Source organism: Bacillus sp. J33, assembly GCF_000518885.1.
In the GTDB taxonomy this organism is placed as follows: Bacteria; Bacillota; Bacilli; order Bacillales; family Cytobacillaceae; genus Cytobacillus.
Genome location: NZ_JAEL01000042.1, coordinates 1 through 47,215 on the forward strand (window position 1 = coordinate 1; position 47,215 = coordinate 47,215).

The window sequence follows — 47,215 nt, forward strand, 5'->3', positions numbered from 1 at the left end:
ATTATTAAAAAAGAATTGATCTACCAGAAAAAATATAGGACAAGAGCAGAGGCAACAAAGGAAGTTTTTGAGTATATCACTTGTTTTTACAATCCAGAGAGGATTCATTCAACCATTGGATACCAATCACCGATGGAGTTTGAAAAAGCTTACTACTCAAAAATGAAAGTCGCCTAATTTAACCTTTTCCTGGACAAATNATGATGTAACGCAAGTTAGATCATCATTTGTCCAGGTTACCAAGCGATAGCGCGGTAGGAAGAAAGTAAGAAAGTGCCCAATTTAATTTGTCCGTTTTCTTGACGTAGTATCAATATATGCAAAAATGGACCGATTTACCTCACCAAGTGACTGATAAATCCGTGCAACTGGCCGATATATTGAAAACAGCTCCGTTTTGGCACGTAAATAACTTCAAAATTGATGCCGGATTCCAATGGACCCGGCATCTAATTTCATTTCAGCCTCGATCCTTCTCAAATGTCTATTTTTCATACGGCAATGAAATGACTATTTTTGTCCCGGCGCCTTCCTCACTAAATAATTCGAAGGTTGCATTTCTAATTAATTTAACCTTGGTATATGGGTTGATAAAGCCTATTCGGTGGTTATATCCCTTTAAAAGCCGGGTCTGCCGATCTTTTGACATGCCAATGCCATTATCTTCGATGATTATTTCTGCTTGTTTTTCTTTTTGGCGGATGGATAGTTTGATTCGTCCCCCGCCTCTCTTTTTTGATATCCCATGCTGGACAGCATTTTCTACTAGCGGCTGGATGGTCATGGATGGAAGCATCATTTCGATGCTTTCGTCAATATCCAGCTCAATGGCGAGCTGATCGCCAAACCGGATCTTTTCAATGGCCAGGTAGGATTCCACTAATTCTATTTCTTCTTCAAGGGAGACCAAACTGTGGTGCTTTGTATAATCAAGCTTTGAGCGGAAATATACCGAAAGATGTTCAAGAGCCTCTCTCGCAAGATCCGGATTATGATAACTCAATCCAATAATGGTATTTAATGTGTTGTATAAAAAATGCGGAGTAATTTGTGCCTGATAATAACTTAATTCATTATGAATGGAACGTGTAACGGATTCCTTCATGGCAAATAAGGATTTGATTTTGGATAAAAGTTCAAATTCATTTATGGGCTTTTGTACGAAATCGTTGGCCCCTGTATCCATCATATCGATTACATTCTTTACATGATTTGTGGATGACAGAATAAGGATGGGAAGCTCAGTAAAAAGATATCTGCTTCTAACCTCTTTGCATAAAGCCATGCCAGACTGGCCCTGCAAATTCAAATCTATTATGAGCAAATCAGCAAAGTCAGATATAACCATATCATAAGCACTTTTCCCATCTCTGCAAGGAGTAACCGAAAATCCCGAATTTGATAAAAAATCGATTAAGCCGCTATACTCTTCCAAATTGGCACCGGCAAAAACAATTTTCTTTTGCTGATTGGCTTCCCCTTCGGGAGGGAAAGTGCCCAACTCATCAGACATTTCCAGTTCGGCTGATATTTGTTTCTTTACGTTTATATCTTCATAACTCTTTTCTTCATAAATAGGCAAACGGATGTAAACGGTGGTTCCTATTCCCTTCGTGGACTTCACCCAGATTTCGCCATTCATAAGCCTGATAAATTCCCTTGATATGCTTAAGCCTATTCCGATTCCGTCGTGCTTGCTTTGCTCGGGAATCTGGTAGAAGGTGTCAAAGATTTTATTGACGTACCGGGCATCCATCCCGATTCCCGTATCTGTCACTTCCATTTGAATGCGTCCATCCATTCTCTTAGCACCAATCCGAATTTCGCCGGAAGCGGTATGCCGAATGGCGTTATCAAGCACATTTATGATAACCTCTTTTAATTTCTCCCCATCAGCCAGCACTTTGGGCAGCATTTTCGGTATATCATCCACCAGGCTGACTTCAGCTCGCAGTTTCAGAATATCCCTCAGTTCCTGTACCATTTCGGATATCATCTCAAGAGGTACAGGCCTGATGTTTAAAGCCAAATTTTGATTAGAGGCGGCATACCGTAAATCGTCAATAAGCTTCTCAATCTTATTGCCGGAATTCTGCATTTCCAGAATAAATTCCTGCTGCTTTTGCTTGATCGGGCCTCCTACACCTTCCATCAGCTTTATTGTGTGCCCCATAAGGGTATGTAATGGACCTTTGATTTTATTTGAAGTTTTTTCCAAAAATTCGTTTTTCAGCTGGTCCTGAACCAGCAGTTCTTTCGAAAGATTATCCATTTTCCTATATGCAAGCTGCCGCAAATGGCCGATATAGAAGGACAGGCTTATGGTCATAATGACAAATAATACGACTGGGATTCGGCCTATTTCAACCTGCAGCACTAATTCGATGCCCAGCGCCACTCCGTAGCAAGTAAATGAAATAGCCGCAATTAATACATACTCACAGCTGCTCACCTTTTGCCTGTATGCTTTAAAAAGGATGTACAGGATATATCCATAAACGATTGCGAGCAAACCAATTAAGCTGATTTGCGAGAATTCAATAGGCATCGTCTTATAACGCCAAATTAATATAGATGGAATACTAAGATAAAGAATTTTAATAATGATCACGATGGATAGCCACTTTGTTGCTTTTAATGAAGCCTGCTTCCTGAATGTATGATGGGCAAATAGCAGAAAAAACAAAACAGATGCATGAATGAACACCAGCTGCAAGCTCAAAAGCATTTCCGAAGAGATTTCAGAAAAAAAGAGATAAATTAATTTTTCATCCTGTGTAGAAAGATAAACACTTTGCGCGAAACAAAAAATGGAAAAATACAACTCATTTTTTGCTTGTCTCTGCTGAAAGTATTGGAGCAGAACCACCAAGCCAAGCAGCAGGTATCCGCCTGTTATGAAGCCATCGGTCAGCTTATTCTGATTAGACTCCTCTATAACCTGATCTGCTTTTCCAAAATAAATGGGCTTAACTATTCCTCCGTTTGGGCTGGAACCGTTTGCCACATGAATAAGGACATCGAGTTTTGTATTTTCGCTCATGGAGAAAAATAAGAATGGACCTTCACGATATTGAAATTCTTCTTGGTCCATGCTTGGATTACCGATTCCGCCTGCTTCTTGCCCGTTTACAAACACTCTGCTGGAATGTCTGATTGAATCTGCTCTAAAACCGTATAGACCATCTTCTGGAACGGTAATGGATAAATGATATGTTCCTGCCTCAATTGGATGTTTGTTATGCATAAATAAAGAATCCCACTTTTTCGGTACATCTTGAAAAATGGTCTCTCGCGCGATTTCATCCATATCGTTTGGTTCAACCAGCTTATTGGGATAAAATTGCCATTCCCCATTTAAAGCCACAAGCTCCTTTGCAGTGATTATGTGCAATTCACCCTTTTTTACAATTGGAGCAGATTCCGAGTTTAAGCCGGAACCTCTTAATATACTTATCAAGGTAAATACACAAACCAATATGGAAGCGATGATTGCTGCCTTTCGCTGCATAATAACTCCTTCTAGTAAACTTATTTCCTGCCATATTACTATGCCTTTTTTATAATAGTACGTTATAATACCAAAAAAGGAAATACTTAGTAAAAGAAGAAAAGGATGGTTACATGATACGGACAATCCTTGTGGATGACGAGGAGCTTTCACTGCTGACACTGGAAAAAAAACTTCAGGATTTTCCCGAGGTGGAGGTTTTTAGAAGGTATACTTCACACGAAAGGCTTCTTAGTGATTTAAAGAACAAGCCCATCGATGCCGCCTTTTTAGATATTGAAATGGGAGAAATAAATGGCCTCCAACTGGCGCGTGAAATATTATCTATACACCCTTATACGCAAATTGTCTTTGTATCTGGACATGCAAACTATGCAGTCAATGCATTCGAACTCGACAGTATCGACTATCTTTTAAAGCCGGTAACTGCCAAAAGACTTGAGAAAACAATTAACAGACTGAAAAGCAATCTCAAAACTTCGAAAAGCAAAACACAAGCTGATTCAAACGAGCCTCGTATTAAAATCTGCTGCTTTAGCAAACTCCAGATATTCTTTGATGGAAAACCCATTCGCTTTAAGACGGCTAAATCAAAAGAACTTTTTGCTTTCCTTCTTATAAATATGGGTTCATACATACATCGGGACATCATTATAGAAAAAATTTGGCCCGGCCATGACTATAAAAACGCCAAGACTTACTTGCATACTAGTTTATCTTATTTACGCAAGCTTCTTTCTGAATGGGGCTGCCCCGAAGCCATAAGCTTTTTAAATCAATCTTACTGCTTGCTGCTGGATTCTATTTATTTCGATGCTAAGGAATTTAACAGGCTGGCAAAATTGGCGCTAAGCGGCAATCAGCCTGATTATAAAGCCCTTGATCAAGCAATTGAATTGTATAAAGGAGCGTTTCTTGAGGAGGATGGCTATGAATGGGGATATGAATATGCTGAGTCCTATGAGCAAACCCTAACTCTTCTGCTATCCGAGGCAATTAAGGAATTAAAACGGAAAGATCCTAATAAAGCCATCTCACTTTTAAAAATATACAAAAAAATAGAGCCTTATTCTGAATATGCTGTATTGAATCTCATGGAAATCTATGCTGAATTGGGAATGCAAACGGATGCCATCCGGACATATCAGCAATACGCAGAGCTTCTGAATGATGAACTAGCATTGGATCCTGCATCAAAAATACAGGATTTGTATGCTAAGCTTATTTATTAAAGGTTCTTTTCGAATAAATAGCCATATTATTCATGCCCGTTGATTAAACTTCGTTACCCGCCCGAAAAGCAAAAGCTTTACAAGAATTAAAATAGTTCAGAAGGGCCAGCGCCCCTCTGAACTTTTAATACTCCCCAAATAATTCTTTAATTTTTTTGTAAGACTGCTTAAGCCTTTCTTCTGACAATGGCTTCTCCCATTTCTTCCAGCTATACCCCTTCATGATCCCCAGTTTTCCTTCTCTTACATTAGGCAATGAATCAATCAGGTTGTGTTGTTCATCAAAATATAATGCCCCGATGCTGATTTGATCGATTTTGATGTTTCCTTCCAGTCCTTTGGAATAGATATCCCCCATGAACTCTCTTTGGCTTGGATCCTTCGCCTGCAGCAGCAGCCATGGGATACGAATTTCTACTGTACCATTTTTTGAAACCGCATAGTCTGCCAGAGAATCGTACTCTTTTGAATCCGGGTTTCCATTCCCTAATTGCAGCTTGCCAGTTTCATAGCTTTTAAAGTCAATCGTTCGATTTTGCGAAGGGATAAAAAGCTCCCTGCTTAACACATATTCAATCCTTGAGAAATTCCCGCTGTTTTTCTTAGGCAATGGCGGCTTTGGTTTAATCATTCCCAATTGATGGCCGTACTGGAATTGGAAGAGATCATAATACGTATCCACCATCATTCTGGATTCTTTTTCATCCAGGTTAATAATAAATTCAACCCCATTAGAAAAAGAAGGAAGATCACGTCCATTAATAAAGTGGTTCCCCTGGTTTGGTATGACATCCAGCAGAATCATCGGGTAGCCTTTGTTCTTGGAATCAAGATCCATTCTCAAATAAAGGTATCTCTCATCATGATCAGCATACATTGATCTAATGTGGCTGCCTTTGTACAGGGGCGGGCTCTGCCACTCTTCCGCTTTCCCGTCCACCCGGATTTTATGGCGGTCAAAACTTAAAAGCCCGAATTGCTGTTCATTGGTTTGGGAATTGGACCAGAATGGACGGCGATCAGGATTATCATAATCCATCGTATTCCATGTCCGTTTAAACCACTCATCCTGCCAGGTGAAAATCATTCCCCCAAGGAGCTCCTCGGCCATAATATCTTCATATAAGCGGCTGACGATTTCGCCCTGCTGTTTTTCGGATAAGAAACCCTGGTTCCAGCCAAAAGGATTTTCATGTGTCATGCCCCTCGAAGCCGGAACGCCAAATTCTGCAACCAGAATGGGCAGCCTATGTGCCTGATGCAAATCATTCAAGTAGGCTGCATAACTGTTGTTTTCCCCTCTATGGTCTTTATACTGTTGATAGGATTCTTCATAGTTAAAGAAATCGGGATAATACGGGTAAATATGGTAGGATGCAAACTGCCCAGCCTTCTTCATGTCCGCTTTCGCATAAATAACATTTGGATCTACACTGACAAGGTCTTCTTGATCATTCGGTTCAGAAGGGTGATCAAGAATATCTGTCGTTACCCAGTTTGTAAAACTGAGCGGTCTGATCCAATTATATTGCTCCTTTTCATACTCAACCATGGCATCCATCTGCCGGGCTAACCAAACTTCAAAGGGTTGGCCGCCTTTTGTCTGAAAATATTTCCCTGCATAATCCGGCATTCCTTCATGTATATTATTGGTGTTTTCAACCATATACGGGTTCCACTCGATCCCAATCAGCCACCCGATCACATACTCGGATACATCTGCCCGATAAACCCCTGATGCATGCCCTGGTTCTGGATTGACCACCTTATTTCCATGGACGACATCCACCATTTTCTTCATCTCTTCCTGAAATTCATTGAGATTCTTTTCCTCAAAAGCGTCCATCGACTCTTCCAGATTTTCCTCATTGATCCATACACCATGAAAAACATATAGTTTCTCTTCATGATTATCATTAAATCGTTTTAATGCACGATAAAAGCCAGGCGGGTGAAGTGTATAGACACGGATGCTATTGGCATTCATTTCCCCGATCATTTCAAACCACCGATAATATTCTTCTTCGGTAATCGCCGCTTCTCCGGGAAAATAACCTGGTTTTCCCATTCCAATATTGACACCTTTTACAGGCATGGAGACCCATTTATCATTCTTATAAACCTCAAAAGTATCCTGATTTACCCTGGCTTTGTATTGAAGGGAATCTGCTTTTGATTTGTGCGCCCCCTGACTTACAGAAAAATCCTGTAAAATACTTTTCATCATTGGGACATATGCAGACCAATAAAAAGCTTCCTCCGAATATTTCAGCCCAACCCGGTAGGCAGCATCGAGCCCTTTCATTTTGTAAAACGAAGGCACTTTTTCGATATCGTTAAAGTCTCCTGCAAAATAATAACTGGCAGCAGATCCAGACTGATTAGCCAATACAGCTGCAAATTCGGACGGAATTCCTTTTTCCTCCAGTAATCTTTTGCCTTGCTTAGTAAGGTCCCATTGATAGTTTGCAAGCACTTCGCTCCCGCTCTTTGGCGTTACAATATCAAACCAATATTTGTACTCTGGATTCCCTTCAATTCCAAACCGCTTTTTACCGGTATCTGTAAAAGAAAGATTTATGCCGCCTTCATTTATATGTTTTCCCTGTTCAAGTACGACAACTTGATAATCCAGATCATTAACAAGAATGAAGCCTTCACCGCTATATTTCCACCCATCTTGAAATTCGTCGAGGATCCATTGGGGGATTTCCTTGTTCTTATCAGGATCCAGCTCTTCAAAATATCGGCCAGTCCACCCGCTCCATTCTATTCCAAGGTAGTCGGCAACAGACTCCCTGACAGTTGTTTGGGTCGGTGAAGCAAATGTATTAAATTCTGCGATAAACAGGCTTTTTTTCTTTTGAATCAGCCGATCGAGAATCGCATTCCACTCGCCTTCCTCCAGCCCGCCATAAAGTTTGCCTGACCTTGAGCCCTCTCTTTTCTTCTCAAGCCATGGAAGATCATCTTCATACACCCCATAAGTGTCAGCGGCATAGATAATATCATAATCTGAGAAATCGGATGGAAAATCTTTGATGGTGTAGCTTTTACTTTTTTCTTGGGGCTTGAATCCGTAATAATCGGTGTATGCCTGGATCGGATTGCCGCTGCCATTCTCATATTTCATATGATTAAGCACCCAGGTGATCCCCTGATGTTCCCGGTAGGATTCACTCGGGACTGTCTTATCAAGAATGGCTACTTTGACTTTCTTAGAGTCTTCCAGATGCCACCAAACAATTGGCAAAATAAAAAGAATCACAAGTATTGCTCCTGCAGCATAAAAGCGTTTCATACAGATTTTCCTTTCGTTGAATGTCCGATTCTCTGCATATCTCCCCATTCCTGCTTTCTGATCAGGAAGAATAGCAAGCCCTCCATCCGCCAGAGAAGTGAAATCGGTTTATACCAAAACACTTCAGTCAGTGACATGAAGATAAGCCGGAATAGGTCGCTTTTCCTTGGATATACGTCTTTGCTCCAAGCATCGAGGAGGACGGAAGCAATCGATAGCACACTTCCATAAAGAATAAATAAAAGAGCCAATAAAACAGCAAATTCAAAATAAATGTCCCCCATGAAAAATGCGGCTATGATATATATGTATCCGCCCAGCTCAATAACCGGCCCAAGGCATTCTATAAACCAGAAATACGGAAAGGAAACCATGCCAACAGCTCCATATTTCGGATTAAGCGTCATTCGTTTATGTTTCCATAAACTTTCTATGAGGCCTTGATGCCATCTTCTCCTTTGTTTTCTCAATGTGGAGATTTTCTCAGGTGCCTCCGTCCAGCAAACCGGATCAGGAACAAATTCAATGCTTTTCTTTAAATTATTTTCCTTTATATACCGATGGAGTTTTACAACCAGCTCCATATCCTCTCCAATGGAATTTATCGCATAGCCTCCAGCTTTCACGGCCCACTCCTTAGAGAACACACTGAAAGCTCCGGAAATAATTAGCACCAGGTTATAGCGGCTGAATGAAATCCTGCCCATCATAAAGGCCCTTAAATACTCAATCACCTGCATAACGATCAAATAATTTTTTGCCAGGATCGTTTCCATCACAGTGCCTGATTGAATAAAACTGCCGTTGGCGATTCTGACATTCCCGCCTGCCGCAATCACATCTCCATCCGAGGAGATGATTGGTTTCATTACCCTTAGGAGCGATTTTTCATTTAAGATCGAATCGCCATCTATCGAGCAGAAATAGGGATACCTGGAAAAGTTAATACCAGCATTCAATGCATCGGCCTTTCCGCCGTTTTCTTTCTCGATGAGCCATACCCCCTGGTGAACGGCAGACTGAAAGACCCTGGTAATTGACTTTGTTGGAAGTTCCTTCCTTATCACCTTATCTGCTTCACGGAAATGGAACTCCTGTATCAATTTTTGCTGCGTGCTGTCTGTCGATCCATCATTCACAATGATAATTTCAGTCTGCGGAAATCGGAGCGACAGTAAAGAATGAACTGTATCCAGGATTCCCGCTTCCTCATTGAAAGCAGGAACAATGATAGAGATGGGCTTCATATGAATACTGCCCAGGTTTTCTTCATCTGCTTCCTCTTTATCCAGTAAGGAATATTTTCGAATATGAATAAAAGCAATTGCCAGCATAAGTGTATAGGCTAAAATCACAATCACCATATATAGAAGGATGGCACTTCCGAAGAACAATCCGATTTTTTCTGTAACTTCCTGCATATTCATCTTTTACATTCCTTTCTTAAGTATTTCATTGGCCATCTCCCTTGCATATTGGTCACTGGTATGATTGATGAATTCCAAAAGCTTCTCTTTGCCTGTTTTCATTTTTCCGATTGTCTTGGCCGCTTCTGCACGCACCCACCAGGAGGGATCCTCAAGTAATTGCTTTAAGTACGGATAGGTTTCCTCGAGCGGCAGGCGTCCCAATAATTTAGTCACCAGCAGCCTTTCCTCCCAAATGGGCGACTCCACAAAATGCAAAAACTGAGCAGGGCTAACCACCCAGCCAGTTTCATAAATTGCTTTTAAGGAACGTATCCTCATTTCCTGGTCTCTGCTCAGCAGCTGCCTCTCAAATAACGGCATATAGTCCGTTAACCTTTGATAACCAAGAGTATCCAAAATCGCTAACTTGCATTTTTGCGGGAATTCCTCAAAAAGTGTCACGATCTGTTTCAAATCATTTTCAGAAAGAATATTAAATAGGCTTCTATACCCGGACTCTCCCAAGCTTTCCTGTTCTGTTCGCAGCTTGGCAGCCAAATTCTCAATGTCCAGGAGGGCATATATTTTATAAATTTGCTGCAGCTCTTCCCTGGAGCACCCTTTCTCTTCTTGCATCCTGCACACATCCAGCAATGAGTCCATCTGAAAATCAGCTATTCTGTAAAAAGCATTCATCCTTAAGCTCCATTTTTTGCTTTTTAAGAAAGCAGAATAATAATCTTTAAGAAACTGATTAGCAAATTCTTTTACTTTAGCTTGAATTTCCCGATTCGAAAAATTCTTTACATAGCTGAGCAGTATTCTTTCAGTTACTTCAAACTCTATTTTGCTGGCTGGCGCCAGTTCTGTGAGATCTGCTTCCTGGTCCTTTACTAAATAATCATGCCAAATCGGCAAAATCTTGTTTAAGCAGGCGTTCTTTTGAACGATTAAGCGGCGTTTTCTTTCATATTGTCGAGAAATATACACCGCTAAGCTAAGCAATATCACCAACATAGCCAGAATGAATACTGATAACACTCCAATGGTTACACCAATCATTTCCATAGCCTTTCCAGCGTTCCTTTCACTTGGGCTTCAAATAAGCGTATATTAAAGGGCTTAGCCAAATAGGCATCCACCCCTTTGACAAAAGCAAAAATCATATCCTCTTCAGCCGTTCTTTTCGTCAGCATAAAAATAATAAATCTTTTGTTGTTTGGCCATTTTCGGATCGTATGCAGCACCTCAAACCCATTTTTTCTGGGCAAAATATCATTCATAATCACTAAATGGGTATGGCTGGACGAGTGCCAATCTGATTCAAGAAACTCAAAGCCGTCCTGAAAAGATTTGATTTCAAGATTAATTCGATCCAATTGAAGATTTTCCAAACTTATCGACAAAATCCGGCTGAAAACTTCATCTTGTTCAAGGATACTTACCTTAATATTCTCTACGGCAATTTCTTTAAAATCTTCAACATATTCAATCTGCCAATCTCCTAATCTAATAGAATTCTCCAAGGACTCGCAGCCGCAGCGCATGAACCCTTCATACTCAACTGAACTGCTTCTGATTTCTATTACACTCGCAGAAAGTGCAAGTTGATTAGACACAAACATCGTACTTTGTTCATTTTGAATACTATGAAAAAGCCGTTTCAGAAACGCGTTAGCCTCTTCTTCTTTGCTTTGCAGCAGAATGACACACCATTGATGCGGCTTTGATAACTTGATCAGGATATCTGTTTGCCTGATTTTACTGTTAAAATATAAGGTGAGCTCTTCTTCAATCATTTCTTTATCAATAGAAATCATACTATCTGCGTAAAAACTTAAGAAAACAGCCGTTATGGGTGTTTTTGATCTTTCAATCGTTGCTGTCAGCATATTGAAAATGGGACCTGCCTGCTGCTCATTGATTACTAAACCAGCTTGTGTCTCCCGTTTAATCTCCACTTCTTACACCTCTTTTATTTCTTCGCATTTTTTCTTCATACATGGACAAATCCGCTTGATGAATGATGGAATCCTCATCATGTCCGCATGCAGGGTAAATACTTGCCCCGATGCTCACACTTACACTTTTCAGTGAGCTTCCTATCAAAAACTCGCCTGTTAAGCGGCTTCTGATTAAGTTCGAAGTATGTTCAATTTGGGTCCTTTCTTTGATTATGACAAGAAATTCATCTCCGCTCTTACGGAATGCATGCATATGTTCTCCTAATGATTCTTTTATTATATCGGCACAAAGCTTAAGAAAATGATCCCCCGCAAGATGACCATACTCGTCATTAATTTCTTTAAAATGATCGATATCGATGAAGAGCAGTCCAAAAGGCTTTTGAAGGAAATCACTTTCCCTTTTGGCAGCTGAAAGCTGCTCCCGGAATTTCCGCCAATTTGAAAGACCTGTCAATTCATCCGTATAGGCCAATTTCTTCCATATATCCTCTTCTGAACTTTTCAAATCAGCCTCAAAGCCTAAAAGGAAGTAATTTGGGCCCTTATCCTCCTTTATTCGTGCAATTTGGACATAGGCTGTGCTTTTATCAGTATCACCGCTAATTATCTGCAGCCTGCCTGCCCACTGCCCATGTTGATCAACTGCTGAAAATATGGCATTAGAGACCTGCTGATCTCTAAGTTCATAGAAAATATCCTCTATAAAATGCTGTTTATAAGGAAGAAAAGGACCCTTATTTAAAAATTGTCTGAATGGTTCGTTATATTTTAATAACTCTCCTTGAGCCCCAATCAGAACCGCCATGAAGGTGTCCAGAATGGGCAGAAAGCCATTCATCATTTCTGTCTTTGTAAATTGGCATCCGGCCATTCTTTCTTTCTGTGAGTCTCCTGCGTACATGAAATACCCCCTACGCTAAATTGAGCACAAACTAATCATAAAAGAATGCTCTTACAAAATTCTTAAAAACCTCTTTATTTTCCAATGGCTCTTTTCTCAAAGATTGTTGTTTTAGTTTTTAAATTTTGCCCGTTGATTTCCGCTCCGGACACTTGCTTTCCACGGCGAGCCTCCTTAGCTTCGCCTGTTGGTCTCACACTTCCCTCTTATCTGAGCTGGAGTCAAGTGCCCTCCGCTACAATCAACTCAGTTTATTAAACTAAGTTCTCCTTCAAAAAGCAACAATCTTTACGAAAAGAGCCTTTCCATAAAAAAACTTCAGTCATGAGACTGAAGCGAAAAAATCTATAGGAAATGGTTTTTATAACTGAAGAAGAGGATAAGCCCACGGCAGAATGAATGAAGTAATAACAGCCGAAACGCCCATCGCCACACTGGAAACGGCTCCTGTAAGCGGCCCCTCCACAACTGCCTGGCTTGTTCCGATTCCATGGGAAACAGTTCCGATGCCAAGCCCGCGTGAAAACGGGTCAGAGATTTTCATAAAGGATAGAAGAGCTGGTCCAAACACGGCTCCAAAAATACCGGAACTGATCACAAAAGCCGCCGCAAGAGCTGGATCTCCGCCGATCAGGACAACTGCTTCAATGGCGACTGGTGTTGTGACTGCCTTTACTGCAGATGTTGCCTGGATTGTTTCAGATAATCCTAATGCCTTGGAAATCCAGACGGCTGAGAGAATCGTTGAGAGTGTTCCAATTACCAGGCCAAATGCAGTCGGCCATAGTCTTTCCTTGATCATCTCCCTATTTTGATAGAGTGGAACAGCAAGTGCCACCGTAGCGGGGCCCAGTAAGGATGTAATCCACTCCTTCGCTGCGGAATATTGCTCATAACTGATATCCAATAAGCCAAGAATCACAATCATTGCGATCGTGGCAGTCAATATAGGTGTTGTAAAAGGAGAAGCCACCCGCCGCGATAGCACCACTGCCACCAAATACACAGCCAATGTCAGAAATATACTAATGAGAGTGAGAATGTGATCGTTCATGATGTGTTCGTTCGTTCTCCCTTCTTGTTAAAGATTGGGTTATTCCGGCAGTGATCAGCAAGCCTATTATCGTGCTGCCCGCAATCATAAGCAGCAGCTGAACTCCGCTCGCTTTGATAAGTCCTGTATAATTCATCAAACCAACAGCAAAAGGGACAAAAAATAAGGCAAGATGTTTGATTAAAAAGTTTGCACCTTTCTCAATCAAACGCATTTTCACCATTCCGCTTGATAATAGAATATATAGAAAAATCATTCCCAGGACACTTGCAGGTATACGCAAATGCAGGGCTCCTGCTATGAAGCTGGCAAATTGATATATAAACCAAAGTAAAAAGAGCTGAGTTAAAAACACCAACACATTTTTCATATATAACATTCCTTTCGATGCCCAAAATAAAAGTATAGCATCGAACCTATAGGATGAAAATACCTGGAAGCAAGGACTGTAACTTGGTACAGTGCCAGCCATTTATGCATTGTATGTACACACAAAAAGCTCAGAGATTTTCTCTGAACCCAGTGGCATAACGTATGTATAAATTGTTCCTTTTATAAGACGAGCAGGTGACTTGTTACTAAAATACAATAACATTTTTTCATTCCAGCTTAATTAATGGCAGTAAAAAAGCTGAAAATGAACCAATACCCTCCTTTGATAATCTTTTATCATTTGACAATTAAATACTTAATTTTCCTTCTTTATATTAAATTTTTCTCTTCTAACTCTTGTTGAAAGAATCTTTTCCCGCCATCTGTGAAACCTTAATGAAGATTCAGTTTGTTTGAATGGAGGATTTGCTATGGATAATGACGACAAGCAAATGCAAGAACAAGAAGCAGCCGTTACAGAGGCTGTTGGGGAAATGGAAATCGATCACCTTGAATTTTATGGCGGAGCATTCAGTTCTACCCTCCCTCTCCTGTTTTTTATCATCTGGGCTATTGTTTTGAGTGTCCTTAAGCTGGTTACAGAAGAAGCGCTTGTGCTGGGGATGGTCATGGGAATCGCATTCGGTTTATTTTTCTGCAAATCGAAGTGGCGTCATTATGCACAAGCCCTTATTACCGGAATGGCACAGCCGATTGGCGTTATTTCCGTCATTGCCTGGTTTTGGGCTGGAATGTTTGCAAAACTCTTGGCAGCCGGCGGCCTTGTTGAAGGGTTGATTTGGTTCGGTTTTGTTACAAACCTTCAGGGCGGATTGCTCGTTGGCGTTACCTTTCTTCTCGCCGGATTATTCTCCACGGCAGTCGGCACAGGGTATGGAACGGTAGCCACTTTCGGAATACTCATGTACCCTGCTGGCATCATTTTAGGGGCAGATCCCGTCATTCTGCTGGCAGCCATTTTAAGTGGAGCTGTGTTTGGCGATAATCTTGCTCCGGTTTCTGATACAACGATCGTCTCTGCAACTACGCAGGAGGCGGATGTACCAGGCGTTGTTCGTTCACGCATAAAATATTCACTAGCCGCAGCCATACCTGCGTTTATCATGTTTATTATTTTCGGAGGAGGAGGCGCAGGTGTGGAGAATCCTGAAGTCATTGCACAGCTGAAAGAGCAGGTGTCTCCGATCGGATTATTTATGCTGATCCCATTTGTCCTGGTGCTGACATTAGCACTTCGAGGCCGGCACCTTGTAACAACATTAACTTGGGGGATTGTTGCATCGATTGCGATGATCTTTTTAACGGGCACGTCTTTATCAACCGTTATTCATTTTTCAAAAGATGAAGCAGGGAATCCAGTTGTCGGCGGAGCGCTGATGAGCGGAATCGGCGGATATTTTAACATGGCCATCCTGATCCTCTTTATTCTTGCAGCAGCCCATATCATGGAGCTTGCCGGAACGATGGAGCGTATTAAGAACTTTTTTCTAAAAATCATCAACGGTGTTGTACGGCGTGCAGAGCTTTCGATTTATGGGATCGTTGCTTTCCTGAACATTTTTATCACCATTAATACTGCAGCCGAAATCACAGCCGGCCCTTTCGTCCGGCAGCTTGGAAAGGAATTTCATCTTCATCCTTATCGGCGCGCCAATTTCCTCGATACCGTTTCCTCTTCATTAGGCTATATCTTTCCGTGGAGCGGCGGTGTATTGCTTGCCTGGGCGACAATCAAAGGTGCAGCAGACCAATATGATTTCCTGCCAATGGTAGGGCCAACCGAGGTATTTCCTTATGTGTTTCAAGGCTGGTTCCTCTTATTAGTGATGCTATTTGCCGCACTTTCAGGATGGGGCTTGAGGTTTGAAGGAAAAAAGGGGGAGGAATTGAAACGCGAGGAATTTGAAAAGGCCTATCAGAAATAAAGAAAAGGACCGGAAATGGTCCTTTTCTATTCAGGAATAGAGTTAAGAAGCTGCATCCACTGCCAGACTGCTTTCAATCGGCCTTCCCTTGTAGCTTAAAATCCCATGGTTATTCGAATTTAGCGTAACAGTTATTTCATTTTTGCCTTTTTTCAACGATCCCAGATGATAATACTCGCCGTATAATCGAGTGATCTTTTCTCCATTGATGTATAAATGGGCATGGCCTTCATTATAGCTCGGCTCATTCTCCCCCGCTTTTTCAGGTGCAAAGGTAAAATGAGCTGTCTCCATTTTTAAAAGCCAGGTGCCTGAGCGGTCTTGAGTAACATGAATGTCCACATTCGGCACTTCAAATCCTTCCGGAATTTCTACAGCTTCATGTCCGCCATGCATATTAGATGCCCCAGAGGCCACATGATCTTTATGCGGATTTTGACTTGTATAATAAAAGAAGAACCCCAAAAAGAGTATGAGGAAGCTTAAAAAACTCTTTATCCCGTTCATATAAAAAAGCCTCACTTTTAACATCATTAAGCCGCTTTTTCCATCCGCTTGATCATAAAACCAATGATGACCAGCAAAAGCCCGATAGCCAAAAACGCTAAATCGTACAGCAAAGGATTTTCAGCCGTTGGTTTCACACGATGGACCTGCAAAATATGATGATCGATAATGCCTTCTGCGAGATTGAAGGTGCCGCCGCCGATAAAAATACCGCCGAGGAAAATTTTCCAGCTATCTCCAAGTTCATTCCTGCGGGCATCCCTAAAAATTTTCATTCCGCCCCAAACGAGCTTCGCTGAAAATAACGCAGTGAATAGCCCATCGGTAAAAATTTCAAGCTGTAAATCAGGGCTATCAATCATATGGTGCCATTGCAGCAGCTGATGAAAAAGGATTCCATCGATCGCACCTACTAACCCTAATCCCAGGATAAAACCTGCTATAAATAAATTTTTGTTTTCCTTTTTCAACCAATGCACCCTCTTAAGAATCAATCATACTTCGAGTAGTGCCCAGTAATAATGGAATTTATACTATTAAACAGTAAAAAATAGGGGCTAAGTGTTTTTTCATTCCCAGCACCCTTATCAAAAACAGCCATTACTAAGCCTGCCCCTAGGCTGAGATAATCCTTCACTGCTGTAATGATTTTCCGTCAAATGAAAATTTCAAAGTTTAGAAAGGCAAGTCATCCTTTATCACCGGCTGAATCCGCTTCACCTCTTCCGTAATATCATGCTGCTCATCCCAGGTAACCTTTTCAATTAGGGTTTTCCTGTTGCCTGTCTCCCTCTGCTGCTGCTGAATCCATTTATATGCAGCTATGCTAACAGCGAAATCAGGATCTAGACGAAAGTCCTTATTGGGGATATAAAATGCACCCCGCCGCATCCCCCGGTTTCCTTCAATGTTTAGAATTGTTTCAATGATTACCTTCATAATCCACCTCGAAAAGTTATTCACTCTTATTATAGAACATATATTCGGTTTTATAAATATAATCCCATTTCCCTAACCGGACTGAAAACGCAGAATAGCCGTATAATATCCGACTCTAATGCACATCTTATATTTGCTCTATTATCAAATTAGGGGTTGGAAAAATGGATTGGTTTGGCCACAGTCAAAAATCTCGTACGTTTGAAATGTATTCCGGAATCCATTTGTCAGCATTGGCCATCTTTATACTAGTTTCTATCGCCATTTTTATATTCCGAAAAAAGTTAAATCATCCTAAGTGGAGAAAAGCAGAAATAGGAGCAGCCATTTCCTTGATATGGATGGAGGGGTTGAATCATGTATGGATGTATGTGCATGGAGTATGGAAAACAGGCCGTTCACTGCCTTTGGAACTATGCAATATCGCCCTTATTTTATGTATGATATTGCTTTTAACCAGAAAAAAAGTTTTTTATGAATTGTTATTTTTTATTGCCATATTAGGCGCTACACAAGCAATCATTACCCCTGCTTTGACATACAATTTTCCTCATTTTCGATTCTTTCATTTTTTCTATGGACATGTAATGGTTATCTGGGTAACCTTGTATTTCACTTGGGCAAAAGGCTATTACCCAACATTCCGGTCTTTCATAAAACTAATTGTGTTTATTAATTTGCTGCTGCCTGTGATCTTGTTCATAAACCACCAGGCAGACGGAAATTATTGGTTTTTGCGCCACAAACCGAAAAACCACAGTTTATTTGATGTTCTCGGCCCCTATCCCTGGTATATTTTTACTTTGGAAAGTGTATTAATCTTAATTTGTTTTATTGTTTGGATTATCATGAGAAATAAGAAAAGCTACAGAGAACGGCCACAGGCTAAGTGATGCTATACTATTTTATTGAAGGGAAACTGCATTAGCAGTCTCCCGTTATGATCAAGTATAAGGTTCTTCCTCGTCCTTGCTTTTTTCATCATGAGTTGGATGTGCCCCTGGAAATTGCCGCGGCATATCCTGGTGAAGGTTTCTAAATTCATATGTGAAGTTACTGTAGTACTGCTGTCCCTCTCTCCAAGGCGTGCTTTTATTCTCAACTGGTTCGTCTGCACGAATCGGGGAGCCAAAAGGACCCTCTGGAAACTCTTCTGCAGTCAGGAAGTTCCGCTGTTTTTCAACATTGGAAAAATCGCTGTATTTTTCATCTTCACTCATCTATTTATGCACTCCTTTATGAGGTTTGATCTTAGTTTTTCCTTCTTCTCTAAAAATGTTTCGAACGGAGCCATTTAAAGCATAAGGTTTAAATGGGTATGAAGGGGAAAAAAGGAGGGATTGGTATGGATGGCATTAATAAAGAGTTTTAATAAGAGAAAGAAAGTATTGAGCCGTCCTAATTGGACTTTTTCAGGGAACCATTTTTTGCTGCATATTTAATTTATTTTCACTTTTCCGTGACGATTGGCGTTTATGAAACAAAACGAGACCAAATCATAGTGATTTGGTCTGCAAAAAGGTCATTTCCCCGTTTTTTAAAAATTAGCGGTAGTAAGCTTAACTCTGCTCCATTACTTTTTCGGAATCTCACAGCCGTCTTCATCACAGATGACACCATCATCATTGTTTAGAACCTTTATTTCATCCTCTGCGATGACTTTCTCCAAGGCTTTGACAAACATTTCAGTTGGCTGAGCACCGTTAAGAGCGTACTTTTTATTGATAAGGAAAAACGGAACACCTGTAATACGGTATTGCTGGGCTGTTTGCTCATCCGCACGTACTGCATCCGCCATTTCATTGCTTGCAAGCATTTTTTCTACAGCTTCACGGTCCAGTCCAACTTCCACAGCCATCTCCGTTAAAGCTGCATGATCGCCAATATGCTTGGACTCCGTAAAATAAGCGCGCAGCAGCCGCTCAGTCATCTCTTTCATTAAACCCTTGGACTTTGCAAACATGGCTAAACGGTGCGCGTCAAACGTATTAGTCAAAACGACTGTATCCATATTAAATTCCAGCCCGGCATTTTTAGCCATTTGGACCACGTTGCGAGTATTGGCTTTTGCCTGTTCAATACTCATCCCATATTTTTTGGCCAGTTTTTCATACATATTATCTTTTATATCCCGTTCCGCTGCTGGGTCCAGCTCGAAGCATCGATAAGTGACTTCAATTGGATGATCAATCTGTTTAATGGCATCCTCCAGATGCCTTTTGCCAATATAGCAAAACGGTCAAGCGAAGTCAGTCCACATTTCTATATGCATATTCTGATTCCTCCAATACAATTTATTCTCCTTTAGTATAGTAGGTAAGTTTGCATTTTACACGAAAATAGGCTCGATGCCACAGTGGACTGGATGAATGAAAAAAGTGCTTTGCTCTGGTTAAGCAAAGCACCCGGTATTCTTAGGTTAGACAATTGAAGGTATACCAAATATCTTGTGCATGCTGGGAGTTAACAACCTTTTTGGGCACCTGAGTGTCATTTTCGTCGTTTTTCAATCGGATTATCTACCTCTTTGGTACTCGCCTGTCATTTTGGGCGTTAACCCATCCGATTAACTACTCTTTCTTTAATTCTACAGTCGATTTGGTCGTTATTCACTCGGATTAACTACCTTTTCTGGTACTCATCGGTCATTTTCGTCGATATTCACCAGGATTAACTACCTTTTTTGCGGCCCTGATTTATTTTCGTCGTTAATCTTACTTTTTCACTTTAGAAATAGTCAATCCATCACCAAGCGGGACAAGCAGCGACTCTAACTGAGGATGGTTTGCTACTGCTTCATTGAATTTCTTCATATATTCTGTATAACGCTTTGGTTCGATGCTGGGGTCTGCAACACTGCCGCGCGCAAGAACATTATCAATAACAATTAAAGCGCCAGGTTCCGCAAGTTTAATGCAATAATCCAGGTAATTTCCGTAATTTTCTTTGTCTGCATCGATAAAGAAGAAATCAAACTGCTGATTTTCGCGAACAAGTTCTTCGAGGCTTCGCAGCGCTTCTCCAGTCCTATATGTAACTTGACCGCCAAACCCTGCTTTTGACAGATTGGAGTGTGCCAGTTTTGCGTAATTCTCCTTTAGTTCCAGGGAAGTCAACTTTCCTTCACTTCCGAACCCTCTCGCCAGGCAAATCCCGCTGTAGCCGCCAAGGGCTCCTATTTCCAAAATGTTTTTGGCGCCTGATATGGAAACCAGCATCGTGAGCAATTTTCCAGATGAAGGAGATACCGATATAGAGGGCATTCCATTTTCTTGTATAGACGAAATAACTTCCTCAAGAAGTTCATCCTTGGTATTAAATACAGAATCAATATAATGATTAATTTGTTTCATCATGGTCAGTTCCCTTCTCCCTTTGATCTAACTCTTTGTCTTCTGTTTCTTTCATGACCAACATTTCACTCTCGTGCAGCTCGAATAGCCGCACAAATTCATTGATGACTAAATCAATGGCTTTTAATTCTCCCAGCAAAATCTGATGGATGGACTGGAACTCTGGTTCTTCCAATTGCTGTTTGATCGTAGAGCGTTTTAAGTGCATCATTTCAAGGAAAGCGATGGCCCTCCCTCTTCGGAAGGTTTTTGGACCACGATGTTTGTGGCGACGGTCTCTTCCTTTGTGTCGGTCATTTTCCTCTTTCCTATCACCTGACTTATCATTGCTCATTTTAAAGCTCCTTTCATATGTATACATTTGTATACATCTCTTTATGGTTTTAGTGTATACAAATGTATACAATGGGTCAATTAAATTGATGTTTCTTACTTCAGAAAAATTTTATTATTTACTTCCCGGCTGGATGGATGGTTCCGGTTTATTACCGCCGGTGCAATATCCATTGTATGGCATTTATCTGGCTTATGAAGGACCTTTCTTCGATACTTTTTCTCCATGTTGGCCTTCATTCCCCTTATGAAGGACTTTTCTTCAAGGCTTTTTTTCCATTTTGGCCTTCATCTCGCTTATGAAGGACTTTTCTCGGATACTATTTCTCCATTTTGGCCTTCAGCCCCCTTATGAAGGACTTTTCTCGGATGCTTTTTCTCCTTTTTGGCCTTCAGCCCTCTTCCAATTCTGCGGAAATCCCCCCACCAGATAAAAGCAAGAAGCAAATGCGATCCTTCCTCCCCAACAATAATGGCCAGTAATTTGGGCAACCTAATAAAGGAGGTGCTCATATGATCGTTTATCACGGCTCGGTAAAAAAATTTGATCACTTTGATAGAGAAATGGTTGTTCAAAAGCTGCCGAATGGTATTGATACTGTAGGCATTTGGTTTACTTTTGAGATCCATTCTGCAAAACCTTTTGCCTTCGGAACAGAGACTGTAATTGAAAAATCGCAAACAGAATTTTGGGAGGACGGGGAACCAAAAGTTGTGCAATATGACAAGCCCGTACGAGGTTATGTCTATAAGGTTTATATGGACGAACCAAATTTAAAGGAGTTTGGTTCCTTTGATTTATTTATGGAGGCACGCGACAAGTATTGTGATTATGCAGGGACAAAAAAAAGAGGCCTTACCTGGAAAGATAAGGCCATCCTTTTAAATAAAGAGGAAGCAAATGAAGCATTCCGTCAAAATCTTTTAAATCAGGGCTATGATGGGTTTGTCATCCGCAGCATGGATCTGAATGCTGACGTGTCAGATTTCGTTTGCATTTTTTCGGAAGAAATTCTGCAAATGGCGGATGTGATGCCCGTTGATTCAATCGACTAGCAATTGTATGACGAGTCAAACTTGTTCTTTCAGCCAAACCAAAACCTGATCAATCTCTTCTCTGGTTGTGTATCGCCCCAGACTGAATCGGATCGCGCCCATCCCGATATGTTCAGGAACACCCATTTCCTTTAGTACAGGGGACAGCTCTACCTTGCCTGAATGGCAGGCCGAGCCAGTAGAAGCAGCAAGATTAGGAATTGAATGTAAAAGGTCCTGGCCTACTCGATTTATAAAGCTTACATTTAAGGTATTTGGCAGCCGCCTTTTTTCATGCCCATTCAGGATGACATCCTCTCCGAATGCCTCCTTTAATTTCGTCCAAAAGTAATTCGTTAAATCTGCAAGTGTACTGTCGTATACAGATTCCTGAGCCAATTCGCAGGCTTTTCCCAATCCAGCCGCTAACAGCGAATTCTCTGTACCTGCACGCAAACCAAATTCGTGGCCAGCTCCATGGATGAGTGGCTCAACTTCAATTCCTTTTCGAAGATATAAGGCACCAATTCCTTTTGGCGCATATAGTTTGTGCCCGGCAATTGTAAGCATGTCTGCATTCAGCTTATCAACCTCAACCGGCACCTTGCCCAAGGATTGGGAAGCATCCGTATGAAAAGCGATACGGTGTTTTTTAGCAATCTTCCCTATTTCATCAATCGGCTGGATCGTTCCCACTTCATTATTTGAATGCATAATTGTGATTAGAATTGTATCTTCCCGAATGGCATTTTCAATATCTTTAGGGGACACCATTCCATACTCATCTACATCTACCATGGTGATGTCAGCACCCAGTCGCTCAAGAAATTTTAAAGGCTCCATTATGGCCGGATGCTCAATCCTGGAAGTGATAATGTGGGTTCCTTTTGGCTGGTTTTTAAAATAATACCCCTTTAATGCCAGGTTATTAGCTTCACTGCCGCCGCTAGTAAAAATAACTTCCTCTGGTGAACATGACAAAAGATTGGCAACCTGCTTTCTTGCAGCGGCCAGTTTCTCTTTTACAGGCTGGCCAGCCCAATGCAAGGCGGAAGGATTTCCATAAAAATCTGTTAAAAATGGTTTCATGGCATCTGCAACTTCAGCAGCCAATGGTGTACTTGCATTGTAATCCAGATAGACTTTATTCATCTCACTTTCCCCCTTCTTCCTAAATCATATCAAAGGAACAAGCTGCGGGAAATGAACTGAATTTAAACCCAATCGGTAAAATTGGGCCGCAACCCATCTTAACTTAACAATATTTTTACAACAAACCAATAAATACTCAATAAAATAACGGTAAGATCATGGTATATCAGATATAAATAAAAGGAGCTGTTCAAATGCTTGAAAAGCTGACAAGATTAGTTATGTTAACGATCTTTTGGACACTTTTCCCTTAACTCCTTTATAATCTGCAGCTCTATGCTGTTGGACTCAATTTGATCCCAAGTATTCTGTTTCAAGTTCTATTTCTTTCACTTCTTTATCATAAAAGACTTTATATGCTTTAGCACCAGGCCTTGAGCTGACAATTTTACTTACTTCCTGATCAATGTAATGAATCGCCACTCCGTCATCAGCAGCAATTCCTGGTTTTATCTTGTTAGAGGCCAATAAGCTATGATAGGAAGGTCTGCGATTTTTTTCCCCATCGTAATGGGGGCAATTACTCCCCTTTAGGAATCCCAAGCATTTTAATGAATCCAGGTTGTCATCCCCATATGAATCAGTTACCCCTTCTTCGAACCAGCATAAAGAGCCAGCACTGATACCAGCTAATACGATTCCCTGATCCCAGGCCTTTCTTAAAATAACATCCAGCCCCCATTCTTTCCACAAAGCGATTAAGTTCTTGGTATTTCCACCACCAACATAAATAATGTCTTTCTCTAATACAAAGCTTTCTAAATCTCTCGCAGGGGGTCTAAATAGGGACAAGTGTGAAGGACGGCAAAGCTGCTTTTCAAAAAAATCGTAAAATCTGGCGATGTATACATCTGAATCGGCACTTGCAGTCGGGATAAAACATAGTTTTGGATTCGCTTTACCAGCCTGATTTAGAATGTATTGATCCAATAAAGGATTTTCAGGCTCCATTGAGAACCCTCCGCCACCCAGGGCAATGATTTGTTTCATTCGTCTGCATCCTTTCATATATAGATTTAATCGTCTTTTCCTTCGGCTGTTTACCTAAAGATTGTTGCTTTTCGGGCGGCTAATTAAGTTAAGCCAACTGAGCTGATTGCAGCGGAGGGCACTTGACTCCTCAAAAATGCGTTAGCATTTTCGCAGGATTAGCACCTTCAGCTCAATCAACAGGGTGCTAAAATCAACAATAAGCTTTAACAGCGCCTTTCTCTTAAACAGCATAAAGACTATAAATTTGGAAGGGATCATACATAAATTTTCCTCATTTAGGAAATTGATAATGTAAGCAGTCTGCTTTCTATGGTGCGGCTGTCTTCTTGCTGAAGGTCCATCCACCAGAGCAATTTTAAATGGATAGTCTCATGTCGGGGGCATTATAGATGGCAGAAAATGCTGCTCTGATTATAACTTTATTTATTAAATTCACATTTATAATCCAAAAATATATGATTTTATCATTATTTTCCCCTTTAGGGATAACAGCATTACGACGCTTTGGACTAATGCATATGATTAATACAGCTATTCCATTTTCTGAAAGAAGGTACATATAGCGATGGATGCAAACCGTATTAAAGAATTCGATCAAATTGTAAAAACGGGAAAAGAGGTGCAAAAAGCTTTAAATGAGTATTGGATGGAGTATGCACTTTACACTTCCTTTGAATACTGGCTGTTGGTTGCGCTTTTAGTCGTTCCTCTCATTATTCTGTTTTTCAAAATTGATAAAAGCAAAATCTTTTTTATGGGATTTTATGGTTACAGCATTCACATGTTGTTTAGTCATATTGATTCGTTTGCAAAGCATTCTGGGTTTCTAAACTATCCATTTCCTTTAGTTCCTATGCTGCCTGGAATAGCGCTTGATTCCAGCTTCATTCCAGTTACGTTTATGCTTGTATATCAGTGGACAATCAATCACAAAAAAAATTACTATCTTTATATGGGACTGGCTTCAGCGGTTTTAGCGTTTGTTTTTAAGCCCTTTCTTGCAGCTGTCGGCCTTTTTAGGCTTTATGGAAACACAAATTTTTTTCATATCTTTGTCGTTTATCTCATCATAATCCTTGCAGCAAAGCTCATTACAAATGTTTTTTTATGGACAGAAAGGAAATTTAAACACACAAACGACTCTGGCTAAAATAACGCCGAATATTTGCTTCAGGCTGCCATCAAGAAACAATGCTTCGCTTTGCAGTTTGATATCAGATTGAATACAGATCTCAAAAGCGGAGATGGCAAGATCGGCATCACGTTTTAATTCTCCCTTAATAATCTTATACCTTCATTATGGAATTCTGTTAGTTCTAAAAGAAGAATTTCGAAAAAAGCTATCAAAATTCAATGCGCTGCAGCGCAGCTTTGCAAGAACCCGGAAGTATCTTAATGTCGACCGGATTACCCTATAATAGCCTATAAATTGGGCGCGCTCCCAATAGCAGTGTCTTCTTTAAGAGCTGCCTTTTTTCCTAAAGTTCCTTTCATGCTAGTTCTATAAGAAATGATAAGGCCCTTCTCAAATTGAGAGGGCCTTATTTTTAAATTCTTCGAAAATGTATTGAAGCCCATATAGTATAGGCGCCTTAAAAAAAATATAAATGAAAAATTGCCAATTATTCATTCGTTTTAAAGATACAACTTTTAATTTTTTTAATAAAGCTGGAATGAAAAATGTAAAGATAAAATCAATAACTGCATTAAGCAATAAGAATTGCGGGAATTTTCCGTAAGTCCATTTCAATATCCACATAGAGCCAATTAAATGTGGACCAATATTAAAAGGGAATTCTCCTGTTAAATAGGATTTAGGTTTATTGTAAAAAACCCACCATTTACGCTTTTTTCCAAATTGAACGTGAATCCCTTCTAAAAGAACGATAAGGATTGAAGCTGGAAAAAACCTCTTTATGCTGTTGACCCCTAAAAGAGGCACTGTCAGCCAAGCTAGTAAAACCATGATAACGTTAAGTAAATATTGTTGTTTCAATGGCATATTAGTCCTCCTTTATCCTCCTTCTTAAAATGTCCAATTCTTTTATTAACTATAATTTTTTGTCTAAAGTAATTAACCCCTGCTTAGAAGCAGAGACGTTAAATTGGCTTTTACTATTAATAGAACACATATAACACAAGAGCGTTTAAAAAATCAGCTCCATTTCTGAATCCTTAACGGTAAAGCCCATTTTCTTATACAGGTGATAGCCATCTTTAGACGTATGCAGCCATATGCGCCCCACGCCCAATCGCTTGCAATCGGCCATACACTCTTCTAATAGTGAACGTGCAAAACCAAACCTTCTATATTCCGGTCTGGTGTACATATTCATGATATATGGCTCTAATCCACTTAAATTTTCACCATGAGGAGGCCTTTCGAAAAATACCAAACCGCTTATCGCAACGACATCCCCCTTTACTTCACCTAGCCATGCAGAAAACCTTCCGGAAGTAAGCTTTTCCTTAAAGTAATCTCTATTTGCCTGAAATACATCGGACCAATTATTTTCATTTACATCACCTACAGCGGTTAAAAGCTCCATCCTTAATTCAATCATCGCATCAAGATCAGTAAGCACGGCTTTCCGGATCGTACAATCCATTGGTTAACCTCCCTAAATTATTTGATTTCTATCTTGCTTAATGGATACCGCCTTTATTCACAAAAAATAGCCGCCTAAATCGGCAGCTAGACCTTATTCCTGGCACTTTTTTATTTTCACTTTCTCTCCATCACCGCAAAATAATTTTCTTCATAATCTGCAAAGTTAAACACTCTGCCGGAAGGCATTTCTACTATTTCACCGACTGTGATTTCCTTGCCTGTTAAGTCTTTATGTAGCTCATCGAGGTTGTCAGTGAAGAACATTAATGAAGGAGTTCCAAGGTTTAGTTCAGGTGACATTTTCGCAACCCATTCCTTATTGTGCAGGATGATGCTTGTTTCCGCATCCTTTGATGGGGCGATTTCGATCCATCTCATTCCCTCGCCGTTATTTTCTTCAGCGATTACAGTAAAGCCTGCAATTTCCGTCCAAAATTTCACTGCCTCGTCCTGGTTATTTACGTACACCATAATTTGACCGACCTTGCTAAACATTCCCTTCACACCCTTTTCTTTGGATAATCTAACCTCTACTATTTTAAACAATTTAGAAAATTTAATCAATTAAAACGATGTAAAAGAAAGAGCTTTGCCTTTTCTAGTAATAATATGGAATCAGGCAGTATAAAAGGCTATAGGTCAGAATTCATGTTCACTAGATCCCCCTAACCAAAGAGATCTTCCCATACCTATTTCTGCGAGAGTATTATAAGTAACCACACCTCTCTAAGAGATCTCTCATATCATAACGAAAACGGATTAAAAGAGGGAATCATCATGACTAGAAAGAAGCAGTCTCATTGTCTTTTTCCTGGCTACAGGTGGTGCGGTCCTGGCTGCAGCGGACCTGGTGCACCTATTAATGCTGTCGATGCCTGCTGCCGTGCACACGACAAGTGCTTGTCCAGCGGAAGATCAAGATGCAGATGTGACCAGGAATTTCTCAGTTGCCTGCGGCCAAAAACAAACTTGTATGATCAAGAAGGGATTATTGCAGCAATCATTTATATCTATATGAAAATCCAGGCTGATTTTACTTGCAGTCCGTATAGAAGAAATTACTAAAGCATTTGCCGTGATAACTTTTTCCAAAGTCCACGGCTGGCAGTCATTGACTGCCTTTTTTATTTAGGCTGTGTTAAAGCTTTTTGTTGACTTCAGCACCCTGTTGATTGGAGCGGAAGGTACTAATCCCGCGAAAATGCTATCGCATTTTCTTACGACGCGGTGTTCATTCGAGGAAGCTTATTCAATATCCTGCGGGAGAAGCGTGTCAGCGGGAGACCCCGCAGGTGCGAAGCACCGAGGAGCGTCGGACCGCCCGCTGTTCGCTTGAGTGCCTCGTGCTGAAATCAACAGGCAAATTTAACAGAGCTTTTATTTATATACATATACCAGCTTCCTGTCTTATACTAAATGGGAATAAAGGGAAAACTTTTACAAACGAATGTGGAATGGAGAACAACTAAATGAGTATTATATTAGCACTTCTGGCAGCATTATTTGCTTCCTTTACCGCCATCCTCGCAAAAATCGGGATAGAGAAAGTGGATTCCAATCTGGCTACTGCTGTCAGAACTGTAGTCGTTGTCATCATGGCCTACTTAATGGTGGCCATAACAGGGCAAACGGACAGCATTTTCAACATATCGATGAAATCATATATTTTTCTTATTCTATCAGGTTTAACGACCGGCATGTCGTGGCTCTGCTTTTTTAAAGCCATCCAGATTGGCGATGTATCGAAAGTGGTCCCAATTGATAAAGCAAGTGTCGTGTTAACCATCCTGCTATCCTTCATTATTCTCGGAGAACCAGCAACAGCTTTCGTCGTTTCCGGGGGCATCATCATTTCTATTGGAACGTTTGTGTTAATCGGAAAAGAGAAGAAGAACGATCGAAAGAAGAAAAAAGGGTTTAACACGAAGTCATATATTTTTCTGGCCGTTCTATCCGCCGTGTTTGCAGCATTGACGAATATTCTGGCCAAAATCGGAATTGAAGATGTGGATTCCAATGTGGCTACCTTTATTCGAACAGTGGTCATCATCCTTTTTGCCTGGGGGATTGTTTTCTTTCAGGGAACGTTTAAAGAACTTAAGAACATCTCCAAAAGGTCTTACCTATTTCTCATATTGTCCGGTGCGGCAACCGGATTGTCATGGTTGTGCTACTTTGCAGCACTGGCACTCGGCAAGGTCAGCATCGTCAACCCAATCGATAAATTCAGTGTGGTATTAACCATGGTGTTAAGCTTTATTATTTTAAAAGAAAAGCCGACTAAGAACACGATTGCAGGGGCGATTTTGATTACGATTGGAACAGCATTGCTTATTATCTAGATTTTAAAAATCTGAAAGGGAATAGAAAACCAACTCAAAACATTTGAGCTGGTTTTCTATTTGCCCGGAAATCCAGGAGGATTATAATACGGCGGAACCTTAAGCCAACCCCGTTTTTGCATCAGTGTTTTTAAAGTTGCTCCAAACACAGTCCACTCAAGAAAGAATTCAATCCACATTTTGCCAATGTCATTACGGACTGCATTAGCTTGCCCAGCTGCACAGACTTGTGAGCATGTTACTAGCTTAAATGCAACTCCATTGGTAATTTCATCATCGGTTAGCTTTACCCCCAAAGGAACTCCGTTTGGATCAGATTTCGGTTTTGAGGATGTTACATCTGGTAAAGGAATCCCTTCATCTTTCATAAACGTACTAACCCTTTTAACATGTGATTCACATAGTTTTACTACATCGGTTAGCATTTCTTTTACTTCATCATCTGATGTTGTGTTGAGTCCGATTTCCTCGTATCGAATGAATTCCTCAACCATAGTCAGATACTTCCAACAGTCTGCAACTTCAAAAACATGCAAAGGAGATTTAGGCTCGTTGGTCGCATCAGCTGATATTTTGAGCATGTTAAATACGGCTTCAAATAGATTAGGCATTTCATTCCTCCTTTTTTTTAGAGTTCCTTCCGATCAAGATAAAAATGTATAACCGCATCGAATTTCCTATTTTTTATCAGGTCAATTGAACGATTAACTTCATAGGAATTTCACAGCCTTTACTTTAAACACCCCTTCAATGTATTTTGTAAAATAATGGGTCCCAGCTGATTGTTCTCGGTATTGGATACCCTCATTTCCACACGGGTATCCGCAGTGAGTTCTGCGGAAATTTCGTCAAATTTGCCGACCCATGGTGACCCGCCAAACCAGCTTGGATTTTCTTCCTCCACCATAACCATTTTAAATCGCCAGCTGATTACACCGGGTATTTGGGCAAATCCCTCATATTGGTCATAATCCCCAAATGCAGAAGGCGGCGGCATCCAATCCGCATAGATTCCCACACTTGTCCGTTCTCTAACAGGACTGGACGGGTCATTCGTATATGGCTTCTTAACCTTTGTAATGAGAGCTGTTCCCTGGATATTGGGAATGTCTTTTACAGGCTCCAGCACTATGCTGCATGGGTAAGCAAGAGATTGGGCATGTGCTGTACCCGTTTGAGATACAACCAGGATCATGAATACGGTTAACGTTTTTAACACTTTAATCATGTGATTCCCCCATTTTAAATTGAGTTTAATCATACCTTCTCCATAAAATAAAACGGCTATGCCCTCCTGGGTAGACTCTTTAAAAGGAAGCAGCTTTGACATTTTTTAAAAGAGAACCTATAATAATCCTTGTATCTTACATTTTAAGGAGGATTATTAAAAAATGACGCATGCTATGAGACTTCGATTCCCAGCTTTGAACCAGTAATTTAATACGTTCAAAGGCTCTGTTTGTATATGCAGAGTAAACGGGATCAGTCTGTCCTTTTTTAATAATCTTCATTTCATAATGAAATAACCCGCACCTTGTGCAAATCAGGAAAATGACGGTGTTATTTCTGCTATAGCCAAAACGCATTTTGGCTATAGACATGATGCAATGATGGAAAGGCAGGTTTTTCTGCCTTTCTTTTTTTATGTTTGGCTGTGTTAAAGCTGATTGTTGATTCTTAGCACCCTGTTGATTGGAGCGGAAGGTGCGAGACTCCTGCGGGAGGAGCGTGTCAAAGGGAGACCCCACAGGCACGAATGTGCCGAGGAGGCTCCCGGACCGCCCGCGGAAAGCGAGCTCCTGGAGCGGAAATCAACAGGCAAGTTTAACAGAGCCTTATGTTTAAATGGCCTTTTCTTTTGTCCTGCAAAAGGAAGGTTTATTTACTGACGGCTCCTAGCAGCCCCTAACCGAATAAGGATGGGTCTTCTTCCCTTTACTCTGAAATCACAGGCAGATGCCTGTGATTTTTTTCTTTGAAAGGAAGATTAAACATGGCCAACCAAAAAGATAATTTAAAGCGAACGGGAACATTCAGTTCCGATGTCTCCCCTTGCCTGGAATGCCGATCAAGCAGCGATTGATCCGTTTATTCGTTAAGGGACCAGTGAAATTACAATCGTGCAGATATTGAATAAATAAGAAACGAGGTTATTAATAATGGAAAAAGTATGTCTTGAATTAGAAAATATAGAAGTCTCCTATTTAGATAGATTAGTATTGAAGATCCCGCGGCTGGCCGTGCATCAGTTTGACCGGATTGGCATTGCCGGAAAGAACGGATCCGGAAAGAGTACCCTTCTTAAGCTGATGTCCGGCCAAATAAAACCAGTGAAAGGCTATGTCAAAAACGATGCTGATTTTGCCTATTTTGATCAGCTGGCTGCACCGGCGGAAAGTGATGCAGATTACAAGTTAGCAGGCAAACTATCCATCCCGCATTCCGGAGTGGAACATCTTAGCGGCGGAGAACAGACAAGACTGAAGCTGGCGCAGATTTTTTCAAGCTATCATCAAGGCCTATTGTTTGATGAGCCTACCTCCCATCTTGACGAGGATGGTACACAATTTTTCATTGAAGAATTAACTTATTATTATGGTGCCCTTGTACTGGTCAGCCATGACCGTTATGTATTGGATCAGCTGGTCACGAAAATTTGGGAAATCGAAGATGGGTGCGTGACAGAATACAGCGGAAATTATTCGGATTACACGGCACAAAAAGAGCTGCAGCGCAAACAGCAGCAAGAACAGCATGAAAAATATATAAAAGAAAAGAACCGTCTGCTAAAAGCTGCAGAAGAAAAAATGAAAAAGGCTGAAAAAATCACACAGGCCAATGGACATATATCAAAAAAAGAAACGAAGGCAAAAGCTAATAAAATGTTTATGACAAAATCAAAAGATACCAGCCAAAAAGCGGTCCAGCGCGCAGCAAAAGCAATCGAACAGCGAGTACAGAAGCTGGAGAGCGTTGAGGCGCCAAAGGAAGAACAGACCCTGCGTTTTCCTCAGCACCCCGCTTTGGAAATGCACAATAAATACCCCATTATGGCTGACCGGATTACACTAAAAGCCGGAGATCGAACACTTCTTAAGGAAGCAAGCTTTCAGTTTCCCCTTGGCAAAACCATTGCCATAACAGGAAAAAACGGCTCAGGAAAAACAACCTTATTGCACCATATTTTAAATCGCGGAGAAGGCATCATCCTTTCTCCTAAAGCGGTAATGGGTGCCTATGAACAAATGGATTATCAATTTGAGAAAAGTGAGACGGTAATGGAATATATGAGGGAGAAAAGCGACTATGATGAAAGAAAAATTCGTTCTGCCCTTCATTCCATGAATTTCACAGGCAATGATCTGAAAAAGGATGTCTGCAGCCTAAGCGGCGGAGAAGCCATTCGCCTCCTTCTGTGCCAGCTTTTCCTTGGAAGATATAATGTCCTTGTTTTAGATGAACCGACGAATTTTTTGGACGTTTTTTGCATCGAAGCACTAGAGCGATTTTTAAAAGCGTATGAAGGAACGGTCCTGCTCGTATCACATGATAAAGTGTTTGTAGAACGTGTGGCAGATTGTGTGTATGCTGTTGAGCAGGAGCAGCTGACTTTGAAGAAAACCAGACAGCAATAGCCTAAATAGTTCGCTGCCAATGTGCAGAGCTAGAAACTTGAATTTAAAAGAGGGAGCCTTCCTTGCTTCCTCTTTTACTTTCCAATTCCTCCTTATCTAGATACCCCTCATACGATTTCCCAGCGTTCTTCGTATTAGCCAATACGTTGTTTTAATAAGTCCTATTCCGTTTCTTTTAATCCTTCAGTTTCAATGTTTCTTGCGTTTGTTCTCCTTTTTTGCATAAGGCTGTTTTCTAAAAGATTGTTGCTTATATAGAGGGGAAGTGACCGAGTATGGTCACTTTTCTTTTTGGTAAAATCGTCGTGCTTTGGCACGGTTGCCGCAATCGGCCATTGAACACCAGCGGCGGCTCCGGTTCCGGCTCGCATCGAAGAATAACCATCCACATGGGTCCCCCTCGCATTGTTTGACTCGTCCCAGGTCCTTTTTGGAAACGAGCAAATCTACAGCAGATTGCAAAATCGGAGGGAGCATAGTGTCCAAGTTTTTCTCGGTATGCTTGAACTTCAAAGTGTAATGATCCTTTTCATGGATTACTTGCAAAGTTTGATAGAAGTGGCTCACAGATTCATTGAAACGTTCAAGGTCTGCCGGGTGGGGCGATGTTCCCTTTGAAATGGACTTGAAGATTCGATACATGACTTCCCGCATTTCGATTGCCTGCTTCAGAACATCTCCCGCTTCAGACGGTTTCTCCTCCGCTTTTATAAGAAGAGCTTTTGCTTGTTGTCCGGTCAAGACTTCAGCATGGATGCACCAGTCGACCAATTTAGCGTAACTCGTAAACCAATCCCGCCTTTTCTCAGCACTTTCCCTCCAACTGACGGTATTGATGAAATCCATACATAAACGTTCTCCGACCATCATATAAGGGTTCGTTTCCGACATGATCAAAACTCCTTTACTATAACCATCATAATACATATTGACAGTTAGAAACAACCCGGTTAAACTATAACCATCTAAAGCATTTTTGATGGTTAAAAACAAATACAGGAGGTACTGAGATGGACAATCCGATGTTGGCAGCTGTTAGAACATTGTTGAAGGAAACATTTGATGGACCTGAAGAAAACGCAAGCTGGTACACAGAAGCGAAGCCTGGTAGTGGTTTATTCGGAACGCTTGAAAAATTATCGGCAGAAGATGCTTCGATACCTGTCAATGGTACGACAATCGCCGCACAAACGGATCATACCCGCTATTACTTATGGGTTGCGAATTCCTGCTTAAATGGAGAAGAACCCAGGAAGGACTGGGAAGCATCATGGAAAATCACAAACGTTGATAAAATCACATGGGCAAAATTTAATGACGAACTTCAACAAGAATACACGACACTACTTAAAAAGATTGATTCACTTGACTCCTTAGATGAACAGACATCGAATGGTCTGTTGGGAGCGATTGCTCACTCCGCCTACCATCTCGGTTCGATACGACAGATGATCAAAGCGATCAAAGTCCCTAGCCAAACATAAGCATTAAAAAAGCTCCAAGGAATGATTCCTTGGAGCTTTCAGCTTGCAGAGAAACCCCTTGTTTTGCAAAAAGCAACAGTCAATACGAAAACAGCCTTGCATAAAAAGACAAGCCGTTCGAGTCCATAGAGGATTATTTGAATTAACGCCGGAAAGCCTTTTTACTTTGTTTATCCAATAGACAAACTATTTTTTCTTTGATATAATGATGCTGTTCTTAAATAAAATATGATTTTGATAACACATTAAATAGCAAAGGGGGAAAAGGCAATTCGCTTCATTATGCTTTCAATTGAAAACGCTTTTATATTTTTTGTTTGAAAATGAAAGCGTTGTCGTGAACTTTTATTGAAACATAGTGATCTGCCTTCAACACATGATGAAACAGAAAAAAAGTTCGCTTTACATTTTTTCTATTACGTTAGTTGCGACACTCGGAGGACTGCTTTTTGGTTATGATACTGCCGTCATTTCCGGGGCCGAAAAATCGGTACAATATTACCTGATTGATGGCCTGGGCTTGAGCTCTTTTGTACATGGGATGACGATTTCCAGTGCATTGATCGGCTGCATTATTGGAGGGTTAATTTCCGGTTATTTCTCTTCTGCATTTGGCCGTAAAAAGTCACTTATTATCGCTTCTATCCTATTCTTATTATCTGCGTTAGGCTCAGCTTACCCGGAGTTTCTCTTTTTTCAATCAGGAGAGCCGACGATGGGATTATTGCTTGCCTTCAACTTCTACCGTATCATTGGCGGAATCGGGGTTGGCTTGGCATCCGCGATTGTTCCGATGTATATAGGGGAAATCGCTCCGGCAGGAATTCGCGGCCGTTTGGTTTCATTTAATCAGTTTGCCATTATCTTCGGGATGCTGGTTGTTTATTTTGTTAACTACTTCATTGCAAAAGGGCAGTCACAGGAGTGGATCAATGAAATTGGCTGGAGGTATATGTTTGCTTCGGAAGCAATTCCGGCTTTATTATTCGGTGTTTTATTATTCTTTGTGCCTGAAACACCTCGCTACTTATCGCTAAAGAAAAAAGATGACAGTGCATTAGCGATTCTGACAAAGATCAATGGATCCGCAGCCGCGAAATCGATTTTAAGTGAGATCAAACAATCGGTAAATGTTTCTTCTGAAAAACTATCCACCTTTGCTTACGGAAAAAAGGTTATTATCATCGGAATCATGCTTTCAGTATTTCAGCAATTTGTCGGTATCAACGTGGCTCTTTATTATGCACCGAGGATTTTTGAAAGCATGGGTGCGGCAAAGGACGCTTCGATGCTGCAGACGATTGTTATGGGATTGGTCAATGTCATCTTTACAGTAGTTGCCATTATGACAGTCGACAGATGGGGCCGTAAACCATTATTGATCGTTGGATCCATCGGTATGGCGATTGGGATGTTTGGTGTTGCTGGATTGGCCTTTGCAAATATCATTGGAATCAGCACCCTCCTGTTTATCATTGTATATACCGCTTCCTTTATGATGTCTTGGGGCCCGATTTGCTGGGTATTGATTTCTGAAATCTTCCCGAACAGAATTCGCGGCCAGGCAGTCGCTATTGCGGTCGCAGCGCAATGGGCAGCGAACTATTTAGTTTCATCCACTTATCCAATGATGATGGAATTCAGCGGCGGAATGACATATGGAATTTATGGGGTAATGAGTGTCCTTTCCGCTCTGTTTGTTTGGAAATACGTCCCTGAAACGAAAGGGAAATCCCTTGAACAAATGGATACTCTTTGGAGAGCAGATTCTAAAAAAAAATCTAAAGTAAGCTAATGATTATGTAAAAGGCATCTGTTGAAAGACAGGTGCCTCTTTTACGGGTTGATACTACTGTGGGGTGACATAATAATGAACATAGAAACGATTAAACTGCAAAATGGCTGGAAGCAATTTGATTTGCGGAATGACAATGGAATGATTATCAGTCTATTAAACTATGGAGGCATTATAACCAGGATTATAGCTCCTGATCGGGACGGCAACGCTGAAAACGTGGTTCTGGGCTTTAAAAATGTTCAAGATTACAAGACAGACCCGAACTTCTTTGGTGCCCTTATCGGCCGAGTAGCCGGCAGAATTCAAGGAGCCGCTTTTGAGCTGGATGGAACCGTCTATGAGCTGGAAGCGAATGATGGAGTAAATCATTTGCACGGTGGATCCCATGGATTTCATAAAGTCATCTGGGAAACGGAATCATTTCAGGAAGAGGATTCAATAGGAGTAAGACTCTCACATTCCAGCAAGGATGGTGAAGGCGGATATCCCGGCAATATTGAGCTATCTGTAACCTATCGATTAACCAATGCAAATGAACTCATTCTCGAATATGAAGCGACGACAGATAAAACCACTCCACTCACTTTGACGAACCATTCTTACTTTAATCTAAGCGGAAATCTGAAAGATACGATCCACCAGCATCAAGTCAGGATTGATAGTCATCAATTCCTCGAACTGGATGAACACTTAATTCCAGCCGGAACAATACTGGAAGCTGAACAAACACCATTTGATTTTCGCAGAGGGCGCATATTGGATGATGGCATTTCATCAGGAAACGAACAAAATACGATTGCCGGTGCTGGTTATGACCACTATTTTCTTTTTGATCATAGCCATACAGAAACTGTCGTCGTGAAAGAAATGACGAGCGGACGTGTTCTTGCCATTGAGACAGATCAGCCAGGCATGGTGATGTATACAGCGAACAATCTGCAAAGCGGTATGGAGCTGGCTGAAGCATTATCCAAGAAACATTTAGGCGTTTGCTTTGAAACACAAAGCTCACCGGCCTCCCTTCACCACGAGCGATTTCCGAATGTAATCTTGCATCCAGATGAAACGTATAAGCAGCGGACGGTTTTTCGATTTACGACTGAATAAAATGAAAAAATGTTAAATAACGGAAATTACAGTAAAACAGCAGCTCTACTATCCATAAAATAACACAGAAAAAGCGCATGGATTTCATTTTTATCCATGCGCTTTCATTTACTTATATTATTTTATCAAATCTGCCATATAGTATTAAAAGAATCCCTTCTTTTATAAAACAATATTTAAGTAAGGATTAATAAAATAACACAACCATCCCTGCTAAAATTGGATAAATGAATGAAAAAAATACCATCCTGTCCCCTCATTTTTTGGTAAAATCAAACTAAACTGATATCTAAAAGGGACAGGAAGCTCCCCCCTCTTGTTCTATCTCATAATAAAGGAAGCGATAATATGAAAGTACTAGAAACCGATCGGCTGATTCTGCGGTGGGTAGAGGTGAGCGATGCACAGTTTATTTTTCAGCTGCTGAATGAACGGGGATGGCTGAAGTATATTGGGGACAAAGGAATCCGCACCTTAGAGGATGCTGTACATTATATCAAGACCGGTCCACGTACAATGTATAAGCGAGAAGGCTTTGGCCTTTTCTTAGCAGAACTGAAGGAAAATCAGACACCGATTGGCTTATGCGGGTTAATCAAACGGGACGGTCTTGACGATGTAGACATCGGCTACGCATTTCTTGCCGAATATCATTCACAAGGATTCGCCTATGAGGCAGCCCAAGAAACAGTGGCATTTGCCAAAGAAAAAGGGCTAAAACGACTTATTGCCATTACAACCAAAGGTAACCAATCCTCCATAAAGCTTTTAGAGAAGCTGGGAATGAAGCTTGACGGTTTCGTTACGCTTCCAAATGATACAGAAGAACTGAAGAAATTTGCATTAGATCTATAAAGATTCATGGGAAAGGTCTCTGTCCCCCTGTTCCTCCCCTAATCAAAAGAAGGCTATTTTAGCCTGTATCTTCGGGTGGGTTCAGAGATTTCCTGCTTTAACTCAAATCCGTATTTTTTTTGATTACCTGAAATATGATTAAGGATTCCGTACCAGGTCCCCGTTGTTTTCTAAATTACATAGAACTCCCCTCCACTCATTTCATTAAGCTTAACTTTCCGATTTTGCTGCATTCTAATGCGGACCAAACAGCACCATCTTTGTCACATACAATTCCGTGAGGTTCAGCATGGGGTGTTTTGAATGCATATTCTTCAATCGATTGATTTTTTGTCAACCTTCCTATTTTATTTGCACCCCATTCAGTGAACCATAAATCAGATTCTATTCCTACAGTGATAGCATGGGGACGTGCATTTGGTGTAGGAATATCATATTCAGTTATTTCACCGGAAACAGTAATGTTTCCAATCTTATTCCCCAATAATTCTACAAACCAAAGTGAATCATCATTTCCTTTTGTAATGCCTACTGGTCCTGCTGCTGGTGTAGGAATCGGGTATTCGGTTATTTCTCCTGTTTCCGTTATTTTACCGATAGCATTGTTTTGGTTTTCAGTGAACCAGAGTGAGTTATCCGAACCTAACGTAATAATAGAAGGGTATGATCCTTTATTAGGCAGTTCGTATTCATGAATCTTCCCCTCCGCTGTCAATTTACCTATACGATTTCCATTCAACTCAGTAAACCAGATATCACCATTTGGACCTTCTGTAATGCCATATGGTGCTGAATTAGGATGCAGCAAAGGATATTCTGTAAATTCGCCTATTGTTGTAAGCTTGCCTATTTTGCCGGCTCCATTTTCAGTAAACCAAATATCCCCTTTTGAAGAGACTGTTATACACATCACTCTGGCATCAGGAGTGGGGACAGTATACTCTTGGATTTGTCCCACTTGATCCAGACAGCTAATCTTGTTGGCTTTATGTTGAGTAAACCATACCTTTCCTTCGTGTGAAACAGCTATCCCGTATGGACCTGAATCAGAGTGTGGAATATTTATTTCATGAAGTTCAAATTTCATATAACCCCTCCATCAAAATTTTTATACAAAAAAGCCTCCTATTCATGTTTTTCAGAGATAGGAGGCGATGCATCTATTGGTACAGAGCTAAATAGACATGTTTCACAGACGCTTTAGTCATTATATTAAAGGCCATTAAACAATATTCCTATCTAATAAAATCAATCAATAAAAAAACCATTAATCGTTCAGTTAATCAGAAAAATAGTCTGAAGCTGAATGAATAAGTTCAGCCATTGATTCTTGGCAAAAGTCAGGATTATTGAACCATTTCTTATTTTGACCCTTCCGTTTTTCGTTAAGCTAAAAGTAAAACGCTAGCTAAATTTTGTCAACGACTATTACCATAATACTTTATTAATGTTTTCGGCACTTATTTCTCACATTATATATCTAAAAAAGGAAATTTTCCTAAGCTGATGTATTTCAATGATTACACATCCACTTCTTATAACACCAAAAAAGGCTGCCTCAGAAAGCATTTCATCTTTCTGAGGCAGCCTTGCCATAGGCCTTATCCCACTTTATTTTCGATAGGCGATCAGTTTTTCATTTAACGTCTTCGTTTGACCGTAGACCTCTTTGTACAGACTGAACAATTCCTTGTACGTCGTAACATGACTGGCATTCGGCACAAACTCTTTCTCCACTTGCAAAAATGCATCCGCACATTCCTTCATGGAATCAAACCACCCGCAGCCAAAGGCCGCAATCATGGCTGCCCCCATTCCCGGTCCCTGCTCACTCGATAGCTTTAAGATCCTGGCGTTGAAAATATCGGCCTGCATTTGAAGCCAATCAGCATTTTTCGTGCCGCCTCCAGTGGAAACAATCGTATCAATCTGCTTGCCGCTTTCACGGAAAATAGCTAATGATTCATTCAAGGAAAAGGTGATCCCTTCCATCACAGCGCGCACAAAGTCTTTTCGTTCATGTGAGCTGTCCATGCCGATAAAGCTTGCCCGAATAGCTGCATCCGCATGTGGTGTTCGCTCTCCAGCCACATATGGAGTAAACAGCAATCCATTTGAACCAGGGGGAACGGTTCCGACCTCACTAATCAGCTCTTCAAAGCTTTCGTCTTTGGCAAACACATTTTTGAACCAGCTCAAGCTGTAGCCGGCTGCAAGGGTCACCCCCATCGTATAATAAGCATTCGGTGCCCCGTGGTTAAAGTAATGGACCTTGCCTTCGAAATCCTTTTCATTGCTGGATTCATAGGAAAGGACAACACCGGAGGTTCCGATGCTGCAAAGAGTCTTCCCATCTTCCAAAATCCCGGAGCCAATTGCGCCGCATGCATTATCTGCCCCGCCGGCAAATACATTCGTGGAAGTAGATAGACCAGTAGCTTCAGCGATTTCTGAAGTAATGTTCCCTACTTTCTCATGGGAATCTACTAATGGCGGGCAAAGTTTTTCATCAATACCCAGCAGCTCACAAATTTCCTTACTCCATACCTTTTCACTGATATCCAGCAATAATGTACCCGCTGCATCGGAGTATTCCATATGGAGCTCCCCTGTAAGCTTGTAACGGAGGTAATCCTTCGGTAAGACAAAGGTTTTCGCCTTTTCAAAGATTTCCGGCTCATGCTCTTTCACCCAAAGCAATTTAGGAAGCGTAAAGCCTTCCAATGCCGGGTTCTTCGTAATCGCAAGCAGTTTCTCTTCGCCAACAACATCGTAGATATGCCGGCACTGGGCAGTCGTTCTTGTATCGTTCCAAAGGATGGCATTGCGCAGGACCTCACCCTGATCATCAAGGAGCACAAGTCCATGCATCTGCCCGGAGAAGCTAATGCCTTCAATCTCCTCTGGATTTCCTTTAAAGTCTTTGAGCAGATCAGACAGTCCTGCAACTGTCTGATCCACCCATTGCTTAGGGTCCTGTTCGCTATAGCCGGTTTTCTCGTGGATGAGAGGATAGTCTTTGGAAACCTCCTGAACCACTTCCCCAGCTTGATTCACCAGCAATATTTTAACTGCACTTGTTCCTAAATCGACGCCAATTACATATTTCATCGCTGCACCTCTTTTATCAGTAAAGCCTTATTCTCCAGCGTAAGCGTTTAGTAAATATTGATTGATAGTTGCTTTGATTTTTTCCAGGCGGCCTGATTGATTCTTAACTTCTGTTAAGCCAAGTGCATGCTCCTCAAGCTTATGAAAGTCTGTTTTCCCTTCCACGATCTCAAGTCCGATTCCTTCTGTGTAGCTCTTATAGCGATTTTCCACTACATCATCCAGGACTTTATCATCAATAAGCTTCTGAGCGACTTTTAAACCTATAGCAAAGCTATCCATTCCGGCGATATGAGCGTGGAACAAGTCATCCGCCTCGAATGAACCCCTTCTCACTTTTGCGTCGAAGTTCAATCCACCGCGGCCCAGTCCGCCATTTTTAAGAATTTCAACCATTGCCAGAGTAGTAGAATATAAGTCAGTCGGGAATTCGTCTGTATCCCAGCCCAGTAATGGATCACCCTGGTTGGCATCAACTGAACCAAGCATGTTATTTACACGTGCATAGCGAAGTTCATGTTCAAATGTATGTCCCGCCAAGGTTGCATGGTTCGCTTCAATATTAAACTTAAAGTAATTTTCCAAACCGTATTTTTGCAGGAATGCAAAGCCTGTCGCAACATCGGAATCATATTGATGTGTCGTTGGCTCTTTTGGTTTTGGTTCAATTAGGAATTGGGCATCAAAGCCGATTTCCTTCGCATAATCGACCGCCATATGAAGGAAACGGCCCAAGTTATCCATTTCCAGCTTCATATCTGTATTAAGCAGGGTTTCGTAGCCTTCCCGGCCGCCCCAGAATACATAGTTTTCCGCACCTAATTCCTTCCCTATTTCCAAGCCTTTTTTCACTTTCGCAGCAGAGTATGCGAAGATATCTGCGCTATTGGATGTAGCAGCGCCATGGACAAAGCGAGGGTGCGTGAAGTTGTTCGCCGTGTTCCAAAGCAATTTTGTTTTGCTGTCTTTCATGTAATCCTTGATCATACTAACGATTGCATCAAGGTTTTGATTCGTTTCTCTTAAAGTGCTTCCTTCTGGAGCGATGTCTGCATCATGAAAGCAGAAGAATGGTACATCAAGCTTCTCAAAGAATTCAAAAGCAGCTTCTACACGCGCTTTTGCCAAATCCATTCCTGTGAATCGATCCCAAGGACGAATCATTGTACCGCTTCCAAATGGATCCGAACCATCCGCTGTGAAGGTGTGCCAGTAAGCTACACCAAAGCGCAGGATTTCCTCCATTGTTTTTCCGCCGATTTCTTCCTTTGGATTGTAAAATTTAAACGCAAATGGGTTTGTTGATTTTGAACCTTCATATTTAATTTTATCGATATGTTGAAAATAAGCCATTGATCGTTCCTCCTAAAATGTTAAAATGAAGTGCTTCTCCGGGCGGATAAGCATAACCCGAGCGGTCCGTTTTTTCCTCAGGAGTCTGGACTCCCTTGCCAAATTTAACAGTATCGTTTATCAAAGCCTAATGAATGTAACAGCTTACATTGTTATTATACCAGCACATAAATAGTTTGTCTATTGGATAAACTAAGTTTTTATGAATAACTGTTAAACAAATCTGGATAGCCGTAAAAGTTTATGATTGTATATAAAGGCAGAAGCTTCTTGAACGTGTTTTTATACATCTTTGTGAAAAACCTGTTTAGCTAATGAAAAATGGATAATAAATTTTATTCGTCCTATACTGCAGCATTCATTATGGCAGCATCCATTGCGGTTCCTCCCCCCTGCGTTTACTTTGATTGCCATTATGCTGGATTTGATGAAAAGAAATATGGAGGAAGCGGCATATCGTACTTCAAGGTCTACTTTAAAAAGAATTCTGGGCTTTGGATTGGTGATCAAGGCGGTTGGACTACTGATTTTTAACGTCCAAGATGGAGGCACACAAGGCAAAAACGGCGTTATTCATCTTATAAAAAAAGCCGTCCGGAATAAATTCCGAAGGGCTTCATATCAAACAAGTTTTCGCGTTTAAGAACTAACTTAATGCTTCAACCAGGCTTTTTCCAAATTCCTTCGCACCGTCTGGTCCATCGCCTGTAATAATATCATCATGTGCTACGACATGTTGCTCAACGTATTCTGCGTTATGAGCTTTTAATTCGTTCTTTTGTACGTCTATAGGGTAGCATGTTGCTTTTCGGCCAGCAAGTAAACCTGTTTTAGCTACAGTTACAGCTCCGGCACAAATTCCTGTTACAAGAACATTTTGTTTATGAGCTTGCTTTAAATAGCTTAGTAACTCTTGATTTCCCCATAAATAATCGTTCGTACCGGATCCTCCAATAATAGAAAGAGCATCATAATCAGTGGCTAAAACGTCAGAGAAGATCACCTCAGCGATTGTCTTGCCTTGATTGTCACCAGTAATTTCACCTGTTTTTGTGCTTGCAATGGTTACTTCTACCCCAGCATTTTCTAATGCCTCTTTAGGCTGAAATAATTCATCTTCATTAAATCTTTCTGGTGGTATAATTAATAAAGCTTTTTTACTCATAAATGTTTGCCTCCTAAAATAGAAAAAATTTATTTAAGAACAATTTCATTCTACCGGCGGTTTTCTGCATTGTGAAGAATGCACTTTTTTGTGCGGAGGTTACCAAATGGTTACTATTAAAAGAAAAGGAGTTAACTCCCTATGTCAGATAAATTAAGAGAAGAAATTAAAGAAAGAATATTAAATCACGATTATCATTGTGAAAAAGAACTTACTTTATCAATTATCAGCGGAAAATGGAAAGTTGTTATTTTGTGGCATTTAGGTGTTGAAGGGCCACATCGCTTTAGCGAACTCCAAAAACTGTTCTCAGGAATATCTCATAAGGTATTAACAAACCAATTACGTGAACTGATAGAAGATGGAATCGTTCATAGAGAAGTGTTTCCGGAAATTCCTCCGAAAGTCGAATATTCAATGACTGAACTGGGGATGACGTTGTTGCCAATTGTTGAGATGATGTATGAATGGGGAAAAAAACGAATAGATCAAATTAAACAAGAAAGTAATTTTTTTTGAAGAAGAAAATAACTAGATTGTTTCCTTAAATAAATTGCTGTGCTGTTATGCCAGGTTTGCTGCAAAATTGTGATCACTGCCCAGCACAATGTTTGTCTACCTGATAAACTAAGTTTATTATAGAAATAGAAATGGTAAAACTAAAGAAAATAGAAAAAGAATGGAGCTTCAAAATGAAAATGACTCAAACGTACAATCAGCATGTTGTCAAAAAAGGCAACAAGTCATTAGTATTACAAACCATTCAGGAATACACCCCTATCTCGAGAGCCGATATTGCCAATAAAACAGGACTGAACAAAGGAACTGTGTCCTCTCAGGTTAGCGAGCTCCTTAAAGAAAATCTGATCCTCGAATCCGGCCCAGGAGTTTCTAGCGGCGGAAGAAGACCTGTCATGCTGCTTTTCAACCATGTGGCTGGATACTCAATCGGGGTTGATATAGGCGTGAACTATATCCTTGGAATCTTAACTGATTTGCAAGGGAATATCGTCAATGAAAAAATGATGAAATTTAATGGTTTATCCTTTGAAGAAATAAAGGATGAATTATATAGCATTGTTGATTCTCTGATTGACGCAATGCCTCAGAGTCCGTACGGATTGGTTGGAATTGGAATCGGCGTTCCGGGTACCGTCAGTACAGATGGAGAAATCCTTCTCGCACCTAATTTAAATTGGAAAAATATCAATCTGAAAAAAACAATGGAAGAAAAATATAACGTTCCCGTTCAAATCGAGAATGAGGCAAATGCGGGTGCCTATGGCGAAAAGAAATTCGGGGCAGGAAAAGATTCAAGCAATATCATTTATGTGAGTGTCGGAATCGGGATTGGTACCGGCCTTATCTTAAACGGTGAGCTTTATAAAGGAAATCACGGTTTTTCCGGTGAGCTTGGCCACATGACCATTGAGGTGGACGGCCCTAAATGCCCATGCGGAAACCAGGGCTGCTGGGAATTGTATGCGTCAGAAAAAGCATTGGCCAGCTCTGCGGCTAAACATGGGATCCAGCCGGAAAACGGCCAGAAGCTTTCTCTTGAAAGTTTGAATGAACTTGCTGAAAACGGGGATGCAAAAGTTATTGAGGTTTTTGAAGAAATTGGAGAGTACTTAGGAACCGGAATCAATAACATCATCAATATCTTTAACCCAGAACAAGTCATAATCGGCAACCGCCTGGCCTCGTCGTCAAAGTGGCTGGAAGAGCCGCTAAGAAAGAAACAAAGCCAAACACTCTTTACTCATCAGAAAGACCTTAGGATCGATTTTTCACAGTTATCCACCCATGCCACAGCATTAGGCGTGGCTGCATATGCATGTGAAAACTTCTTAACCATTGATATCCAGGAAGTGTAAGATACTTTGCTCTGTAGAGCAGTCTATTTTTAGCGGATGCTCTGCAGGGTACATTTTATTATTTGTCTCCGCTTTTTTTGCCTTATTCTCTACCCCCTCCCTTCAATACTTTCACCCCATTTACACTTCAAAACTAATTTTATAATGATTTATCTATAATAAGATAATAGGCGAACTTATTTTGTGTTCTAATATGGTTTTCCATACGATGTGTTTAAAGAGATAAAACAGGTTATATGCATACTTTCTCACCACTTTCACAAAATAATGGCAAAATAAAGAAGAATCTTTCATAAGATGGGGGTTTAGGTATTGGGTATTTTTGGAAACCGAAAGAAACAAACCTTAAACGCTGCGGATGTATCTGCTCTTTGGTTTCAATACATGGGTGATAGCATGGCAATCTGTATTTATAAATATTTTATTCAGATTGTTGAAAACAAAAAGATCCAATCTATTTTAGAATTTTCTTTGCAATTATCAGAAAGCCATATTACTAAAATCACCGAATTTTTAAAAAATGCAGACTTCCAAATTCCAAAAGGCTTCACAGAGAAGGATGTGAACCTTAAAGCCCCGCGTCTATTTTCAGACGACTTTTTACTTTTTTACACCAAAATTATGGCGATGCATGGGTTAACTGCATATGGTCTTGCAATAACAAACTCAGATCGAAAAGACATCCAGGATTATTTCTGTGAATGTTTAGTAACTTCAAAAGAATTATTCCAAAAGTCTGCGGAGTTGGCTAAAAGTCATTCAAAATTCATCAGCATACCTGCAGTTCCATCACCAAATGAGATTGAATTTATAGATAGAACAGGATTCCTTTCGAATTTAATTGGGGACAAAAGGCCACTTAATACTTCTGAAATCAGTAATATATTCTATAATTCAAGAAAGACCGGTTTAGTTCGATCATTGAGTTTAGCTTTTGGTCAGGTAGCGGGGAATGAGGAAGTTCGTAAATTCATGGAAAAGAATGCTAAGTTGGCTGGGAAAGATGCCGACAGCCTGGACGCCATATTACGGCAAGATGATCTGCCCATCCCCGAGAAATGGGATGCGGAAATAACAGATTCCACTGTAAGTCCATTTTCGGATAAATTGATGATGTTTCACGCAGCGTTATTGGTAAATTCCGCTGTTTCTTATTATAGTGCTGCTTTAGGTGCCAGTTTAAGATCGGATATCATTTTAAACTACCAGCAAGTATCACTCCATGCAATACAAGCTGGGAGACTTTGCTATAAAATATTGGTAAAGCACGGATGGATGGAACAGCAGCCGCTGGCGGTTGATCGAAAATCCCTAGCACAGCGTTCGGAGTAATTAGTTTTAGGCATAAGATCAACTAGATACAACATATATTAAGGGCTTTGTATTCCACAAATAAGTTAAAATAACCTATCGAAATGCTCCAAGCACTACGGCTTCGAGCATTTCCCCCCACTCATGCACTTCTCCTGATTTCAGCATTCACCCCTGCAAAAAGCAGGCAGCCATGATTCTAAGATTATTAGTTAAAGCCTGCCTCACTTCGATGCCAAAAAACATGGTTTTGGAATCTATTTTCAAAGTAAGTATCCGCCCGTAAAACGGGCGGTTTTAATTTCGCCCTATAAGGGCACTTTACTGACAATCCCCTAAAGGGGACTCTAAATTGACCGTCAACCGTTCACTCCTGTCACTTATCTTTAAATGGATCGACGTATTCCCTCTTTGTCATATGGTCGCGTAATTTATCCTCAGCTTCCTGCTCGCGGATATATTTTGCTACTGTTTTCTGGTTGAGTCCCACCGTACTCACGTAATATCCCTTAGCCCAAAATGTGCGGCTTCCGTGGTTATACTTTAAATTCGCATGACGAT

At 40.7% G+C, this 47,215-nt stretch carries 46 protein-coding genes and 1 pseudogene; 18 read left to right on the forward strand and 29 right to left on the reverse strand.

Going from position 1 to position 47,215, the window contains the following annotated elements; all coding sequences use genetic code 11:
- Positions 1-15: 15 nt before the first annotated feature.
- Positions 16-177, forward strand: coding sequence for an IS3 family transposase (locus L634_RS32700; RefSeq protein ID WP_442852701.1), 162 nt, complete (start codon positions 16-18; stop codon positions 175-177).
- A 307-nt stretch (positions 178-484) separates the two neighbouring features.
- Here the strand turns inward: L634_RS32700 and L634_RS0113250 are convergent, their stop codons facing one another.
- Entirely contained in the window at positions 485-3,511 is a 3,027-nt protein-coding gene (locus L634_RS0113250; RefSeq protein WP_026582868.1) for an ATP-binding protein, read from the reverse strand.
- Between the two features lie 113 nt (positions 3,512-3,624).
- Here L634_RS0113250 and L634_RS0113255 point away from each other — a divergent pair, with 113 nt between their 5' ends.
- Complete coding sequence (locus L634_RS0113255) at positions 3,625-4,743, forward strand: response regulator (RefSeq protein ID WP_026582869.1); 1,119 nt, start codon at positions 3,625-3,627, stop codon at positions 4,741-4,743.
- A gap of 124 nt (positions 4,744-4,867) precedes the next feature.
- On the opposite strand, the gene L634_RS0113260 is transcribed toward L634_RS0113255, so the two are convergent.
- From L634_RS0113260 to L634_RS0113295, 7 genes are all read right to left on the reverse strand, one after another.
- Positions 4,868-8,044: a hypothetical protein gene (locus tag L634_RS0113260; protein WP_026582870.1), complete on the reverse strand. Its 3,177-nt coding sequence runs from the start codon at positions 8,042-8,044 to the stop codon at positions 4,868-4,870.
- Complete coding sequence (locus L634_RS0113265; RefSeq protein ID WP_026582871.1) at positions 8,041-9,465, reverse strand: glycosyltransferase family 2 protein; 1,425 nt, start codon at positions 9,463-9,465, stop codon at positions 8,041-8,043. Before L634_RS0113265 ends, L634_RS0113260 begins: the two co-directional genes overlap by 4 nt.
- 9 nt (positions 9,466-9,474) lie before the next feature.
- Positions 9,475-10,521: a HEAT repeat domain-containing protein gene (locus tag L634_RS0113270; RefSeq protein ID WP_026582872.1), complete on the reverse strand. Its 1,047-nt coding sequence runs from the start codon at positions 10,519-10,521 to the stop codon at positions 9,475-9,477.
- Positions 10,512-11,414: a response regulator transcription factor gene (locus L634_RS31110; protein WP_051428328.1), complete on the reverse strand. Its 903-nt coding sequence runs from the start codon at positions 11,412-11,414 to the stop codon at positions 10,512-10,514. Before L634_RS31110 ends, L634_RS0113270 begins: the two co-directional genes overlap by 10 nt.
- Entirely contained in the window at positions 11,404-12,321 is a 918-nt protein-coding gene (locus L634_RS0113280) for a GGDEF domain-containing protein (RefSeq protein WP_026582873.1), read from the reverse strand. Before L634_RS0113280 ends, L634_RS31110 begins: the two co-directional genes overlap by 11 nt.
- A 361-nt stretch (positions 12,322-12,682) precedes the next feature.
- Positions 12,683-13,375: an LrgB family protein gene (locus tag L634_RS0113290; RefSeq protein ID WP_198029769.1), complete on the reverse strand. Its 693-nt coding sequence runs from the start codon at positions 13,373-13,375 to the stop codon at positions 12,683-12,685.
- A complete protein-coding gene (locus L634_RS0113295; protein ID WP_026582875.1) occupies positions 13,347-13,745 on the reverse strand; it encodes a CidA/LrgA family protein in 399 nt (132 codons plus the stop codon). Before L634_RS0113295 ends, L634_RS0113290 begins: the two co-directional genes overlap by 29 nt.
- 433 nt (positions 13,746-14,178) lie before the next feature.
- On the opposite strand from L634_RS0113295, the gene L634_RS0113300 reads away from it, so the two are divergent.
- Complete coding sequence (locus L634_RS0113300) at positions 14,179-15,693, forward strand: Na+/H+ antiporter NhaC family protein (RefSeq protein ID WP_232233762.1); 1,515 nt, start codon at positions 14,179-14,181, stop codon at positions 15,691-15,693.
- A gap of 42 nt (positions 15,694-15,735) precedes the next feature.
- Here the strand turns inward: L634_RS0113300 and L634_RS31115 are convergent, their stop codons facing one another.
- From L634_RS31115 to L634_RS0113315, 3 genes are all read right to left on the reverse strand, one after another.
- Positions 15,736-16,200 carry a hypothetical protein gene (locus L634_RS31115; protein ID WP_157452397.1) on the reverse strand — a complete coding sequence of 155 codons (465 nt, stop codon included), beginning with the start codon at positions 16,198-16,200 and terminating at the stop codon, positions 15,736-15,738.
- Positions 16,201-16,226: 26 nt separating this feature from the next.
- The gene (locus L634_RS0113310) at positions 16,227-16,670 is read right to left on the reverse strand and encodes a DUF2243 domain-containing protein (protein ID WP_026582877.1); all 444 of its coding nucleotides are present in this window, start codon (positions 16,668-16,670) and stop codon (positions 16,227-16,229) included.
- Between the two features lie 205 nt (positions 16,671-16,875).
- Positions 16,876-17,139, reverse strand: coding sequence for a hypothetical protein (locus L634_RS0113315; protein ID WP_026582878.1), 264 nt, complete (start codon positions 17,137-17,139; stop codon positions 16,876-16,878).
- A gap of 164 nt (positions 17,140-17,303) precedes the next feature.
- On the opposite strand from L634_RS0113315, the gene L634_RS0113320 reads away from it, so the two are divergent.
- Positions 17,304-18,032: a YwaF family protein gene (locus L634_RS0113320; RefSeq protein ID WP_026582879.1), complete on the forward strand. Its 729-nt coding sequence runs from the start codon at positions 17,304-17,306 to the stop codon at positions 18,030-18,032.
- 51 nt (positions 18,033-18,083) lie between these two features.
- Here L634_RS0113320 and L634_RS0113325 read toward each other — a convergent pair whose 3' ends face one another.
- The 5 genes from L634_RS0113325 to L634_RS34660 all read right to left on the reverse strand — a co-directional run bounded on the left by L634_RS0113325 (position 18,084) and on the right by L634_RS34660 (position 21,053).
- A complete protein-coding gene (locus L634_RS0113325; RefSeq protein WP_026582880.1) occupies positions 18,084-18,359 on the reverse strand; it encodes a hypothetical protein in 276 nt (91 codons plus the stop codon).
- 353 nt (positions 18,360-18,712) lie between these two features.
- On the reverse strand, positions 18,713-19,366 hold the full coding sequence (locus L634_RS0113330) for a DsbA family oxidoreductase (protein WP_269521548.1): 654 nt from the start codon (positions 19,364-19,366) through the stop codon (positions 18,713-18,715).
- A 487-nt stretch (positions 19,367-19,853) separates the two neighbouring features.
- Positions 19,854-20,492, reverse strand: coding sequence for an O-methyltransferase (locus tag L634_RS0113335; RefSeq protein WP_026582882.1), 639 nt, complete (start codon positions 20,490-20,492; stop codon positions 19,854-19,856).
- Positions 20,479-20,826, reverse strand: coding sequence for a hypothetical protein (locus L634_RS0113340; RefSeq protein ID WP_026582883.1), 348 nt, complete (start codon positions 20,824-20,826; stop codon positions 20,479-20,481). The genes L634_RS0113335 and L634_RS0113340 overlap by 14 nt, the downstream gene beginning before the upstream one ends.
- Before the next feature lie 95 nt (positions 20,827-20,921).
- Positions 20,922-21,053 (reverse strand): hypothetical protein, encoded by a 132-nt coding sequence (locus tag L634_RS34660; RefSeq protein ID WP_269521546.1) that lies wholly within the window; start codon positions 21,051-21,053, stop codon positions 20,922-20,924.
- 282 nt (positions 21,054-21,335) lie between these two features.
- Between L634_RS34660 and L634_RS0113355 the strand changes: the two are divergent.
- Positions 21,336-21,881, forward strand: a pseudogene (locus tag L634_RS0113355) (hypothetical protein); the annotation flags it as partial.
- A 15-nt stretch (positions 21,882-21,896) separates the two neighbouring features.
- On the opposite strand, the gene L634_RS0113360 reads toward L634_RS0113355, so the two are convergent.
- Positions 21,897-23,012 carry a cysteine desulfurase family protein gene (locus L634_RS0113360; protein ID WP_026582885.1) on the reverse strand — a complete coding sequence of 372 codons (1,116 nt, stop codon included), beginning with the start codon at positions 23,010-23,012 and terminating at the stop codon, positions 21,897-21,899.
- Between the two features lie 288 nt (positions 23,013-23,300).
- The gene (locus L634_RS0113365) at positions 23,301-24,002 is read right to left on the reverse strand and encodes a peptidase E (RefSeq protein ID WP_026582886.1); all 702 of its coding nucleotides are present in this window, start codon (positions 24,000-24,002) and stop codon (positions 23,301-23,303) included.
- A 568-nt stretch (positions 24,003-24,570) separates the two neighbouring features.
- Between L634_RS0113365 and L634_RS0113380 the strand changes: the two genes are divergently transcribed.
- Entirely contained in the window at positions 24,571-25,155 is a 585-nt protein-coding gene (locus tag L634_RS0113380; protein WP_026582887.1) for a hypothetical protein, read from the forward strand.
- Between the two features lie 375 nt (positions 25,156-25,530).
- Here L634_RS0113380 and L634_RS0113385 read toward each other — a convergent pair whose 3' ends face one another.
- The 3 genes from L634_RS0113385 to L634_RS0113395 form a co-directional block, all read right to left on the reverse strand.
- Complete coding sequence (locus tag L634_RS0113385; protein ID WP_026582888.1) at positions 25,531-26,007, reverse strand: hypothetical protein; 477 nt, start codon at positions 26,005-26,007, stop codon at positions 25,531-25,533.
- A 145-nt stretch (positions 26,008-26,152) separates the two neighbouring features.
- A complete protein-coding gene (locus tag L634_RS0113390; RefSeq protein WP_026582889.1) occupies positions 26,153-26,614 on the reverse strand; it encodes a GNAT family N-acetyltransferase in 462 nt (153 codons plus the stop codon).
- Positions 26,615-26,730: 116 nt separating this feature from the next.
- Positions 26,731-27,111: a VOC family protein gene (locus tag L634_RS0113395; RefSeq protein ID WP_026582890.1), complete on the reverse strand. Its 381-nt coding sequence runs from the start codon at positions 27,109-27,111 to the stop codon at positions 26,731-26,733.
- Positions 27,112-27,393: 282 nt separating this feature from the next.
- On the opposite strand from L634_RS0113395, the gene L634_RS0113400 reads away from it, so the two are divergent.
- Positions 27,394-27,681 (forward strand): phospholipase A2 family enzyme, encoded by a 288-nt coding sequence (locus tag L634_RS0113400; RefSeq protein ID WP_026582891.1) that lies wholly within the window; start codon positions 27,394-27,396, stop codon positions 27,679-27,681.
- A 404-nt stretch (positions 27,682-28,085) separates the two neighbouring features.
- Positions 28,086-28,958 (forward strand): EamA family transporter, encoded by an 873-nt coding sequence (locus tag L634_RS0113405; protein WP_026582892.1) that lies wholly within the window; start codon positions 28,086-28,088, stop codon positions 28,956-28,958.
- 56 nt (positions 28,959-29,014) lie between these two features.
- On the opposite strand, the gene L634_RS0113410 is transcribed toward L634_RS0113405, so the two are convergent.
- Together L634_RS0113410 and L634_RS0113415 are read right to left on the reverse strand one after the other, a co-directional pair.
- Entirely contained in the window at positions 29,015-29,569 is a 555-nt protein-coding gene (locus L634_RS0113410) for a DUF3231 family protein (protein WP_026582893.1), read from the reverse strand.
- A gap of 119 nt (positions 29,570-29,688) precedes the next feature.
- On the reverse strand, positions 29,689-30,186 hold the full coding sequence (locus tag L634_RS0113415) for a hypothetical protein (protein WP_026582894.1): 498 nt from the start codon (positions 30,184-30,186) through the stop codon (positions 29,689-29,691).
- Positions 30,187-30,349: 163 nt separating this feature from the next.
- Between L634_RS0113415 and L634_RS34925 the strand changes: the two genes are divergently transcribed.
- Together L634_RS34925 and L634_RS0113420 are read left to right on the forward strand one after the other, a co-directional pair.
- On the forward strand, positions 30,350-30,394 hold the full coding sequence (locus L634_RS34925; protein WP_108721263.1) for an erythromycin resistance leader peptide: 45 nt from the start codon (positions 30,350-30,352) through the stop codon (positions 30,392-30,394).
- A 723-nt stretch (positions 30,395-31,117) separates the two neighbouring features.
- Positions 31,118-32,593: an Msr family ABC-F type ribosomal protection protein gene (locus L634_RS0113420; RefSeq protein WP_034262673.1), complete on the forward strand. Its 1,476-nt coding sequence runs from the start codon at positions 31,118-31,120 to the stop codon at positions 32,591-32,593.
- Positions 32,594-32,872: 279 nt separating this feature from the next.
- Here the strand turns inward: L634_RS0113420 and L634_RS0113425 are convergent, their stop codons facing one another.
- Positions 32,873-33,484 carry a CGNR zinc finger domain-containing protein gene (locus L634_RS0113425; RefSeq protein WP_026582896.1) on the reverse strand — a complete coding sequence of 204 codons (612 nt, stop codon included), beginning with the start codon at positions 33,482-33,484 and terminating at the stop codon, positions 32,873-32,875.
- A gap of 119 nt (positions 33,485-33,603) precedes the next feature.
- Here L634_RS0113425 and L634_RS0113430 point away from each other — a divergent pair, with 119 nt between their 5' ends.
- The 4 genes from L634_RS0113430 to L634_RS0113445 all read left to right on the forward strand — a co-directional run bounded on the left by L634_RS0113430 (position 33,604) and on the right by L634_RS0113445 (position 37,837).
- Entirely contained in the window at positions 33,604-34,077 is a 474-nt protein-coding gene (locus tag L634_RS0113430; RefSeq protein WP_026582897.1) for a hypothetical protein, read from the forward strand.
- Between the two features lie 379 nt (positions 34,078-34,456).
- Entirely contained in the window at positions 34,457-35,872 is a 1,416-nt protein-coding gene (xylE, locus tag L634_RS0113435) for a D-xylose transporter XylE (protein ID WP_026582898.1), read from the forward strand.
- 75 nt (positions 35,873-35,947) lie between these two features.
- On the forward strand, positions 35,948-36,982 hold the full coding sequence (locus tag L634_RS0113440) for an aldose epimerase family protein (RefSeq protein WP_026582899.1): 1,035 nt from the start codon (positions 35,948-35,950) through the stop codon (positions 36,980-36,982).
- A 348-nt stretch (positions 36,983-37,330) separates the two neighbouring features.
- Entirely contained in the window at positions 37,331-37,837 is a 507-nt protein-coding gene (locus L634_RS0113445) for a GNAT family N-acetyltransferase (RefSeq protein ID WP_026582900.1), read from the forward strand.
- Positions 37,838-38,033: 196 nt separating this feature from the next.
- On the opposite strand, the gene L634_RS0113450 is transcribed toward L634_RS0113445, so the two are convergent.
- The 3 genes from L634_RS0113450 to xylA all read right to left on the reverse strand — a co-directional run bounded on the left by L634_RS0113450 (position 38,034) and on the right by xylA (position 42,301).
- A complete protein-coding gene (locus tag L634_RS0113450; protein WP_026582901.1) occupies positions 38,034-38,924 on the reverse strand; it encodes a Vgb family protein in 891 nt (296 codons plus the stop codon).
- Between the two features lie 524 nt (positions 38,925-39,448).
- Positions 39,449-40,948, reverse strand: a complete 1,500-nt coding sequence (gene xylB / locus L634_RS0113460; protein ID WP_026582902.1) for a xylulokinase — start codon at positions 40,946-40,948, stop codon at positions 39,449-39,451.
- A gap of 27 nt (positions 40,949-40,975) precedes the next feature.
- Positions 40,976-42,301: a xylose isomerase gene (gene xylA, locus L634_RS0113465; RefSeq protein ID WP_026582903.1), complete on the reverse strand. Its 1,326-nt coding sequence runs from the start codon at positions 42,299-42,301 to the stop codon at positions 40,976-40,978.
- 363 nt (positions 42,302-42,664) lie between these two features.
- Between xylA and L634_RS33410 the strand changes: the two genes are divergently transcribed.
- Positions 42,665-42,835 (forward strand): hypothetical protein, encoded by a 171-nt coding sequence (locus L634_RS33410; RefSeq protein ID WP_157452399.1) that lies wholly within the window; start codon positions 42,665-42,667, stop codon positions 42,833-42,835.
- 112 nt (positions 42,836-42,947) lie between these two features.
- On the opposite strand, the gene L634_RS0113475 is transcribed toward L634_RS33410, so the two are convergent.
- Entirely contained in the window at positions 42,948-43,466 is a 519-nt protein-coding gene (locus L634_RS0113475; protein ID WP_026582905.1) for a DJ-1/PfpI family protein, read from the reverse strand.
- Positions 43,467-43,607: 141 nt separating this feature from the next.
- Here L634_RS0113475 and L634_RS0113480 point away from each other — a divergent pair, with 141 nt between their 5' ends.
- From L634_RS0113480 to L634_RS0113490, 3 genes are all read left to right on the forward strand, one after another.
- Complete coding sequence (locus L634_RS0113480; protein ID WP_026582906.1) at positions 43,608-43,985, forward strand: winged helix-turn-helix transcriptional regulator; 378 nt, start codon at positions 43,608-43,610, stop codon at positions 43,983-43,985.
- A 173-nt stretch (positions 43,986-44,158) separates the two neighbouring features.
- Positions 44,159-45,343 carry an ROK family transcriptional regulator gene (locus L634_RS0113485; protein WP_026582907.1) on the forward strand — a complete coding sequence of 395 codons (1,185 nt, stop codon included), beginning with the start codon at positions 44,159-44,161 and terminating at the stop codon, positions 45,341-45,343.
- A gap of 312 nt (positions 45,344-45,655) precedes the next feature.
- Entirely contained in the window at positions 45,656-46,675 is a 1,020-nt protein-coding gene (locus L634_RS0113490) for a DUF3231 family protein (protein WP_026582908.1), read from the forward strand.
- A gap of 355 nt (positions 46,676-47,030) precedes the next feature.
- Here L634_RS0113490 and L634_RS0113495 read toward each other — a convergent pair.
- On the reverse strand, positions 47,031-47,215 hold a 185-nt coding region (locus L634_RS0113495), incomplete at its 5' end, for a transposase (protein ID WP_026582909.1).

What these genes read in the sequence shown, in the direction of transcription:
- L634_RS0113250 (WP_026582868.1), bottom strand. Translation starts at nt 3,511, where the DNA reads ATGCAGCGAAAGGCAGCAATCATCGCTTCCATATTGGTTTGTGTATTT.
- L634_RS0113255 (WP_026582869.1), top strand. Translation starts at nt 3,625, where the DNA reads ATGATACGGACAATCCTTGTGGATGACGAGGAGCTTTCACTGCTGACA.
- L634_RS0113260 (WP_026582870.1), bottom strand. Translation starts at nt 8,044, where the DNA reads ATGAAACGCTTTTATGCTGCAGGAGCAATACTTGTGATTCTTTTTATT.
- L634_RS0113265 (WP_026582871.1), bottom strand. Translation starts at nt 9,465, where the DNA reads ATGCAGGAAGTTACAGAAAAAATCGGATTGTTCTTCGGAAGTGCCATC.
- L634_RS0113270 (WP_026582872.1), bottom strand. Translation starts at nt 10,521, where the DNA reads ATGGAAATGATTGGTGTAACCATTGGAGTGTTATCAGTATTCATTCTG.
- L634_RS0113280 (WP_026582873.1), bottom strand. Translation starts at nt 12,321, where the DNA reads ATGTACGCAGGAGACTCACAGAAAGAAAGAATGGCCGGATGCCAATTT.
- L634_RS0113290 (WP_198029769.1), bottom strand. Translation starts at nt 13,375, where the DNA reads ATGAACGATCACATTCTCACTCTCATTAGTATATTTCTGACATTGGCT.
- L634_RS0113295 (WP_026582875.1), bottom strand. Translation starts at nt 13,745, where the DNA reads ATGAAAAATGTGTTGGTGTTTTTAACTCAGCTCTTTTTACTTTGGTTT.
- L634_RS0113300 (WP_232233762.1), top strand. Translation starts at nt 14,179, where the DNA reads ATGGATAATGACGACAAGCAAATGCAAGAACAAGAAGCAGCCGTTACA.
- L634_RS31115 (WP_157452397.1), bottom strand. Translation starts at nt 16,200, where the DNA reads ATGAACGGGATAAAGAGTTTTTTAAGCTTCCTCATACTCTTTTTGGGG.
- L634_RS0113315 (WP_026582878.1), bottom strand. Translation starts at nt 17,139, where the DNA reads ATGAAGGTAATCATTGAAACAATTCTAAACATTGAAGGAAACCGGGGG.
- L634_RS0113320 (WP_026582879.1), top strand. Translation starts at nt 17,304, where the DNA reads ATGGATTGGTTTGGCCACAGTCAAAAATCTCGTACGTTTGAAATGTAT.
- L634_RS0113325 (WP_026582880.1), bottom strand. Translation starts at nt 18,359, where the DNA reads ATGAGTGAAGATGAAAAATACAGCGATTTTTCCAATGTTGAAAAACAG.
- L634_RS0113335 (WP_026582882.1), bottom strand. Translation starts at nt 20,492, where the DNA reads ATGAAACAAATTAATCATTATATTGATTCTGTATTTAATACCAAGGAT.
- L634_RS0113340 (WP_026582883.1), bottom strand. Translation starts at nt 20,826, where the DNA reads ATGAGCAATGATAAGTCAGGTGATAGGAAAGAGGAAAATGACCGACAC.
- L634_RS34660 (WP_269521546.1), bottom strand. Translation starts at nt 21,053, where the DNA reads ATGGAGAAAAAGTATCGAAGAAAGGTCCTTCATAAGCCAGATAAATGC.
- L634_RS0113360 (WP_026582885.1), bottom strand. Translation starts at nt 23,012, where the DNA reads ATGAATAAAGTCTATCTGGATTACAATGCAAGTACACCATTGGCTGCT.
- L634_RS0113365 (WP_026582886.1), bottom strand. Translation starts at nt 24,002, where the DNA reads ATGAAACAAATCATTGCCCTGGGTGGCGGAGGGTTCTCAATGGAGCCT.
- L634_RS0113380 (WP_026582887.1), top strand. Translation starts at nt 24,571, where the DNA reads ATGGATGCAAACCGTATTAAAGAATTCGATCAAATTGTAAAAACGGGA.
- L634_RS0113385 (WP_026582888.1), bottom strand. Translation starts at nt 26,007, where the DNA reads ATGCCATTGAAACAACAATATTTACTTAACGTTATCATGGTTTTACTA.
- L634_RS0113390 (WP_026582889.1), bottom strand. Translation starts at nt 26,614, where the DNA reads ATGGATTGTACGATCCGGAAAGCCGTGCTTACTGATCTTGATGCGATG.
- L634_RS0113395 (WP_026582890.1), bottom strand. Translation starts at nt 27,111, where the DNA reads ATGTTTAGCAAGGTCGGTCAAATTATGGTGTACGTAAATAACCAGGAC.
- L634_RS0113400 (WP_026582891.1), top strand. Translation starts at nt 27,394, where the DNA reads ATGACTAGAAAGAAGCAGTCTCATTGTCTTTTTCCTGGCTACAGGTGG.
- L634_RS0113405 (WP_026582892.1), top strand. Translation starts at nt 28,086, where the DNA reads ATGAGTATTATATTAGCACTTCTGGCAGCATTATTTGCTTCCTTTACC.
- L634_RS0113410 (WP_026582893.1), bottom strand. Translation starts at nt 29,569, where the DNA reads ATGCCTAATCTATTTGAAGCCGTATTTAACATGCTCAAAATATCAGCT.
- L634_RS0113415 (WP_026582894.1), bottom strand. Translation starts at nt 30,186, where the DNA reads ATGATTAAAGTGTTAAAAACGTTAACCGTATTCATGATCCTGGTTGTA.
- L634_RS0113420 (WP_034262673.1), top strand. Translation starts at nt 31,118, where the DNA reads ATGGAAAAAGTATGTCTTGAATTAGAAAATATAGAAGTCTCCTATTTA.
- L634_RS0113425 (WP_026582896.1), bottom strand. Translation starts at nt 33,484, where the DNA reads ATGTCGGAAACGAACCCTTATATGATGGTCGGAGAACGTTTATGTATG.
- L634_RS0113430 (WP_026582897.1), top strand. Translation starts at nt 33,604, where the DNA reads ATGGACAATCCGATGTTGGCAGCTGTTAGAACATTGTTGAAGGAAACA.
- xylE (WP_026582898.1), top strand. Translation starts at nt 34,457, where the DNA reads ATGAAACAGAAAAAAAGTTCGCTTTACATTTTTTCTATTACGTTAGTT.
- L634_RS0113440 (WP_026582899.1), top strand. Translation starts at nt 35,948, where the DNA reads ATGAACATAGAAACGATTAAACTGCAAAATGGCTGGAAGCAATTTGAT.
- L634_RS0113445 (WP_026582900.1), top strand. Translation starts at nt 37,331, where the DNA reads ATGAAAGTACTAGAAACCGATCGGCTGATTCTGCGGTGGGTAGAGGTG.
- L634_RS0113450 (WP_026582901.1), bottom strand. Translation starts at nt 38,924, where the DNA reads ATGAAATTTGAACTTCATGAAATAAATATTCCACACTCTGATTCAGGT.
- xylB (WP_026582902.1), bottom strand. Translation starts at nt 40,948, where the DNA reads ATGAAATATGTAATTGGCGTCGATTTAGGAACAAGTGCAGTTAAAATA.
- xylA (WP_026582903.1), bottom strand. Translation starts at nt 42,301, where the DNA reads ATGGCTTATTTTCAACATATCGATAAAATTAAATATGAAGGTTCAAAA.
- L634_RS33410 (WP_157452399.1), top strand. Translation starts at nt 42,665, where the DNA reads ATGGCAGCATCCATTGCGGTTCCTCCCCCCTGCGTTTACTTTGATTGC.
- L634_RS0113475 (WP_026582905.1), bottom strand. Translation starts at nt 43,466, where the DNA reads ATGAGTAAAAAAGCTTTATTAATTATACCACCAGAAAGATTTAATGAA.
- L634_RS0113480 (WP_026582906.1), top strand. Translation starts at nt 43,608, where the DNA reads ATGTCAGATAAATTAAGAGAAGAAATTAAAGAAAGAATATTAAATCAC.
- L634_RS0113485 (WP_026582907.1), top strand. Translation starts at nt 44,159, where the DNA reads ATGAAAATGACTCAAACGTACAATCAGCATGTTGTCAAAAAAGGCAAC.